This is a genomic window from Bacillus sp. AY2-1 (assembly GCF_008368965.1).
In the GTDB taxonomy this organism is placed as follows: domain Bacteria; phylum Bacillota; class Bacilli; order Bacillales; family Bacillaceae_G; genus Bacillus_A; species Bacillus_A thuringiensis_S.
The window spans coordinates 1-57,671 of the sequence record NZ_QPEL01000016.1; the positions used below are offsets into that span (position 1 = coordinate 1).

A 57,671-nucleotide genomic window follows, 5' to 3' on the forward strand; every position below is an offset into this window, starting at 1 on the left:
TCTTATATTGTGTGTAACTGACCCCTTCGCTGAATCCCTTGGTATCATTGATTTTATTTAATTTTCTCTTTTGAGTTACACAGTACGAAAATTATGAGTAACTGTATAGGGATACCACCAACATTTTGTAAAATAACCTACGCTATGTGGAAAAATAAAATAAGCTGCCCATATGGACAGCTTATTTACATAATTATCGTTATCAGAAGTAAAATTTAACTCGAAAATAGCTGATTTTATCAATTGTTGAATGTCTGAAAAAAATCAAACCAATGATGTTGTTGAGATCCTTTGGAAATTTCTTGCTGTGATGACTATCATAGTGACTTTTTCTCTAGCAACAACTATTAGTAGCTAATTACCATAAGGACTTATTTTTGAAATTTGCTATTTTTTAGAAAGTGTGTTAATTTAAGAAAGACCTATTTTTGTTTGGCTTGAGATTAAGAATAAAATTTGTTTTTCGTCTAAGGTATTTGAGCAAGGGTAGTAACATATGTGTGGGTATCCACACTAGGAGGCAACAATTATGGAACAAGGTAAAGTAAAATGGTTTAATGCAGACAAAGGTTTTGGATTCATCGAGCGTGAAGGTGGAGAAGACGTATTCGTACATTTCTCAGCTATCCAAATCGACGGTTTCAAATCTTTAGACGAAGGACAAAGTGTAACGTTTGAAGTAGAAAAAGGACAACGTGGCCTACAAGCTACTAATGTTCAAAAAGCTTAATATTAGCTGATGAAAGACCCTCTTGTAGGGTCTTTTTTTATTTTGTTACAATATTCCGAATACAACTTTTTCAAGGGGATTTGGGTTGCTTAACTTTTAATAAAAAAGAAGATGTTAGAAATCATAGTTTTAGCATTATGGGCTTTTTCTTTTAGTTATCTTGCAATTATATTAGGAATTCCAAAAAACGGATTATGTATAGTCGTAGGATTTTCAATCTCATTTGTTGATGGAATTTTGATTGTGCATCTATTTCAAAATAAGAATAGAAATGGAAAATCATTTTGTTTGATTGTATATCTCATACACGTCTAGTTAACATGACGTCTCATTATCGGTAGCAAGGAACCTTCTTTTTTGTTCTATGGTTCTATGCATTTTTTATACATTCCTATCCTAGCGAGGTTTTAGGCTTCTTGTTTGTTACTGGAACTGTATAAAATCTTGCATACTCTTCACGTAGGTTTTTTCCAAAATGCTGTGATACCCCTAGATTAAAAAAGAAATAAACAATGATTAAATTTTAAACCTAGTCATTGCTTTATCCATTGCATCTTGGTTTACACCTATATAACGTAACGTTACCTTCTCTGATGAGTGATTGAATATCTCCATAAGTAATGCTATGTTTTTTGTTTGCATGTACATGTGATACCCGTATGTTTTTCTTAATGTATGTGTTCCGATTTCATCTAATCCGAATTCTGCTGCTACTCCACTTAATATCTTATATGCCATGCTACGACCAATCGGACGATTCCTACCTTGTCTACTTTGTAATAGGTACTCATTATCTTCTCTTTTTTCAATAAACCATTTAAGTTCTCTTTTCAGTGCTACAGTAATTTGTATTCGTTTCTGTTTCCCTGTTTTCTTTTCTCTCATAGATATATGACTACCTTTGACATCTCCTACCTTCAATTTCAAAATGTCCGAGATTCTCAGGCCTGTATTGATTCCCATAATAAAGAGAATGTAATTACGTAAGCTCTTTTCCTTAAAATATTCTTTTAACTGCTGTATTTTTTCTGGATCACGTATTGGCTGAACAAAATTCATTATTCATTACCTCCAGTTTCTTCAGTCTCATAAACTTCTAATCTAAGAGCAAAAGCAAGTTTATAAAATACTCTTGCCTTAACACGTCGATAAGTACGCTCGCTCATGCCAATTTCGTTATATACCATATAATCACATACATCTTCCTCTTCTAAATAACGCTTAATGATGATGTCTCTTTGATCCTTTCCTGCACGCCCATTACCCAAACGACTAAGAAACTGGTCAATACGAAATGATGTTTGCTTTATCCACTCTTCTCTTTTACTTTGTTGAATATTAGCCATCGCTACATCTTCTAATGGCTTCCCTACATCATTTGTAGGTCCGTGATATCTAATTTCATAAGAAGGAGTGACTTTCATTTCTTCACGCATCATTCCAAACTGTCTATATAAACGTACATTTTCGAGAACACCTTCTAATTTCTTCTGCGTTGCTACTCTATCAATTTTTGGTAAGAAAGATAATTGTTTAGTCATGTAAGACCACTCCTTTTTATTTTTAAATTACTTTTGTCTTAATGCTCCGCGTCTTCGTTCATAACAAGGTCTATGCATCCCCATTAAATCCTCAATTTCACGAGTACTTAATTTCTCTTTTTGTTTTTTCTTGTTTTTCTTCTTTCCTTGCTTGGATTGCTTTTTCCATTCATGCAACTGATCCTTTAATCCCTTCATTTCCCCATCTCCCTTTTCAAAATAAAAAGGACACCTATTCCTAAAACAGCTTTCATTGCTGCTTTAATGAATTGGTGTCCTCTAGTTTTCTAGCCGGACTATATTCTGTTTGCTTTACTTTAAAAAGATTATTTTGTTCAAATTTTGGATAGATGTTAATATTCTTCACAAAGGAGGTCTTACTGATGAAAAAGATTTTTTTAGTCATTTTCATAGCAATTTTCCTTTTAATAATTTTATATTTTGTTGGGATGTCAATTTTTTGGAACCAACCTTAGATTAAAAGAAACAATAAATTACCACCATGATTATTTAATAAACATTCCGTCAATAATGTAGATAGGCAATAGCCTGAACTCATTTAATGAATCCCTAACCTTTCTCCGATCCCCACGGAGAACCAGCCAAGCAGTTAGCTTTTGCTAGCTGCTTTTTTTGTTGATAATTCTTTTAAGAGGAGCAAGTTATATGCATAATAGCTCAAATAAAATCCATACTATATTTAAGTTAGGTCTTAAAATCTAAAACCCTTATTTCAAATTTAGACCTAATATATCGCTCCTCCCTCTTCCCTGGGGCACAGTAGCTAGCTCTTGCTAGCTGCTCTTTTATTGAATAAATTTCTAAAACATGTTAATAATATAGATACACCAAGGTTGAATACGAATGATCATTGTATTCTTCTTATTCACTGTGCAGTTAGCTTTTGCTAACTGCTTTTTTCTTGCGTTCCGGCTCTTACTTCTTGAAATACTCCTTGACTGCCTTTTCCCAATAAGTACCCATCCTTTATTCCACCTTGAACAAATTTAAAAATCTTGTCTATGTTATAGATACATTCAATTATTGAACTTCCAAATCTAAGTATTAAGTGAATAAAATTCTAATTTTTTCCGATACTATGAAAGAATTTAAAAGATTATTTTAAATTCTTTCCACTCTAGCTCTCTTGGTCGAGAGATGAGCAGTTAGCTTTTGCTAACTGCCTTTTTTGATTTTATCCGAATAAAATTCTAAATTATGCCCGATACTATAAATGGGCTGATACAGCTTGAATTCACAGTGACCTCTGTAATATTCTTTTCCCTTTCTCTGAGGGCTGAGCAGTTAACCTTTGTTAACTGCTCTTTTTGTATTGAGTTGATAATAATCTTTAGGTCTTATTTCTCTTCTGCGCCATATACTTTTAACCTAAGTATCCAACTCAAAGTGTTACCTCCTATCTTAAAGAGCACTTATGCATGGTGCTCTTTTTTAGTTTCCTTATTCCTACAAAATGAAAGTTTCATTAAGATCATTATTATTTCCACATAATACTTTTAATTCTGCTTATACTATAGCTGTAACTTAAAGTTACATATCATTTACTTGTAGGGCCTAATTTTCTTTTGTACAACAAGTAGTTAGTTAACGAAACTAACTGCTTTGTTGTGCAAAATGAAGTTTTCATACGCTTTTAAACACATTTAAAAATAAATCCATATGATATTACGTATTCCTCTCTCTTAGAAAATGGGTCTTGGTCAGAAGAGCACTTTTACGAAGTGCTCTTTTCTCGTTCTTATGAAATAAAGGCTTCACGTACATTAGAAACGTACATACAATAATCATGATTATCTCTCATTATTAATCATTTAGTATTATTCTCGATACAATCTTTGGTCATAAAGCACCTTTCTCCCAAGGCGCTTTTTAATTTTCAAATAAGGATTTTGTTAAAGAACTGGATAAAATTCAATATTCCGCCAATACTAATCACAATACAATCTGCTTCTTACCCAGGTTGTATCGAATTGGGCAGTTATTTGCATTAACTGCTCGATTTTAATTTTTGTTACATAAACTTGATATTTTTGTCCATACTATAATCAACCATGTAATTTTGTACTCCTAAATTCATGGGTGTAATTTCTCATTGCAGTTAGCTTTTGCTAGCTGCTCTTTTGTATTGAGTTAAGAATAAATTTTAGTTCTTATTTCTTTTCTACGTCATATAATTTTAACCTACAAATCCAGCTCAAAGTGTTACCTCCTATCTTAAAGAGCACTTATGCATGGTGCTCTTTTTTATTTTGTTTTATTTTGTTTTCTTTCATTTCCGAATAATATTTTCAACCCTGTTCATACTATTTTTGTAACTTAAAGTTACAAACTATTTCTGTAAGCGCAGCGTTTCTTTTGTACAACAAGCAGTTAGTTTTATTTACTAGCTGCTTTGTTGTGCAAAAGAAAGATTTTTTAAACTGCACATTTATTAAGAACATACATAAAATATCATGTGGAATTCTTTTTCAATTTTAGTTTTGGTCATGGAGCGCCTTAAAAAGCGCTCTTTATATTTGTAAATAAACATTTCCCTCAAACATACTCACGGTTTATATTAGTTAAGCATATATTTACCTAGACAAGACATAGCTTTTCATTATACATGCACAAAAATTGTGCATGTTTTTTCTTTAATAAAATAACTATTTTGTTTAGTTTTCTAACAAGCTTATACGCTGCAAATACTTAACTGAGAAGTAACCACTAAATCCTTCTAAAAACACCACTTACGAACCACTACTTGCTTTAAATTGATCTGTTCTACAAGTCCAAACTTTCCCTTCATAGCGCTTCGCTTCTAAGCAAGTGTGCATCACTACCTTGTCACCTACTTTTAATTCGTCCATAGCACCGAATACTGTTTGATAAGCTTCTTTATATTTGCGTTTTATAAAATCTACTTGCTTCAACGTTCTAACATTTGCAAAGCGCCCTTTCATGTAGTCCAAACAAACATGATCTATATCTTCTGGAGGACCAGGGAAGTAAGTGGAAGATTGCTTACCCCCACTCGTTGTATAAGTCATCTCTACCCCACCATGTTCATTCTTTATCATTTCGAATGTCGGTTTCATATCCATTCCCCTTTTCGATTAAAATAACGCTTTTGTTAAAAACGAACGTTTACTGGATCCATCAGCTGATAACCTAAGTTAAATACCGAACATTAATACATATTATTTGCTTCCATCCAGTTTTCTCGCTCTGCTTGTACGATCATCTCTTGCTCCGCTTCTATCTCTAAACGATCCTGCTCGCTCCATTCTTTCACCATGCTCCTCACCTACTTTTCTATAAAATACAAATTTAATTAAAGTAACTGTGTTTTTCGTTCTTCCATACGAATTACTTTTCCATTTTGATATACAAAGGATTGTTCACCATATCCACCTTGAGGCGGTTCTATTAGTCGGACCTGACCATTTTTAACAATATATATTCCGTTTGTTTTCAAATCTATTTCAGCTGTCATTTCCACAAGATTTTCTTTTCTAATTCCCAACAAGATCACTCCCATATGTTATAATTACTTTGCCGAAGTAAGTTGAGAGTGATCTCAGCTTTTTTTATTTGTCTACAAATATTGCACAACATTTTCTGGAACAAATGATTGTTCAAGCGATAAATGGAGTCGTATTGGAATCGGCTTTTTTTCATCTCTTGCTCGCTTACACATTTCTTCAGCTTCTTCCCATATAAATTGTTTATCCTCCGCTCGTTTGTAACGTCAAATCCCTATTACATAATATTCAAACAACTCATATCGTTCATCAGGCGCTGTCGTTGGTTTTAATTCATCAATTGCTTTGACTTGACGTGGTACTTGTACAACCACATCTACATACCGTAATTTTGAATTCAAACGGTGAATATGAGCTTCCTTAGGATCAAATGATACAACTGGTTCCACGTCAAAAATTGTTAATTGCTTTGGCACTGTTTTTCCCCTCCAATACCTGCAAGCTTGCAATTAAAATTCCTTCAAGCTGCATTAACGTTAGTTGATCTAATGTTTGTCCATTAATTTCAGTTAATCCTAACCCCAATAATTTACGAATGATTATTAGTTTTCTACGTTCTACTTCCTGACGTAACAACATGATTAAGCCTCCTGTTGATGATTGAACTTTCTCTCTAAATTTACAAACTTACTAAATTCTTTAATGAATGCTAGTTCAACAACACCAACTGGACCGTTCCTTTGTTTCGCTAAAATAATTTCCGTTATGTTTTTATTTTCTGTCTCGCGGTCATAGTAATCTTCACGGTATAAGAATGCTATTAAATCCGCATCTTGCTCAATTTGACCATTTTCGCGTAAATCTGATAGCAACGGTCTTTTATCTTGCCTACTTTCTACAGCACGGCTTAACTGTGATAATGCAACTACACATACATTTAATTCTCTTGCCATCAGTTTTAACTTACGACTAATCTCACCGATTTCTTGCATGCGGTTCCCTCTATGCTTTGGATCCCCTACAATAAGCTGCAAGTAATCAATTGCAATTAAAACCTTTTTATCAGGGTACTTACGCTTTAATTTCCTAGCCTTTGCATAAATCTCTTGCATGGTTACATTTGCTTTATCGTAAATTTCTAATGGCAAATCATTAATTAATCCCATTGCTTGACTAATCTTTTCCCAATCCTTTAAATTACATAGCTTCTTAGGATTCTTTAATTTTGTAGCATCTATATTTCCAGTACTTGAAATCATACGTTTAAGTAACTGCTCTTCTCCCATTTCTAATGAAAAGATTCCTGTTGCTGTATGAGCACTTGCTGCATGAAAAGTAACGTTTAATACAAATGCTGTTTTCCCCATTGAAGGGCGGGCACCGACAATGATTAAATCACCCTCTTGGAACCCTGCTGTCATTCTGTTCAGGTCGTCATAACCAGTTGGTATACCGGTTAAATCTCCTACATCAATTTGCATGTTCTTATACAAATCAACAAGCGCATCTTTCAAGTTAAATTCATCTGAGTAACCCGTTTCTTCAATGGCGCTTAATTCATCAATTGATGTACTAATAGCACTCATGTCCCTATCTTGCTGAAGGCGGTTATATAAATTACCAGCAACCTCCTGAGCATGTCGCATTTTCCAAGCTTCAATTACTAAACCTTCGTGATACGAGAAGTTCTTAGTTGTTGTTACAACTTCTGTTAAGTTTACAAAGAATTCAATTCCGCCAATTTGATGCATAAAGCTTTCATCGAATTTTCCAATGAGAGCAACAAGATCTATGGGAACCTCAGCATCCTCTAATTCTCTCATTGCCCTGAAAATCACTTGGTGCGTTGGTAAAGAAAACTGTTTTACCTTTAGCTGACAATCTTTAATTAAATCGCCTTCTTGGATTACGCTACCTAAAACACTTTGTTCAGCTTCCACATTACGAATCATATCGTTACTCATTTGGCCAACCACGCATTTTGTTGGTTAAGTACTGCAAGTTCTTCTTCTGTTGGAATGTTCTGCTCCCATGCTTGTTGCTACTGTATTACGTTTTTAGTAGATTCCGATAATCCCTTTTGTTGATAAGGAGCTTGTGTCTGTTGTTGCGCTTTTGTTAATCGTTGAGCACGGAATGCTTTATCAGCTGCCTCAACATCAGTTACTGTTTTAAAACCTTTAAGATGCCAATCTCTTAAAATCGTATTTACGTAAGACATGTTTCTCGTATTCTTCTCTAAAGCAATCTCCATAGCCTTAATAACTAGTTCTGCATTTAAATCATCGATCCAAGCATAAATACCATCTGCGATAAAAGGTGTAACGAATCCGAAGTTTTGCTCGTAAAAAGAAATTGGATTAACCTCAACAACTTCTTCCGCGCTTGCGCGTTCTTCTTGTTGTTGTTCTTTTTCTTTTTCTTCTTCCTTGCTAGGGTCTTGGAAGCCCCTTATAAGCCCCTCCAAACGGACTGATAAATACTCCTTAATACGAGGAATTTTAAAATCTTGTTCTCGTTCTAATTGCAAGCAAGTTTCATAGAAATCAACTAAAAAATCCTGGTCCTTTACAGATTGAATTTCTTTTAAAACACACTTTTCAATGTTTACATTTTTAATTGGATTGAATTTCAACCAGTTGATTAAGAACAATTCTTTTGTTTTTTGGTTGTAATTAATTTTTCCGTATTCAGCAAAACGTTCTAATAGCTTCATAACAGTTTCACGGTTATATCCTGTATCAGTTTCAATGATACGAAGTGGAAGCTCATAGATTCCTGATTGGGACGTCTTACTGTTTGTCATCAAATATAAGTAGAAATACTTCTCCTCCAGTGTAAGATCTAAAACAAATGAATCCTGCCAAAATGAAACATGTACTGGTCTGTAAACTGCCATATTATTCATCCTCCCGTTTACATATCGCGAATCCGTCCTCTACACGTAATAAGCAATAATTCTTGTATCCTATTTTGAGATATTGTTTTACTAAGTAAATTAGGTGTTGCTCTGATGTTGCTTGTTGAAACACTTTAGGGTTCAGCAACACTCTATGTAACGATTTGTCTAATAGCATGTAGCACACTCCGTTGTTATACGAATGCTAATTTGATATAATTAATCCTAAGATCTTTTGCAAGACCGTTTGTCTATCACTCTGCCAAGTGATAGATCTTTTTATTTTCTACGTGTTACTAACGAAGCGTTAACTCCTCTTGCTCTTAAATCTTTAATCACTACACGATAACTCATCGATGCCTCATGTTCCTCTTTTGTATCACGAAGCATTTTAAATTCCCTTATACATCGCTCCAGCTCTTCTTCCCAGTGATTTGATTCTTCGATTGATTCTGCATTAAACATGTTATAAATACATTCACTCATACAGTTACGAAGTTTATTTGCAAATGAAAAATCCCCAGGAAGAACTAGATCATGAAGACGACTGTTTTTATTGTTCATGAATTACATCTCCTTTCTGGTCATAACAACAAGCACAGTACTTTTCTATTTTTTATAAAAATATTAAAAATCTATTATTTCGGTATAAATTAAACTTAATGGAAGAAACTACAAGTTCATTAATTTATCCAAAAAATTAATATAATGATATAATTATTTTGTAAAATATATTGTCAGCTACTGTTGTCTAGGCGGTAGCTTTTTCTTTTGCCCATTTATGTTTCAAAATAAATGATGCTTCAATAATTTTGATTCGAATCCCCAACAATTTCTTCTCTTGCTTTAACTCAACTGTTTTTAAATCCTCATTAAGTAATTCTGCTATTTTAATTTCACCAGTTAGTTTTGCATCATAACGAATTAATTCCTTATATTCTATTAAGCTAGGTTTCTTATAATCTACTGTCATTTTCTTTCCTCCTCTACAGCACCCTTGTTAAATTCATTAAGCTATCCACCGATTGAATAATAACGTTTTCCGCCATAGCCTTTTGCAACCAACTTCTTTGTATTTGTTCCATAATGCCAAAATGAACTTGCTCAAGAGCTTGTACTACACACTGAGTAGCTTGGATTGTATCGAAGATTTCTTTTGCATGAACTGCGTATTCATGTTTCTTTTTTTCATCATGTTTCCATGACCTTGTTGTAACTTGTAAGTTCATGATTTCCTTTGCTGCCGCAATTCCCTCTTCAGCTTGTTTAATGTAGTTCATCAGTTGTAAATTAACATCTTGAGTTAAGCGTGGATCTGTAGGCGGCAACCCAACACCATAAATATATTTGATTGCTTGTTGATTCAACTTTGCTCCTGTTGCATGGCACCAATCCATCGCAAGTTCAAATTCTGATTTAGAAAGTCCAGATTCAATACGGGTTAATCGTTCATGTGTAATACCAAGGTACTTAGATAACCCTTTCTTCGTTTTCAGCTGAACATTATCACAACATTCTCTAGCATTCTGTAATAATTCTCCTATTGCTGAATTGAAGTATATACTTGTTCCCATATCTGTTCGCCTCCATATTTAGTTTTCAAATGGTTACAATGAATTTAGTACATATGTAACTTGTCTACTTTTCGTATAAAAAGAGAGGAATTATTCCTCAACATTTGCTTTTACTTGTATCTCTTTGATGATGGCCCAACCAGCCTTGTAATATGCTTGACGGATTTTATCAATATCCTTTTGTGATTTTGGCTCAGGAGCCACAACATGGACTTTCGTTTTCCCAAATTCATAGGTCGCCGCATATTCTTCTTGTTGGCTCATGGTGTCACCTCTTGAAGTGCTTTTTATATGTTTATGCGATGGTTCTGTTGGTACTGCCATGTTAGTTGATGGCATTTTCTCACCTACTTTCCATCTATTAAGTATGAGATTCTTGTACTTTTGTACATCAAATTAAATCCTTTACATCACTACCAAGAATAGTGGCTAATCTAATAGCCTTTTCAAGATTTGGATTACTATAACCATTTTCCCAATTACTTATTGTAGATTTTGTAACTTGCATTTTTTTTTGCAAGATCTTGTTGCGTTAACTTACTTTTTTTCTAGCTCTAATTAATTTGATATTTTTGTTCACTGTCTCGCTCCTTGTATAAGCATTTTGTACTTTTATTATATGTATAATATTCTTGTACATTAATACATTTGTACAATTATCTTGTATAAAGTTTTACAATCCATCTTTATAAGATACAATATCTTTGTACTTTTTATTAACGGGAGGTGCTATAAATGTTGAGACAAAGATTAAAAGAGATGCGTAAAACGCGTAAGCTCACTCAGCAAGGATTAGCCGATAAAGTAAATACCACTAAAGGCACCATTAGTAACTATGAGAATGGCCATAGCACTCCCTCAAACGAAATGCTAAAAGATTTAGCGAATGTTTTAGGAGTAACAACAGATTATCTATTAGGAAGAGAAGATGAATCAAGAGTGTCTAATACACTTCCTGATTTAAACAAAAAAGATACTCGTGATATCGCTCGTGACTTAGAAAAGACTTTAAAAGACTTAGAAAATAGCGAAGATGCTTTAATGTTTGACGGAGAACCAATAGACGAACACACAAAAGAAATGATTCGTATTTCTCTAGAAAACTCTATGCGCATGGCAAAACAATTAGCGAAACAAAAATTCACTCCAAACAAGTATAAAAAAGATTGAACGGAGCGAGAAATAAAAATTAAAGACTACGTAATGAAAATCGTAAAAAAACACGGCACAACAAACCCCTTTGAAATTGCTAAACGAAAAGATATTATAGTGTTGTTTGAAGACCTTGGGAATACTCTTGGTTTTTACAACACTTATAAACGCTTTAAATTCATTCATATTAATAATCAAATTAAAGAAACTATTCAACAATTTGTTTGTGCACATGAATTAGGTCATGCTGTACTTCATCCTAAAGCAAATACCCCCTTCTTGCGTAACCAAACCTTCTTTTCAGTGGATTGCTTAGAAATCGAAGCAAATACATTTGCTGTAGAATTGTTACTTACCGATGAAATGATTTCTGCTTATAAAGATACTCGTTTATCTATTCAAGAAATTACGGAGGCTCATGGGATTCCTGGAGGATTCGCTCGTTTAAAAACTTACATTTCTTAAGAAAGCAGACGAAATTTTATTAACTTATGGAGGATTAATAATGAAAAAATACCTAGTACCATTTACAGGGCTCTTTTTATCTATTGGGCTAGTTGGTTGTGATATTAACAATCCAGTTAAAGAAGACGAACAACATCAGGTAGAAGAAAAAGTAAAACAAGAAGAACAACAACGTCAGGAAGCTGATGTGCAACGCCAAGGGGAAGAAAAAGCGAAGCAAGAACAAGCAGCCAAAGCAGAGCAACATCAGAATCAAGAAAAACAAAAACAACTCGACGAAAATGATTCCAGTAATCAATCAGCACCAAAAATAGAAGGCCCCGAATCGGAGCGATTCAAGGAGGAGCAAATAAGAAAACTTCAAGCCGCTGATCCAAAAGAGAAAGAGGAAGCTTTCGATAGGGCGGCAGCCTCTCGCCGTGAACGATTCGAGAGACAAGAAATTGAAAAAATGGATTGCGATACTGCACGTTCTGCGTTATCTCAATTAGAAGAAATGGATGACGATCCGATTGCAAAGAAACAGGCAGTTTATTTTTACGATAAAGTAGCAAGATGCAACAAATCAGGTAATTAAACAACTCGGAACGTTCGTTTAAAGACCTATTTATATTAGTTACATATTAATAATAATGATTTTCGATGTTATACAAAGTTATAGAAGGGAACTCATACAAATGACTTTTATAAAAGATATAGCTTCTTTTTCTGAAGGATTATCTAAAGCTTTTCCAATAATTCTATCCATAGCCTCTTTTTTGGGCGTTCTAATTATCTATAATAAGAAAACCAATTTTGATTTAATATTTGAAGGAAAACACATTAGATTTTTAACAAAGATGACACAATCTATTACGGCCTTTATTGGATTTTATCTTTTATTCCAACTTGTATCGTTCTCCTTATATTTTATTGGTCTTCCTAAACCAACAAAAGTTATACTAAATACAATATATAATATAGATGCTATGTTAGTTTCCATATTATTCATCTCTATATTTGTTTATTTTGCACTTAAAATGATTCGTACCGCTTTAGGTTATTTACACACAATTAACATGTACCAAAATTTTATTAATAAAAAAAATGAATGGTTAAACCAACATAATAAAATTAAAAACACTCTTATTTCTATCAAAAATGGCATCATTATTATATATTGGGGTCTAAATAAACTTTTATATATTATACTTGTGGTTGTTAGTCTACTTACCCAAGCCATGCATTTCTATTTTGCTAAAGAACAAATACTAAAATTTGATTTAACATCTCAACAGGCTATTCAATTTTTAGTTGGTCCAATAGTAATTTGGGTTTTCCTAATTGCGATTATGTATCTCTACCTTAAAGAAATAGGTGAATTAAAAAAAGTTTACTATACTGTAAAGTTCATTTCAGAAACTACTGTCCAAAATGAAAACTTAATTCATCTCCATACTCGTCCAACTAAAGAATGGGTTCTAGTAAGAGCAAATGATTTACAGGAACAAAATACAATTTTTCTTTATAATCCAGAAACAAAAAACTGGCTTGAATACAATAAAGTAATTCATGATTAAAAAGTCCGATTCATGGACTTTTTTTAAATAATATAAAATTCGGCTAGCTTTTTATATTATCATTTACTTCATTCCAATCATTACAATTCATATAATACATATCAATAAGGAGGTTTAAATATGAAAACAGCAATCTACTTAAGAAAATCCCGTGCCGATCTCGAAGCCGAAGCACGCGGCGAAGGCGAAACTTTAGCAAAACACCGCTCTACCCTGCTGAAAATTGCTAAGGAAATGAACTTAAATGTTCTATCTGTCCGTGAGGAAATTGTTTCTGGTGAGAGCTTAGTAAAACGCCCTGAGATGTTAGCGCTACTTGAAGAGATTGAAGATAATAAATATGATGTTGTTCTTTGTATGGATATGGACCGTTTAGGTCGTGGTGGTATGAAAGAGCAAGGAATCATTTTAGAGACGTTTAAACGGTCAAATACGAAGATTATGACACCTAGGAAGACTTATGACCTTAATGATGAGTGGGATGAAGAATATAGCGAATTTGAAGCGTTTATGGCTCGTAAGGAGTTAAAGATTATTACACGACGTATGCAACGAGGTCGTGTCGCTAGTGTAGAGGCTGGGAATTACCTTGGTACACATGCACCCTTCGGATATGATATACATCGTTTAAATAAGCGAGAGCGTACTTTAACAATTAATTCAGAAGAAGCCTCTGTCGTTAGAATGATATTTGATTGGTATGCAAATGAGGATATGGGAGCAAATGCAATTAGGAGCAAGTTAAATGATCTTGGCTACAAAAGTAAGTTAGGAAACGAATGGAATCCTTATAGCATCTTGGATATATTAAAAAATAATGTGTACATCGGAAAAGTAACGTGGCAAAAACGAAAAGAAGTAAAACAGCCTGATGCCGTAAAAAGAAGTTGTACTCGTCAAGATAAATCAGATTGGATTATTGCTGATGGCAAACATGAGCCAATCATACCGGAAAGTTTATTTGAACAAGTACAAGAAAAATTAAACTCAAGATATCACGTTCCTTACAATACGAACGGAATTAAAAATCCACTAGCTGGTATTATTAAATGCTCTAAATGTGGTTACAGTATGGTCCAACGTTATCCGAAGAACCGAAAAGAAACCATGGATTGTAAACACCGTGGCTGTGAAAATAAAACAAGTTATACTGAATTAATCGAGAAGCGTTTACTCGAGGCATTAAAAGAATGGTACATCAATTATAAAGCTGATTTTGAAAAACATAAGCAAGATGACAAATTAAAAGAAACACAAGTCATTCAAATGAATGAAGCTGCATTACGCAAGCTTGAAAAAGAATTAGTGGATGTCCAAAAACAAAAAAATAATTTACATGATTTATTAGAACGTGGCGTTTACACAGTCGATATGTTTTTAGAACGCTCGAATGTAGTTTCTGACCGTATAACTGAAATTACTTCCACTATGGAAAACTTAAAGAAAGAAATTAAAACCGAAATTAAGAAGGAAAAAGTCAAGAAAGATACAATACCTCAAGTGGAGAATGTTCTTGATCTCTACTTTAAAACAGATGATCCCAAAAAGAAAAACAGCCTCCTAAAGTCCGTTTTAGAAAAGGCTGTTTATAAAAAGGAAAAGTGGCAAAGGCTCGATGATTTCGAACTTGTGCTTTACCCTAAGCTCCCTCAAGATGGCGACATATAAGCGTTTAGGCTATGTCGCCACCTTGTTGGTGTAATTAGATTTACCCCATTTAATCCTAATGCATCATTCGTCGAAACCGCCAATACGACAGGCTTGCCATTTCTTAACGTCGCTTTTGCTGCCATTAGTACTGGAGAGTCTGTCATTGCATTTGCAAATTTACTCATAGAATTTCCTGTTAAAGGAGCGATTACCATGCAGTCTAATGGAATTTTAGGTCCAAGTGGCTCTGCTCCAACAATTGAATTAATTGCTTTAAAACCTGTTATTTCTTCAATCTTCTTAATCCATTCTGCTCCTTCTCCAAATCTAGTATTTGTTGATTGAACAGTGTATGAAACAACGGGACGTACTTCTGCCCCTTCAGCAATTAATTTTTCTAAGTGCGGCATAACTTCCTCATACGTACAATGTGAACCCGTAAATCCGAAACCAATTCGTTTCCCCTTCAAACTCATTTCTTTTCCTCCTCCTTTGCAATTGCATCTGCTGCTAATAACTGAGAAAGAACATTTGCTAAAATTTGCCCAGCCGTTTTTGGAGCAACAATACCTGGTAATCCAGGTGCTAGCAACGCTTTGACTCCTCTTTTTTCGGCATATCTAAAGTCAGTACCGCCTGGTTTAGAAGCTAAATCAATCACTAACGTATGAGCTGGCATTTTTGCAATAACATTCGCTGTTACAACGAGGTACGGAATTGTATTGATTACAATATCGATATTTCCTACTTCTTTCTCTATGTCTTGCATATGAAAAGGAGAAAACATCATTTCTGTAATACGTGCAATATGTTCAGATCGTCTTGCTCCAACTTTGACATGGGCTCCTAATGATTGAAATGCTCTCGCAACACTCATTCCTGTTCTACCAAATCCTAGAACCATTACATTGGACCCATGAATTGTATAGTCGGTATGTTGAATTACCATCATTAATGTACCTTCTACAGTTGGAATAGAATTGTATATTGCTACATCATCACGATCAAATAATTTAACAAGTTTTCGGTTCGTAGTAGATACGAGATTTTCCAAGTAAGGTGTACCAATACCTGAATATATAGTAAAGTGTTCTGGTGTATTTTCAATTTGTTCTTTCGTTATTGAAACTTTTTCATTTGAAAAAATAGTATCTACTTCTCCTTTGGCATTTGTACCTGCAACCGGCAAAATAATTGCGTCTACAGAAGTGAAATCTAAATTTTGTATACTTTCTTTTGCTGCCCCTGTGAAACCATGATCTAACTGATCAAACCCTATCAAAGAAAGTTTTGCATCCAATTCAACTAGCTTACGAATTACTTCTAGCTGCCTTGCATCTCCTCCTATGACAGCAATATGCATCTCAGTCAACATTCCCTAATTCACCTTCTTTTTCTGTCATTTATAAGAAAAGTGCCTACTTTTTCTTTTTCCTCCACATCATATGTAATGTACGAGTTTATGGTGATTGAAAATCCAAATGCATATATGTTTTATCAGGTTTCTATGTAGATACAAAAAAAGATGACCAAAATGGCCATCCTTCACTCCGAATTTGAACGATCCATACTATCACAAAGAAGCATATCATGTCCGACTTTCTTTATTTGACTCCATGCCACCCTTACTTCTTGTGGTTCCTTTTTAAAACCTCCCCACTTCCCTACAGGTATTATAAGTGTTTGTATTTGTCCGTCTTTCTCATTAATCTCTAAATCCATATAACCTAAGACTCCCATTTTTTCCGCTTTTTCTATATCTACAACCTCTTTACCACTTAATTCACTTAATCGCATACATACTCCACTCCCCCTACTGAATTTTTCATTTGCATTGTCTATAATTAGTACCTATTCTATATGGATAAAAAAAATAACCTTCTCTCATTTAAAAAGAGAGAAGGTTATTATCAGATACATTATAAAAATCGATTATAGTTTTATTCCTTTTGGAAGTTTTCCGTCTGGACTAATAAGTGCCGCAGAGAATTCATCAGTAAACATATTGCGAATTAATCCGTCCACATTTTCTTTTGTTACAGTGTTTACACTTTCAATAATCTCATCAAGTGAACGATGCTTACGAAGAAGCAATTCATTTTTACCGTTACGGCTCATACGGCTATTTGTACTTTCTAAACTTAACATTAAGTTTCCTTTTAATTGCTCTTTACTATTCATAAGCTCTTTTTCTGTAATACCTGTATTTTTCAATGTCTCTAATGTTTCTTGCATTGTTTCATACAATGTATCTAATTGTTGGCTACCAGTTCCACCGTAAAGTGTTAACATGCCTGTATCTTCATAAGAAGAGTGGTAAGAAAATACTGAGTAAGCTAATCCACGTTGCTCACGTACTTCTTGGAATAAACGGCTACTCATACTACCGCCTAAAACGTTATTTAATACAATTAAGTTATAAATATCTTCGTGTCCCATTTGTAAGCCTTTATATCCTAGACATAAATGAGCTTGTTCCGTTTCCTTTTTGCGGGCTACCTTATTGAAATGGAAAATTGGGCTATGTACTTGTTCACGGTTTGTTGTTCCTTCATAACTACCGAAATATTGCTCCACTGTTTGTAAAAATGCTTCATCAATATTTCCTGCAATTGATACAACTACATTTTCAGGTGTGTAATGATCTTTTATATATTGACGTAACGTATCACCTGTAAACGTATTAAGCGTTTCTTCTGTTCCTAAAATAGGATATCCGAGTGGATGCGTTTCATATGTTGCTTTCGTTAACATATCATGCACAATATCATCTGGAGCATCTTCGTACATTTTAATTTCTTCACATACGACATTCTTCTCTTTTTTCAGTTCTTCCTCATCAAATGTTGAATTAAAGAACATATCTGCTAAAACATCTAAAGCATATTTAGCATGCTCATCTAATACTTTTGCATAGTAACAAGTATATTCTTTTGAAGTAAATGCATTCACTTGACCACCAATGCTATCAAATGATTCTGCAATCTCTCGTGCACTACGTGTCTCTGTCCCTTTAAAGAACATATGCTCTAAAAAGTGAGAAATCCCATTATTTTTTTCATTTTCATTTCTTGATCCCGCATGGATCCAAATACCAATTGCAACCGATCTTACAGTTGGTATATTCTCCATAACTATTCTTACACCATTTTTACAAGTATATTTTTTAATCAAAAACTTTCCTCCTACTGCCAGTTTCTCTAAATAAAACGCTATTATTTAATGATAACAAGTTTAAGGATGAATGTCATGCAAATGTATTTAATCCACACGTTTTTCATCCAGTAATTCAGTTATATTCCCCACTTTATATCCTTGTTCCTTCAATTTTGTAATCATTATATCTAAAGCCTCTGCTGTAGACGAAGTAGGATGCATTAATATGATAGCACCTGGATGTATTTTTCTCATTACTCTCTGCAATAGTACATCTGGCTCAGGTCGCTGCCAATCAATCGTATCTACAGTCCACATAATCGTTCCCATTTGAAAATCATCTGCAATCTTTACGACTTCATCTCGAAAGCTTCCACTCGGCGGGGCAAACCATCTTACTTTTTGATTCGTTGCTACTTCTATCATTCGATTTGTTTTTTGTAACTGATCTCGTATTTCATCTGAGGATAACGTTTTCATATTAGGGTGTGTGTATGAGTGATTTCCAACTTCTTGTTTTGCATCGACAATCATTTTTGCAAACCGCAAATTTTCTTTCACCCAACGTCCTTCTAAAAAGAAAGTGGCCTTCACATCATGCTTTTTCAATATCTCTAATATACGTGGCAAATACTCATTTCCCCATGCCACATTTATTGTTAATCCTACCATCTTTTTATTTGGATGCCCTCTATAAATTGGAGCTGGTGATAAATCTTCCAAATGAACACTCGGTGAGACTTCTTTGAATTCAAGATATTTTTGATCAAATTCCTTTAGCTTCTTCATATTATTATACGATGCTTCAATATCCACTTGTCTTCCATTATATCCAGGTGTTGCCTTCCATATTTTATCAATCATCGCATTTTGAGGTGCAATCTCATACTGTTTTGCATACTTTTGAATTTCTTCATGCAAGTTATCTTGTGCAAAAACAGAATAAGAGCCTAAACTGACATATAAAGAAAATATACATATGTATGCCAATATACGAACTTTCATATAAACCCTCCCAAATTAACTATATAAAAACATTTTCTTCTTATCTTTGTTAATTTGAGCGTTATAATGAAAACTATACCTATACCGACATAAAAATATATGAACATCATGTTTTTTACATAACAAAAAAAGCCAGTTTAACTGGCTTTTACTTATTGCTGCTCTTGTTTGTCTTCTTCTTTAGCAGCTTCTTTTTCTTGCTCTTCTTTTAGCAATACTTTTCTAGATAGATTTACGCGACCTTGCTTGTCAATCTCGATAACTTTAACTGTAATTACATCACCGATTTTCACAACGTCTTCTACTTTACCTACACGCTCAAGTGCAAGTTCAGAAATATGAACTAATCCATCTTTACCGCTGAATAATTCAACGAAAGCACCAAATTTCTCAACACGTTTCACTTTTCCTTCGTAGATCTCACCTACTTGTACTTCGCGAACGATATCTTCGATAATCTTCTTAGCTTTGTCGTTCATTTCTTGATTTATTGATGAAATGAATACTGTACCATCTTGCTCGATGTCAATTTTAACGCCAGTTTCTTCAATAATTTTATTGATTTGTTTACCGCTTGGTCCAATAACGTCACGGATTTTATCTGGGTTAATTGTCATTGTAATAATCTTTGGAGCGTAAGCTGATAATTCAGTACGTGGCTCTGCAATAACAGATAACATATGATTTAGAATGTGCACACGACCAATTTTCGCTTGTTGTAATGCCTCTTCTAAAATCTCACGTGATAAACCATCGATTTTAATGTCCATTTGCAGTGCAGTTACACCCTGTGCTGTACCTGCTACTTTAAAGTCCATATCACCTAAATGATCTTCCATACCTTGAATATCAGATAAAATTGTGTAATGCTCACCAGATTTAACCAGACCCATTGCAATACCTGCAACTGGAGCTTTAAGTGGAACACCCGCATCCATCATTGCTAAAGTACTACCACAAATACTTGCTTGTGAAGTAGAACCATTTGATTCTAATACTTCAGATACAAGGCGTACTGTGTATGGGAAATCTTTTTCAGATGGAATTACAGGCTCAAGTGCGCGCTCTCCTAGTGCACCGTGACCAATTTCACGACGACCTGGTCCACGCATCGGTCTTGTTTCACCAACACTAAATGATGGGAAATTGTAATGGTGCATAAAGCGTTTTGATTCTTCTACACCAAGACCATCTAAAATTTGCACATCGCCTAATGCACCTAATGTACAAATACTTAATGCTTGTGTTTGTCCACGTGTGAATAAACCAGAACCGTGTGTACGAGATAAAATACCAATCTCTGATGCTAAAGGACGGATTTCGTCACCTTTACGGCCATCTGGGCGAATTTTTTCAACTGTAATAAGACGACGTACTTCTTCTTTTACAATTTTATATAAAATCTCATTTACTTGTCCTAATGTATCAGCGTCAGCTTCCTCAGCTTCGTAATGCTCAATTACACGCTTTTTCACTTCGTTAATTGCATCTTCACGTGCATGTTTCTCATGTACTTGAATTGCAGAATGCATATCCTTCTCAGCCATTTCACGTACAGCTTGATTAAGATCAGCGTCAACTTCATAAAGTTTCACTTCTGATTTCTCTTTACCTACAGCTTGTACAATCTCTTCTTGGAATGCAATTAAACGTTTAATTTCGTCATGACCAAACATAATTGCTTCTAACATTGTTTCTTCAGGCACTTGATCTGCTCCTGCTTCAACCATGTTAATCGCATCTTTCGTACCAGCTACAACTAAGTGGATATCACTTTGTTCTTGCTGTTCTACTGTTGGATTAATAACGAATTCGCCATTAATACGACCAACTGTCGCACCAGCGATTGGACCTTCAAATGGAATATCTGAAATCGATAACGCTAATGAAGAACCAAGCATAGCTGCCATTTCAGAAGAACAATCTTGATCAACACTCATTACAATGCTGACAACTTGCACTTCGTTACGGAAACCATCTGCGAATAGCGGACGAATTGGACGGTCGATTAAACGACTTGCCAAAATTGCTTTTTCACTTGGACGACCTTCACGCTTAATAAAACCGCCAGGAATTTTTCCGACTGCATATAAACGCTCTTCATAGTTTACTGTAAGTGGGAAAAAATCTACATTTTTAGCTTCTTTTGATGCAGTTGCTGTAGATAGAACCGCTGTATCGCCATATCTTACTAATACTGCTCCGTTCGCTTGTTTGGCAAGCTGACCAGTTTCAACTGTTAGCTGGCGACCAGCTAAATCTATCGAGAAGACTTGCTTTTCTTGACTCATTTAAGTACCCCTCTCAATTTAAAGTATTCAATTCTTCTATGTAAATGGATAGTATATCACAATATTCTACCTCTAGTATTGCCTAAAATTAAGTAAGCTATAAAGCGTAGAAGATATATTTTTACCTAACAAAAAAGCGGGAATATTCCCGCTTCTTTGACTATCGACGTAAGCCAAGCTTTGTGATTAATTCACGGTAACGTGTGATATCGCTATTACGAAGGTAAGTTAGTAAGTTACGACGTTTACCAACCATCTTTAATAGACCACGACGTGAATGATGATCTTTCTTGTGAGTACGTAAGTGCTCGTTTAGAGTGTTAATTTGCTCCGTTAGGACAGCAATTTGAACCTCTGGAGAACCAGTATCAGTCTCATGAGTTCTAAATTGTGCAATGATTTCGTTTTTACGCTCTTGTGTTAAAGCCATCCTATTTCACCTCCTATTAATTAAACCCCCAATTACCTAGCAAGCGTCGGTGAGTCGCAATGCCAAGCAATGGTTGTCATAAAGTACATAACATAGAATACTACTTTTCATTTGAAAAAGCAAGTATATTCTTTTCGCTCGCAAAATATTCTTGTGCTGTTTTCTTATCTTTTGCGATTTGTTCAACTAACTCATCAATGCCATTGAATTTCTTCTCTTCTCTTATACGCATATGCCACTCTACTGTAACATTTTGGTCGTATATATCTTTGTTAAATTCAAATAAGTGCACTTCAATTGATAATTGACGCTCATCTTCTTTAAAAGTCGGTTTATATCCAATATTACATACACCATCGTACCATTCATCGTGAACTTTTAATCTCACTGCATAAACACCTACAGGTGGCAATAAATACTCATCACTTAAACCTACATTAGCTGTTGGAAAACCAATTTGACGCCCACGTTTGTCGCCGTGTATAACTGTTCCCGCTACAGTATAGGCTCTACCTAAAATAGATGGAATTTGTTCCATTTCGCCATTTCGAATTAACTTTCGTAATGCTGTAGAACTTACTTTCTCTTCTTGAAATTCAACTTTTTCAATCACAGTCTGTGTAAACTCCCCTCTTGCATGAAATGGTAAAGTCTCCATCTTTCCTTTTCCTAAACGTCCATATGAATAATCAAACCCTGCTACTACATGCTTTACATTTAAACCAATAATATAATCATCTACAAATTGTTGCGGTAATAACCCTGCAAATGATTCATCAAATTTAATTACATATAATATATCGATTCCTAAGCTTTCGACTATTTTTTCTTTATCACGCATTGGTGTAATATACTCCACATGCGCATCCTTTTTCCCTAAAACAACAGATGGGTGAGGATGAAATGTCATAACTGCACTTTTATATCCTCTGTCGTCCGCTATTTTTTTCGCAGTTCGAATTACACATTGATGTCCTAAATGAATGCCATCAAAAAATCCTAATGCCATTACAGTAGGTGGTAATTCTAATTTATTTTGTTCATGTGGATGAGTTAAATGAATAAGTTTCACGCTTGAATTCACCTTTTTCTGTAATAATCCTTCCAATAATTCATTATAGCTTTAGTTCTTGATTATTCACAAGTACTTTCATCGGCTTTAACATGCCAGGATGTTTCGGATGATGTTCATAAATTGCTAAGCACCGATCATTTTTATCAAACACTGTAATAAATGGTGCCGTTATTTCTAATTCATTCTTTAAGAACATACCATTCTTAATTTTCTCTGCTTGCTTTTCATCTACAACCATTTTTGGAAACTTACTTAATGCTTCATCAATTGAAATGAAGATAGACTCTACTGTTCCATTTTGCACGTTTTCTTCAATTTCTTCAAATGATATGCAATCTTCTAATAAAAATTCACCAGATGCCGTTCTTACAAGGTGAGACATATGTGATGGGAAACCAAGTTTCTCCCCGATCATTACCGCTAACGTTCTTACATATGTTCCTTTACTACACGTTACACGGAAACGGAATGAAATATTTTCTCCTTCAAAAACTTCACGATCATCAAGTAATACGAACTCATGAATCGTAATTGTACGAACTGGACGTTCCACATCTTGTCCTGCTCTTGCATATTCGTATAATTTTTTCCCGTTTACTTTTACAGCCGAGAACATTGGTGGCATTTGTTCAATCGTGCCTGTTAATTCAGCAAGAACTTTTTCTATTTCCTTACGAGTAATAGCACGATCGACATTTTTCGTTTCAACAACCTCACCAGAAGCATCTTCAGTTGTCGTTGAAAATCCTAATGTTACTTCACCTTCATATGTTTTCGTTTCACTTGTTAAAAATTGTGCAATTTTTGTTGCTCTTCCGACGCAAATTGGTAATACTCCTGTTACATCTGGGTCTAATGTTCCCGTATGACCAATTCTCTTTTCTCTCAATACCTTTCTTAATTTAAATACACAATCATGTGATGTCATGCCTTTTGGCTTATGTAATAATACTACACCTTCCATATATGTTCACCTCATCATAATTCTTTCGTAGTAAATATCCAAAACTTATTTTGCATTGAAAAAATGGATAGACAAATGTCTATCCATTATTCTTCACGTTTACCGTCTTTATTAATTTCATGTAAAAGTGTATCAATTCGATGACCATATCCGATAGACTCATCAAACTCAAAGGTAATTTCCGGTGTTTTACGAAGACGAATACGTTGGCCAATTTCTGAACGAATAAAGCCTTTTGCCTTCGCTAAACCTTTTAACGTATTTTCTTTCTGTTCTTCGTCACCTAAAACAGAAATATATACTTTGGCAATTTGTAAATCACCACTCACTTGTACATCTGTTACTGTAACAAATCCGATACGTGGGTCTTTAATTTTACGACTAATGATGTCGCCTAATTCTTTTTTCATTTGCTCGCCTACACGGTTTGCACGTAATTTCATAACTCTTCACCTCATTCAATACCATTCCAATTGTGTTATCGTACGTTCAATTTCAGGAAATGAATCGATGTACTCCAGTACACGATTCATTTCTTTTTCACAGATAACACGATTTGAGGATACGGAAACAATCGCAATTTCTGTACGTTGCCATACATCTTGATGCCCAACTTCAGAAACAGCTACATTATAGCGCTGTTTCACACGAGTTAGCACTCGTTGCAAAATTGCCCGTTTCTCTTTTAAAGAATGTACATCGTAAATCATACACTCGAATGAGAGTGAAGCGACAATCATCGCTTCACTTCTTCCATAACGTATGCTTCAATGATGTCCCCTTCTTTAAGGTCATTATATCTCTCAATTGTAATACCACACTCATAGTTTTGTGCAACTTCTTTTACGTCGTCTTTGAAACGTTTTAACGTATCAAGTTGTCCTTCGAAAATTACTATACCATCGCGGATAATACGAACGCCACTATCGCGTGTAATTTTACCGTCAATTACGTAACAACCTGCAATTGTTCCAACTTTTGTTACCTTGAATGTTTGACGAACTTCCGCTTGACCGATTACTTTTTCTTCGAATTCTGGATCAAGCATACCTTGCATTGCTAATTCAATTTCTTCGATTACTTTGTAGATAATGCGGTGTAAGCGAACATCAACGTTCTCTAATTCAGCTGTACGCTTCGCGTTCACATCCGGACGTACGTTAAATCCAATTACAATTGCATTAGATGCAGAAGCTAAAATAATATCAGATTCTGTAATCGCACCTACACCAGTGTGAATGATTTTAACTTTTACGCCTTCAACATCAATTTTACGAAGTGATGCTGCCATCGCTTCAACAGAACCTTGTACGTCTGCTTTTACGATTAAGTTGATTTCTTTTACATCGCTCTCTTGGATTTGTTGGAATAAATCTTCAAGGCTTAATTTAGATTTCTCACCACGTTGTGCAACTAACGCTTCTTGTGCACGTGATTCACCGATTTGACGAGCTTTCTTCTCATCAGCGAATGCCATGAAACGATCTCCAGCCTGTGGTACTTCATTTAAACCTGTAATTTCAACAGGAGTTGATGGACCAGCAACTTTTACACGACGACCAATATCACTTACCATTGCACGAACACGTCCGAATGAAGTTCCAACAACAATTGGATCTCCAACTCGAAGCGTACCGTTTTGAACTAATAATGTCGCGATAGTTCCTTTACCTTTATCAAGCTGTGCTTCAATTACAGTACCCGTTGCATAACGATTTGGGTTTGCTTTATATTCTTCTACTTCACTTACAAGAAGGATCATCTCTAGCAAGTTGTCAATGCCTTCGCCTTGAATTGCAGAAATTGGTACGAAAATTGTGTCTCCGCCCCAAGCTTCTGGAACTAATTCATATTCTGTTAATTCTTGCATTACACGATCAGGATTCGCCGCTGGTTTATCCATTTTATTCACAGCAACAATAATTGGTACTCCAGCTGCTTTTGCATGGCTAATCGCTTCAACTGTTTGTGGCATAACACCGTCATCAGCTGCAACAACAAGGATTGTAATATCAGTTACTTGCGCACCACGAGCACGCATTGTTGTAAATGCCGCGTGACCAGGCGTATCTAAGAATGTAATTTTCTTATCATTTACTTCAACTTGGTATGCACCAATATGCTGAGTAATTCCACCAGCTTCGCCAGCAGTTACTTTTGAATTACGAATAGAGTCAAGTAATGTTGTTTTACCATGGTCAACGTGTCCCATAATCGTAACAACAGCTGGACGCTCTTTTAAGTTTTCTTCATCATCTTGCTCATCCATGAATGTTTCAAACTCAGTTTCACTTACCACTATTTCTTCTTCTACTTCAATACCGTAATCAGTAGCGATTAACTCAATTGTATCTTTATCTAAATCTTGGTTAATTGTCGCCATAATTCCTAGCATGAAGAGCTTTTTAATAATTTCAGATGGCTCTTTGCTTAACTTTTTAGCAAGTTCACCTACTGTAAGGCTTCCAGAGAAAGTAATTTTATCTGGTGTTTCTACTATTTGTGTTTGTTGTCTTCCAGCAAAGTTATCTTGACGTTTGTCTTCATTTCCTTTGCCTTTTTTCTTTTTCTTATTGCTGTTCTTTTTACTGCGAACAACTTTCTCTTCTACTTCAAACTCATCTGCAACAGAAGGTTTTTCCGCTCCAGTGTTATATTCATTATCTAATTTATTTACTACTTCGTCTTCTAACATTGTCATATGATTCGAAACCTCGATATTCATCTCTTTAAGTTTTGTCATAAGATCTTTACTTGAGATATTATTTTTTTTTGCATATTCATGTACTCGAATTTTACTCATACCTTCACCCCCGGTAATTTGTATCGAGCATGCTACGTAGCTTTTTCGCAAAGCCTTCATCTAACACAGCTACAACGACTCGCTCGTCTCTCCCAATCGCATGCCCTAATTGTTGTCGATTTTCGACTTTTTTCATTGGTACGTTGTAGTACGTCGTTTTATCAGTGATACGTTTAGTAGTGTTCGCTGACGCATCTTCAGAAAGCAATACGAGCTTTGCTTTACCACTTCGTACTTCTTTTAAAACGAGTTCTTCACCCGAAATGATTTTTCGAGCGCGATTTGCTAGTCCTAAAAACGATTTCCAATCGGACACTTATTTCGACTCCTTCTCAACAAGCTCAAGAAGCTCTTCGTACAGAGAACTGTCGATTTTCGCTTTTAGATGATGTTCCAAAATGTTTTTCTTTTGGGCTTGTATAATGCATTCTTTATCTTTTGACAAATATGCACCTCGTCCTGATTTTTTTCCAGATAAATCAATAGACACTTCGCCCTCTTTGGAACGAACAATGCGAACCAGCTCTCGTTTTGATTTCATCTCTTGCGTCGCAATACATTTTCGTAACGGAACTTTTCGATTGCTCATACTCATCACCTCTATTGGATTTCGTCTTCAACTGAATCGAATCCGAATGCGATTACGCTATCTTCTTCTGTAACAATTCCAAGTTGTTTCGCATCAGACTCACTTTTAATATCAATTTTCCAGCCTGTTAATTTAGCTGCAAGACGTGCATTTTGTCCACGCTTACCGATAGCTAACGATAGCTGGTGGTCTGGAACAACAACAGTTGTTGCTTTTTCATCTTCATCTACAAGTACTTTAACAACTTGTGATGGGCTTAAAGCATTTGCAACATATTCAACTGGGTCATTTGACCAGCGAACGATGTCAATCTTTTCACCTTTTAGTTCATCTACAACACGTTGTACACGTTGTCCTTTCGGTCCTACGCAAGAACCAACTGGATCAACATCAATGTTTTCTGCATGCACAGAGATTTTAGAACGATCTCCTGCTTCGCGCGCTACAGAGCGAATTTCTACAGTTCCATCATAAATTTCTGGAACTTCCATTTCGAATAAACGTTTTAAAAGACCAGGATGTGTACGTGATACGTAAATTTGTGGTCCTTTTGTTGTCTTTTCTACTTTTGTAATAAATACGCGAATACGATCATGTGGCTTATATTGCTCATTTGGCATTTGCTCACTTACAGGTAATAAAGCTTCTACTTTGCCTAAGCTTACGTAGATGAAACGAGCATCTTGGCGTTGTACAATACCAACCATAATGTCTTCTTCACGATCACTAAATTCTGAGTAAATAACACCACGTTCTGCTTCACGAACTCGTTGTGTTACAACTTGTTTTGCAGTTTGCGCTGCAATACGACCAAAATCTTTTGGCGTTACTTCAATTTCTAGTACGTCGCCATCTTGGTAGTTTGGATTAATTTGTCTTGCCTCTTCTACAGAGATTTCAAGACGTGGATCAAACACATTATCAACAACGTCCTTACGTGCTAAAACTTGAATTGTTCCCACTTCTGGGTTAAAGCTCACACGAACGTTTTGTGCTTGGTTAAAATTGCGTTTATAAGCAGAGATTAATGCTGCTTCAATCGCATCAATAATAATATCTTTACTAATACCTTTTTCTGACTCTAATACGAGCAAAGCATCTAACAACTCAGTGCTCATGAAGATCCCCCTTCTTACTAAAACGTAACAGCAAGTCGCGCATTTGCAACTTTATCCATTGGAATTTGGATTTCTTTTTTACGTGTTTTAATTGTTAATAGTAGTGTAATTGTAGTACCGTCGTAGGAAAGTAACTTTCCTTCAAACATCTTTTCGCCATCAATTGGCTCATATGTTTTAATTGCCACTTGTTTTCCTACCGCTTGCTGGAAGTCTTTCTCTTTCTTTAATGGGCGTTCTGCTCCAGGAGATGATACATCCAAAAAGTAAAGGTGAGGAATTGGATCCTCTTTATCTAAAGCTTCGCTTAAACGTTCACTTACCGCACCGCATTCTTCAATGTCGACTCCCTTTTCAGAATCGATGAATACGCGTAAGAACCAGTCTTGTCCTTCTTTCACATACTCTACATCTACAAGTTCAAGATTTAACTCTTCAACGATTGGCTGCGCAAATGCTTCTACAACTTCTGTGACTTTCTTATCCATAAACAGCCTCCTTCCTGCCGCCATGTACCATTTACAAGAAAAGATCCCGTTCACAAAGACGGTCTATCTTATTCTTTCTCGTTAGCTAACAAAAGCCCCTGCCGTTAAGCAGGGAATATCTGTCTTAGTATTACCAAATTTAAGAAGTAAAACTTGTAACAAAATATGTATATACGACAGAAATGTCTTTACTATCTACATGAATAAAATGTAGATAGTAACACGAAAGAGTGGGTTTCCCCACTCTCTTTTTCACAAAATATACATGACATGGTTATCTCGGTTTATAGTATACCATAGCAAATATTGATTTGCAAAGACTTTTCCTACCTATTAGAACAGTGATAATTGGTTTTGATCTGGCAAATCTCCTAAACAACCTTGGCTATCTAAATACTCAATAATTGTTTTCGAAACCTTACTTCGCTGCTGTAAGTCTTCTTTTGATAAGAAGTCTCCATTTTTGCGCGCTTCCACAATACTTAAGGCTGCGTTCGTACCAAGACCAGGCACTGCATTAAATGGAGGAATTAAAGTATCCCCATCAATAATAAACTCAGTTGCATGCGAGCGGTATAAATCGACCTTTTGGAATGAATATCCACGCTCACACATTTCCAGTGTCATTTCTAGTACTGTTAATAAACTCTTCTCTTTCGGCGCTGCATCCAATCCTTTTTGAGCAATTTCATCAATTTTTACACGTATGGATGCTGAACCTTTCGCCATCGCCTCTACATCAAAATCATCTGCACGGACTGTAAAATATGCCGCATAGAATAAAAGTGCAAAATGTACTTTAAAGTATGCGATACGCACAGCCATAAGTACGTAAGCAGCCGCATGGGCTTTAGGGAACATGTATTTAATCTTCTTACATGAATCAATATACCAACCTGGCACATTATTACCTTTCATGTCATCTTCCCATTCTTCTGGTACACCTTTACCTTTACGAACCGACTCCATGATTTTGAAGGCTAATGATGGATCTAAACCTTGATAGATTAAATATACCATGATGTCATCACGACAACCGATAACTTCACTCAGCGTACATGTACCGTTATAAATTAACTCATTTGCATTACCAAGCCATACGTCAGTACCATGTGACAGCCCAGAAATTTGGACCAATTCTGAGAATGTCGTTGGTTTTGTCTCTTCTAACATCTGTCTTACGAACTTCGTACCGAATTCCGGGATACCAAGTGTACCTGTTTTACAGTTAATTTGTTCTTCCGTTACCCCTAACGTTTCTGGACCAGAGAAAATTTTCATTACTTCTGGATCATCCGTTGGGATTGTTTTCGGATCAATACCACTTAGATCTTGTAACATACGAATAACGGTCGGATCATCGTGTCCCAGTATATCAAGTTTCAATAAATTATCATGAATCGAGTGGAAGTCAAAATGCGTTGTTCTCCACTCAGCACCAATTGAATCAGCAGGAAACTGTATTGGTGAGAAATCAAAGATATCCATGTAATCTGGCACAACGATAATACCACCTGGATGCTGTCCAGTTGTACGTTTTACCCCTGTACATCCCGCTACTAAGCGATCAATCTCTGCATTTCGAATTGTTAAATTGTGATCATTTGCATAACCTTTTACATATCCATAAGCGGTTTTTTCCGCAACTGTACCAATCGTTCCAGCACGGTATACATAGTCTTTACCGAACAGTACTTTCGTATAGTTATGGGCACGTGGTTGGTATTCCCCGGAGAAGTTCAAATCGATATCGGGTACCTTATCTCCTTTAAATCCAAGGAACGTTTCGAATGGAATATCATGTCCATCTTTCACATATGCCACATTACATGTCGGACAATCTTTATCTGGTAAGTCGAAACCAGAGCCTACGGAACCATCATTAAAGAATTCAGATTGCTTGCACTTTGGACAGACATAGTGTGGTGGTAATGGGTTTACTTCTGTAATTTCCATCATCGTTGCAACGAACGACGAACCTACCGAACCACGCGAACCTACTAGATATCCGTCGACTAACGATTTTTTCACAAGCTTATGTGAGATTAAATAGATAACGGCAAATCCATGTCCAATAATACTTTTCAATTCTTTTTCTAAACGAGCCTCTACAATTTCTGGTAGTTCTTCACCATATATACTGCGTGCCATTTTATAACTCATATCACGTGTTTCATCATCGGCACCCTCAATTTTCGGTGTATATAGATCATCTTTTACTGGACGAACATCACCAATTAATGACGCAACCTTTTGTGTATTCGTCACAACAACTTCTTTCGCTTTGTCTTCACCTAAAAATGAAAAACACTCTAGCATTTCATCAGTTGTACGGAAATGTACTGGCGGTAATGAATGTCGATTTAACGGATTGGCTCCGCCCTGCGAACTGACTAAAATTTTACGATACATTGCATCTTCTGGATCTAAGTAATGCACGTTCCCTGTAGCAACAACTGGTTTATCTAACGTCTCGCCTAGTTTTACTAAGTTAGAGATAATTGTTTTTAATTGTCCCTCATCTCGAACGAGTTCACGCTCTACTAAATGACGCAACACCTCTGGAGGCATTACTTCAATGTAATCATAAAACTGTGCAATTTCTTCTACCTCTTCAGGAGCTTTTTGCATCATTGCCTCAAACACTTCACCTTTATCACAAGCCGTTCCTACTAAAATTCCTTCACGATATTTTTTTAATAGTGACCTCGGTACTCGTGGTACACGGTAAAAGTAATTAAGGTGAGAATATGAAACAAGTTTATATAAATTTTTCAATCCAACATCTGATGTGGCAAGTAACGTCAGATGGCTTGGACGGCCACGCTTATACGCATCCCCTTGCCCCATGCTATCATTTAATTGATCGTGATATTCAAATCCCTTTTCAATTACGTCTTTCAACATTTTCACAAGTAAATATCCCGTCGCTTCTGTATCATAAATCGCACGGTGATGTTGCGTTAATTCAATATCAAGTTTTTTACACATCGTATTTAATCGGTGATTTTTCATTTCTGGGAATAAGAATCGTGCAAGTTCTAACGTATCAATAACAGGGTTATTCGTTTTTTCTAACCCAGCCTTTTTAAAACCTACGTTAATAAATCCCATATCGAAGCTTGCGTTATGGGCAACAAGTGTATGGTCACCCATCCATTCCTCAAACTTTTTAAACACTTCGTCCACTTCTGGTGCATCAGTTAACATATCATCTGTAATACCTGTTAATTCAATAATCGTCGCTGATAATGGTTGATGTGGGTTTGCAAAAGATTCAAAACGATCAATGATTTCGCCACCCTTTACTTTTACGGCAGCCAACTCAATGACTGTATCGTATACAGCTGATAAACCTGTCGTCTCAACGTCGAAAACAACATACGTTTCCTCCGCAAGTAAACGATGCGCTTCGTTATACGCTATCGGTACACCATCATTAACTAAATTCGCTTCTACACCGTATATAACTTTAACTCCAGCCTTTTTCCCCGCAGAATATGCCTCCGGGAACGACTGAGCCACAGCATGGTCTGTAACCGCAATAGCTTCATGTCCCCATTTACCAGCTTGGGCAACAAGCCTAGAAACAGGAGTAACAGCATCCATTTGGCTCATGGGAGTGTGAAGATGAAGTTCTACACGCTTTTCGCCTTCTGGCGCTTTATCTTTACGAGACGGACCTGTTATTTCATTAATATCATTCGCAATCATTACTAAATCTCGAACAAATGTATCGTTTTGAACTGAACCACGGGCTTTCACCCACATTCCTTTTTTCAAGGATTGCAGCATTGGAATATCTTCTTTGTCACGCGAGAACATTTTGATCATAATAGAATCCGTATAATCCGTTATTTTTAAAGTTAATAACGTACGTCCACTACGAAGCTCTTTTGTCTCTACATGGAAGACATATCCTTGAACCGTTTTTCTTCTTTCTTCATCTTGAATTTCTCGCATCGGTGTAATCTCTTCATCTGGCTTAATAAGATACCCGAGTGTAATCGGTCCTTCATACACAACGCTACTTTCTTCAGCTTGCTTCTTCGCCATTTCTTCCATAGCTTGTATAACACGCTCGCGGTCTTCTTGCTGCGTTTGCTCACGAAACTTTTGCATTTCTTCTGCATTTTGCTGTATATGTGTGTCTAACTGGAAACGTGGAAATCCAAAAGCTTCGTATTGATCCCCTACTGGTTTCGCAACGTTTTTCTTTAAAGCAGTAGACTCCAGCTCATTATTCACATTTATTAGCAACTTCACTCCATTCACCTGCGGAAGCTGTTTCTTTAAGTAAGCAAACATAGGTGAAAATGTAATTCGTTCCGTACAAAGCGGCCAATACGCCCTCACTTCTTCTTCTGTAAATTGTTTATTCTCTGTTTCTAATGCAAATGTTGTTCTTGCAATATGAGAAAATGATTGCTTAAGCTTTGTTTCTAGCAATTCATATAATTCTGTAGGCAAAATACGTGGCACTTGTAAATCAAAATGCCAACTTTTATTCGCTTTATCAATAACGAGCCTTTCAATACCACCGCCTTGTAAATATTGATTTATAAGGTCGTCTGGTATTTGCAACTGCTGGAGCAAAATTTGAAATCGCTCTTGTTGTTCATTTGTTAAAGACATAAGCACTCTCCTTCCATTTGCTATTATAAATTGAAACGTACTACAAAGAAAGATTTCTCACTTCTTCTTTTACAAAATACGTTTACAAAGAAAGAGAAGGTACCCCATTACGAGGTACCTCTTCTTATTTTAAAATATTTGCAATATATGTTTGAAGTTCTTCTACTTTTACTTCTTCAGACTCACCTGTAGCACGTACTTTCACTTCTACAATACCTTCGTCTGCTTTTTTACCAACTGTAACGCGAACTGGAAGGCCGAATAAATCTGCATCTGCAAATTTAACACCTGCACGTTCTGCACGATCGTCTAATAACACTTCATAGCCTTTTTCTTGTAATGAGTTGTAGATGTTTTCACCCATTTCACGTTGTGCATCAGATTTCATATTTACTGGAATTACATGCACATGGAACGGTGCTACAGCTTTCGGCCAAACTAAGCCGTTCTCATCATTAAACTGCTCTGCAATTGCTGCCACTGTACGAGATACACCGATACCGTAACAACCCATAATAAGTGGTTGTGTTTTCCCATTTTCATCTAGGAATGTTGCGTTCATTGCTTCACTATAACGAGTTCCTAATTTGAATACATGACCAACTTCAATTCCACGTGCAAAAAGAATTGTTCCGTTTCCGTCTGGAGATTGGTCTCCTTCTTGAATAAAGCGTAAATCTGTATACTGACTTACTTTAAAGTCACGTTCTGGATTTACATTTACATAATGGAATCCTTCTTCGTTCGCTCCTGAACATCCGTTGACAATTGATGCTACAGCATGGTCAGCGATAATTTCGATATCACCTCTTACACCAATCGGTCCTAATGAACCAACTTCACAATTTAATAATTCTTTTACTTCCTCATGAGAAGCAAGCTCAACAACTGAAGCGCCGTATACATTTTTCACTTTTACATCGTTTACTTCGTGATCACCACGAACAAGTACAACTACTAATTTCTCATCTACTTTAAATACCATAGACTTAATACACTTGTCAGCTTCAATGTTTAAGAATGCAGATACTTCTTCAATCGCTTTTTGATCTGGCGTTGCAACCTTTTCAAGTGCCATTTCCGCTTCGTCACTCTTCGTATACGTAGCTACAACAGGAGCCATTTCAATGTTCGCTGCATAATCAGATGTATCAGAGTATGCAATTGTATCTTCACCAACATCAGATAATACCATGAATTCATGTGTATCTTTTCCGCCCATTGCTCCAGAATCAGCAATAACTGCACGGAAGTTCAAACCACAACGAGCAAAAATGTTAGAATATGCTTTGTATAAGCGATCGTATACTTCATCTAAGCTCTCTTGTGTAGCATGGAAAGAGTATGCATCTTTCATTAGAAACTCTCTTCCACGTAATAAACCGAAACGAGGTCTTTGTTCATCGCGGAATTTCGTTTGAATTTGATATAATGTTAACGGTAATTTTTTATATGATTTTATTTCATCACGTACAAGATCAGTAATTACTTCTTCATGCGTCGCTCCTAAAGCAAACTCACGAGCGTTACGATCTTTCATACGCATTAATTCAGATCCGTAAGAATACCAACGACCTGATTCTTGCCATAATTCTGCAGCTTGCATAGCTGGCATCAATAATTCCACAGCTCCTGCGCGCTCCATTTCTTCTCGAACGATACGTTCTACTTTGTGTAATACTTTTAACCCAAATGGTAGAAAACTATAAATACCAGAAGCATTTTGACGCATAAAACCTGCGCGAAGTAATAATTGATGACTCTTAATTTCAGCATCAGCTGGAACTTCACGTAATGTAGGACTGAATACCATACTTTGTTTCATTTATTTGCACCTCTTCATTTTACTCTTACACGCAGTAAAACCCCTCACCTCGAATTAGGTGAGGGATTTTATTCTACGGGCTCTATTTCATTATAAGTTTCATTCTATTTTACAAGAAAAACTTACGAATGTCATTCCATGTTACAACTAACATTAATAACATTAATAATGCAAAACCAATAAAGTGAACCATTCCTTCTTTTTGACGGTCAATTGGTTTTCCTCGTAACGCCTCAATTAAGAAGAAGAATAAACGGCCACCGTCTAAAGCAGGAACTGGTAATAAATTGAATAAACCAAGATTAATACTTAAAACTGCCGCTAAACTTAGTACACGCGTAAATCCATAATCTACAACTTGATCTGTTAGATTATAAATTCCTACTGGACCTGACAACTCATTAATAGAAAATTGACCAGTTACTAATTTCACAAGAGATTCAAAAATTAGTTTCGTCCATTGGTATGTTTGTTCAAATCCTGATTTAATAGAACCCATTACTGTTTTCTCTACAGGGGAATAAACACCAATTCTACCAACTTCGTCTTTTCCTTCTTTATCGAGTGTTGGCGTTACTTTCACATTAAACTGTTCATTATCACGCTTTACTTGTAACGTAATTTCTTTATCCGGATTTTCACGTACAATGTCAACAACATCTTTCCATGTACTTGTGTTTTTTCCATCAATCGCTTGAATTGTATCATTCTCTTTCAATCCAGCTTGCTGTGCTGCACTATTATCCATCACTTTTCCGACCATTGGTTTGTCAATAGGAACCCCTTGTACAAATCCAAGAATCACAAAAATAACAAATGCTAAAATGAAGTTCATTGCAGGACCCGCAAAGATTGTTAAAGCGCGTTGCCCTAATTTTTTTGAACCAAATTGTCTATTATACGGAGCAATTTGAATTTCTTCCCCCGCAGTAATAATACGAGCTTTTTCATTCACTCGGAACGTTTGAAGCTCTTCCTCGTACTCCTCATAGCCCGAAATTGTTAGATTGTGCTCCAAATCAGCTTGTTCGACTTCAATGACACGAACATTTGGATACTTTTCATATCCATCAAAAACTAATTTCACAACTTCGTCTTTTTCATTTAATACAAGGCCAACCTTTTTCCCAGGCTTTAACTCAACTGTGTCCGCATCCTCGCCAGCCATTCTTACATAGCCACCAAGGGGCAGTAATCGAATCGTATACACCGTTTCATTCTTTTCAAATGAGAATATTTTCGGACCAAAACCAATCGCAAACTCGCGGCATAAAATACCTGCTCTTTTTGCGAAATATAGATGTCCTAGCTCATGGAAAAATACGAGTGCACCGAAAATTAATATAAAGGCAATCGCTGTATTCAATTCCATAACCACCTTTGCTAAATTTGTTCCATCACAAACCGTCTTGTGGCTGCATCAATTTCCAGAATTTCCTCTAAGCTCGGACGTGCAATGACATTGTGATGGTTCATTGCTTTTTCAATGAGGTCTTCTACTGTTAAGAAACCAATTCTCTTTTGTAAAAAGGCTTCAACAGCTACTTCATTCGCTGCGTTCATTACAGCTGGCATACTTCCACCTGCTTTTCCAGCTTCATACGCAAAACGTAGACAACGGAATCTTTCTTGGTCCATTTTCTCAAAATGCAACGTCCCTATTTCCCATAAGTTTAACTGTTTTGTGTCTGAAAGAGGCAATCTATCAGGATATGTAAGTGCGTATTGAATTGGTACTCGCATATCAGGTGAACCAAGCTGCGCCATTACACTACGATCTTCAAATTCAACCATAGAATGGATAATACTTTCTTTATGTAAAACAACATCGATTTGCTCGTAAGGGATACCAAAAAGCCAATGTGCTTCAATTACTTCTAGTCCCTTATTCATCATTGTAGCAGAATCAATTGTAATTTTCGAACCCATTGACCAGTTTGGATGTCGAAGCGCATCTTCTACGGTCACATGATGCAATTCATCCCTCGTTTTATCACGGAAACTTCCACCAGAAGCCGTTATAATAAGACGAGAAATTCTTTTCTCATTTTCACCATTCAAGCATTGAAAAATAGCTGAATGTTCACTATCTACTGGAAGTAACGAAACATTATGTTTTCGTGCTGCTTCCATTACAAGATGTCCTGCAGTTACTAACGTTTCTTTATTTGCAATTCCAATTGTTTTTTTCGCCTCAATTGCACGAAGTGTTGGTAACAACCCTACGCTACCTACAACAGCATTTACTACAATCTCCGCATCTGGATGTAATGCTACTTCTAAAAGCCCTTCACTACCATATACAATTTTTGTATTACCAGAAACAGCTTGTAATTTTAAAACATCTTCCTCTCTTTGCACAGAGACGATTTGCGGAGAAAATTCTTGAATTACCTTTACTGCGTAGTCAATATTTTTCCCTACAGAAAAAGCAACGAGACGGAATTGGTCTGGGTGCGAGCGTAATACATCTAAAGTTTGTGTACCAATTGATCCGCTCGCACCTAATAAACTAATGTTTTTCATGACTCCAACCCCTCGTTCATTTATTAATTGTATTGTAATAAGAAGTAGAGAATTGGTAAAACGAATAACCAACTATCTGTTCGATCTAATATACCACCATGTCCAGGTAAAATTGTACCTGAATCCTTTACGCCATAATGACGTTTAAAAGCAGATTGTACTAAATCACCAATTTGTCCAAAAATAGAAATGATAATTGTCAGCACAATTAAAATTACTACATTCGATTCAACTGGGAAGAACGCGTTGTAAACAAGTGCCACGATAATTCCGCAAACGATGCCGCCTAATGAACCTTCAATCGTTTTATTTGGACTAATTTCTGGCCACAATTTTCTCTTGCCTAATGCTTTTCCTACGAAATATGCGCCTGAATCAGTAGCCCATATAATAAATAATGCGCAAAACACATATTTAATTCCTAATATTCTCGTTTCATTTAAATATAAGAATCCCATTGCCACATATGTCGTTGCCATCAGTAAAAATGAAGCATTATCAAAAGTAAATGTATTCTTAGAAAGGACTGTATATGATAAAAGTAATAAAACAATCACAAATGTGATTTCCAATTTACCTAATCCAATCCATGTAAACAGTTCTGATGCACTACTTGGAATTAAAAGAATCCACAATAATACTGCAGCTAAAACTGTCGGTACTGAAATAAGCGTAAGCTTATTCATACGAATTAATTCATATAAACCTATAGAAGCAAGTGCATACACTAAAACCGTAAAAGGCACGCCACCGTATATTACGATGGGAATGAATAGCGCGGCAGCAACCACTCCAGTAATAATTCTCTGTTTCACTACCAAACCCTCTCTTTCTACACGCCTCCGAATCTGCGCCCTCTATGTTGAAAGTCAGTAATTGCATTTAGCAAATGTTCTTCTTTGAAGTCTGGCCAATACACGTCTGTAAACCAAAACTCCGAATACGCAATTTGCCATAACATGAAATTACTAATACGTAGCTCTCCGCTTGTTCGGATTAACAACTCTGGATCAGGTAAAGAACTCGTCATTAAGTAGGAAGAAAGCATTTCTTCACTTACCTCTTCAGAACGAATTTTTCCTTCCTCGTTATCTTTCATCATATGTTGCACAGCAGAAACGATTTCATCTCGACTTCCATAGTTTAACGCGAAATTAAGAATTAATCCCGTATTCTCTTTCGTATCTTCCATGGCTTTCTCCATCGCTCTGCGTGTATGCGTAGGAAGACGATCTTTTTGCCCTATTACTCGGACTTGTACGTTTTCTTCAATCAATTCTGGTAAAAATGTACCTAGAAATTCTTCTGGAAGCTTCATTAAATAATCAACTTCCTTTTTCGGTCTTTTCCAGTTCTCAGTTGAAAAAGCATAGAGAGTTAACACTTTCACATTAAGTTTACTTGCAAATTTTGTAATTTTCTTTACAACTTGCATACCTTCATGATGTCCCGCAATACGAGGCATTGCTCTCCTCTTTGCCCATCTTCCATTCCCATCCATAATGATGGCAATATGTTCTGGGATATATCCTTTTTTCACTTCTTCAACGAGATGATCAAACGATGTGTCCTTTTTACCTTTAAAAAAAGGAAAGTTTTTAAACATCATTCATACCCTCCAACAAGCAGACGTATGCCTAAAAGTGTAAAAAGACCCCCTTAAGAAGAGGGTCATATTTGCGAAGTTATCGCTATTACACTTCCATGATTTCTTTTTCTTTGTTTTTTGCGATTTCGTCAACTTTTGCAATATATTTATCTGTTTCTTTTTGGATATCTTCAGTATATCCTCTTAAATCATCTTCTGTAATCTCGCCAGCTTTTTCAAGCTTCTTAAGATCATCATTTCCGTCACGACGTACGTTACGAACAGCAACTTTTGCTTCTTCAGCATATTTTTTCACAACTTTAACAAGATCACGACGACGCTCTTCTGTTAATGCAGGGAATGCAATACGAATTACAGTTCCATCATTAGAAGGGTTTAAGCCTAAATCTGCTTTTAAAATTGCTTTTTCGATATCACCGATAGAAGTTTTATCATAAGGTTGAATTACAAGTAAACGTGCTTCTGGAACTGTAATGTTCGCTAATTGCACAACTGGTGTTGGTGCACCATAGTAATCAACTTGTACCTTATCTAATACAGACGAGCTTGCACGACCAGCGCGAACTGTTGCTAATTCACGAGAATAAGCAGCAACTGCTTTTTCCATTTTTTCATTTGAAGACTTCAATACTTGTTGTCCCATATTTATTTCCCCCTTACAACTGTTCCAATATTTTCGCCTAAAACGGCACGTTTAATATTACCTTTTTCCATAACTGAGAATACAATTAATGGAATATCATTATCCATACATAGAGAAGAAGCTGTAGAATCCATTACACCTAAACCTTCTTTTAATACATCTAAGTAAGTAAGCGTTTCGTATTTCGTAGCCGTTGGGTCAATAGATGGATCTGCGCTATATACGCCATCCACATTATTTTTCGCCATTAAAATAACGTCTGCTTCGATTTCCGCTGCACGTAATGCTGCTGTTGTATCTGTAGAGAAGTATGGATTACCTGTACCTGCTGCAAAGATAACAACACGTTTTTTCTCTAAGTGACGAACTGCTTTACGGCGAATGTAAGGCTCTGCCACTTGACGCATCTCAATTGAAGTTTGTACACGAGTTTGGATTCCAATATTCTCCAAGCTATCTTGAAGAGCTAATGAATTCATAACTGTAGCTAACATGCCCATGTAATCTGCTCCTGCACGATCCATGCCCATTTCACTTCCAATTTTCCCACGCCAAATGTTACCGCCACCAACAACAACAGCAACCTCTACATCAAGTTCTGCAATTTCTTTTACTTGTTCTGCAACTGACTTAATAACAGTTGGATTAATTCCAAATCCTTGCTCTCCAGCTAAAGCTTCTCCACTTAACTTTAAAACGACACGATTATATTTCGGTTTACTCATAATGAACCTCCAATTGCTTACATCTTTATTTTAAAAAAGGGAACACAATGTGTTCCCTAATCTGTATTAGTTACTACCTTTTACTTGGTTCATTACTTCTTCAGCAAAGTTGTCTTCACGTTTTTCGATACCTTCGCCAACAGCGTAGCGAACGAATCCTTTTAATGTTCCGCCTTTAGACTCAACGAACTGACGAACTTTCATATCAGGGTTTTTAACGAATGCTTGGTCAAGTAAGCAAATCTCTTCGAAGAATTTGCCTAGACGGCCTTCAACCATTTTTGCAACGATTTTTTCAGGCTTGCCTTCGTTTAATGCTTGTTGTGTTAATACTTGACGCTCATGCTCAACTTCTTCAGCTGTTACAGCATCGCGGTCGATGTATTTAGGGTTAACTGCTGCAATGTGCATTGCTACATCTTTAGCAGCTGCTTCATCAGTAGAACCTTCAAGAACTGTTAATACACCAATACGTCCACCCATGTGTAGGTAAGCGCCGAATGCATCTGCATCAGTTTTTGATACGATTTCGAAACGACGAAGTGTAAGTTTTTCACCAATTTTAGCGATTGCTTCGTTGATGTGCTCTTCTACTGTTTTGCCGCCTTCAATTGTTTGAGTCATAGCTTCTTCAACGTTAGCAGGTTTGTTAGCTAATAAGTGAGCAGCTAGTTCTTTAATTAATGCTTGGAAACCTTCGTTTTTCGCAACGAAATCAGTTTCAGAGTTTAATTCTAAGATTAAAGCGTCGTTACCGTTTGTTTCGATGAAAGTTAAACCTTCAGCAGCAATGCGGTCTGCTTTTTTAGCAGCTTTCGCAATACCTTTTTCACGTAAGAAGTCAATTGCCTTCTCCATGTCGCCGTTAGTTTCTGTTAAAGCTTTTTTGCAGTCCATCATACCTGCGCCAGTTTTTTCACGTAATTCTTTTACCATTTGAGCAGTGATTGCCATACTTTTCATCCTCCTAAAATATGTATTTATACTTTTTATAAAGGTGTTTATACCTTAAAAAAGGTGATAAAAGGCCGAACCCCTTATCACCTTTCCAACTTTGTTACGCAGTAACAGTTTCTTCACCTTGTTTTGCTTCAAGGATCGCGTCTGCCATTTTAGATGTAAGAAGTTTTACAGCACGAATTGCATCATCGTTTGCTGGGATAACGTGATCGATTTCGTCTGGATCACAGTTTGTATCAACGATACCGATGATTGGAATGTGTAATTTGCGTGCTTCAGCAACTGCAATACGCTCTTTACGAGGGTCTACTACGAATAATGCACTTGGAAGACCTTTCATATCTTTAATACCGCCTAAGAATTTCTCAAGACGCTCTAACTCTTTTTTAAGTTGAACAACTTCTTTCTTAGGTAGTACTTCGAAAGTACCATCTTCTTGCATTCTTTCGATGTCTTTAAGACGCTTGATACGCTTTTGGATTGTTTGGAAGTTTGTTAAAGTTCCACCTAACCAACGTTGGTTAACGAAGTACATACCCGCACGAGTTGCTTCTTCTTTAATAGCTTCTTGTGCTTGTTTTTTAGTACCTACGAATAAAATGTCTCCACCTTCAGCAGCGATGTCACGCATCGTTCTGTAAGCTTCCTCAACTTTTTTCACAGTTTTTTGTAAGTCGATGATGTAGATACCGTTACGCTCTGTGAAAATGTAACGCTTCATTTTTGGGTTCCAACGACGAGTTTGATGTCCGAAATGAACACCAGCTTCAAGCAATTGCTTCATAGAAATTACTGACATAATATAGTTCCTCCTAAATGGTTTTTGATATCCTCCGTTTACTTCATCTCTAAGCGAAACTACAAACGTAGCACCAACACTTAAATCAGTAAACGTGTGTACTTTGTACTGACACCACTGCTTACTATATCATACTGAAATATTACAATCAAGTCGAAAATGCGAACAATGTAAAACTTTCTTTGTTCATACTCGAATTCTAGTATTACCAACCTTCATTTCTTTTAAGCAAAAAAGCAAAATACAATTAATAGTTTTCCCAGAAAACACGCTTATGCCACTTTTCACAAGCACCATCAATCCATTGCGCAAAAAAACTCTCCTCAATCGAGGAGAGTTTTTTATAAATTAGTTTGTTTTTAATTTAGCAAGTTCCTGTAGAAACTTGTCGTTTAGCACTTTAATGTATGTTCCTTTCATACCTAAAGAGCGAGACTCAATAACACCAGCACTTTCTAATTTACGTAGTGCATTTACGATTACAGAGCGAGTAATTCCTACGCGATCAGCAATTTTACTTGCAACAAGTAAACCTTCTGTTCCATTTAATTCTTCGAAGATGTGCTCAATTGCTTCTAACTCACTGTAAGATAATGAGCTGATCGCCATTTGAACAACAGCTTTACTACGTGCTTCCTCTTCGATTTCTTCTGCTTTTTCACGTAAGATTTCCATACCTACAACAGTTGAGCTGTACTCAGCAAGGATTAAATCGTCATCTAAGAACTCTTGACCTAGACGAGCTAATACTAATGTACCTAGACGCTCACCACCACCAACGATTGGTACGATTGTAGTTAAACCTTGACCAAATAATTCTCTGTTTTCTACTGGGAATGCTGTGTAAGCACTGTTCACATCCAAGTTTGAAGATGTTTCTGTAATGTTGAATAAGCTTTGTGTATATTCTTCTGGGAATTGACGTTCTGCAAGCATTTGCTTCATGCGTTCGTTTTCGATTTGTTGGTGAATTGCATAACCTAGTAATTTACCACGACGGCTAACTACGAATACGTTTGCTTCGATTACTTCACACATTGTGTCAGACATTTCTCTAAAGTTTACAGGCTTCCCTGCTGCGCTCTGTAATAACGCATTTAATTTTCTCGTTTTTGCTAATAATTCCATTTCAAAAGTTCCTCCTACATGTTACTCACATATTTTTTCATCACTTGGAAACTAGGGCGAGTCACCTGATGACACTATTACAAAATAAACTGGCTCACATCTTTATTTTTAGCAATTGTTGCTAATTTCTCCTCAACGTATTGAGGGGTTATCGTTATTTTCTCTAACGTAATTTCAGATGCTTCAAACGATAAATCTTCAAGGAGCTTCTCCATAATCGTATGAAGTCTTCTTGCTCCAATATTATCTGTATCCTGATTAACTTGATAAGCAATCTCAGCAATCTTACGAATAGCTTCGTCTGAAAATTCAATTTCTATACCTTCAGTCGCTAATAATGCCATATATTGTTTAATTAACGCATTGTCAGGCTCGATTAATATTTTAACAAAATCGTCTGTCGATAATTTCGTTAATTCTACTCGAATCGGAAATCTCCCTTGCAATTCCGGAATTAAATCCGACGGTTTAGACATATGGAACGCTCCAGCTGCAACGAATAAAATATAATCCGTTTTTACTGATCCGTATTTTGTCGCAACATTCGACCCTTCTACAATTGGCAAAATGTCACGTTGCACACCTTCACGTGATACATCTACGCTATTCGACTGCTTACCAGCAATTTTGTCAATTTCATCGATAAAAATAATCCCGAGCTGTTCAGCACGATAAACAGCCTCTTGTGTAACTTCATCCATATCAATTAAGCGCTGTGCCTCTTCATTTGTCAAGAGTTTTCTTGCTTCTTTTACAGAAAGTTTACGTTTTTTTGTTTTTTTCGGCATAAAACTCCCTAACGCATCTTGGAAATTCATTCCCATTTGCTCCATGCCAGTTCCTTGTAACATATCAAACATTGACGACTGTTGCTCAGTCACTTCAATCGATACAATTTCGTCTTCAAGAAGCCCTGCAGCAAGCTTTCTCTCCACATCTTGACGTTTCTTTTCAATTTCACCATCTTCTTGTGTATCAGACGTTTGACTCGAATTTTGAGCGCCCCCAAAAAGCATCTCTAATGGATTTTTAAATCCAGATTGCTTCTCCGGACTCGGCACTAAAATTTCAACAAGACGTTGATTCGCTTGCTCTTCTGCTTTATCTTGAACTTTCACTACCATTTCTTCTTTTACAATACGAACCGATGTTTCCACAAGGTCACGTACCATCGACTCTACATCTCTACCCACATATCCAACTTCTGTAAATTTTGTAGCCTCAACCTTAATAAAAGGTGCTCCAACGAGTTTCGCCATTCGTCGTGCTACCTCTGTTTTCCCAACACCTGTCGGTCCAATCATCAAAATGTTTTTAGGTGCTATTTCATCACGTAAATTTTCAGCTAATTTACTGCGACGGTATCGATTTCTCAACGCTACAGCAACCGCTTTCTTTGCGTCTTTTTGACCGATGATGTATTGATCTAATTTTTCCACAATTTGGCGCGGAGTAAAATGTAAATGCATATAAAATGCCTCCCTTACGATTCTACAATTCTTCAACAATTATGTTGTGATTCGTATAAACACAAATATCGCCAGCAATCTCTAAACTCGCTTTCGCAATTTGTTTCGCTGTTAAGTGTTCACTTGCATATTGCTTTAAAGCACGACCTGCAGAAAGTGCATAATTCCCACCAGATCCAATTGCTAAAATACCATCATCCGGTTCAATCACTTCTCCTGTACCTGAAACAAGGAGCATAGTTGTTTTATCCATGACAATGAGCATCGCTTCTAGTTGACGTAACATTTTATCGCCACGCCATTGTTTTGCCATTTCAACAGCTGCACGCTGCAAGTTGCCATTATACTCTTCTAATTTTCCTTCAAACATTTCAAAAAGAGTAAATGCATCAGCAACTGAACCTGCAAAACCAGCTAAAACTTTACCTTGGAAAAGTCTGCGAACTTTACGAGCTGTATGTTTCATTACAACAGCATTTCCCATTGTCACCTGACCATCTCCAGCCATTGCACATTCTCCATTATGATGAACTGCAAATATCGTTGTAGCGTGGAAATTCCCCATAGAAAAAACTCCTTTATTTGTTTTTATAGCTTTTAAAGCAATTTATGCCCGCGGGTGATGCTTCATGTAAACAGAACGCAATCTTTCTTTAGAGACATGCGTATAAATTTGTGTGGTCGACAAATTCTCATGACCTAATAGCTCCTGTACAGTACGTAAATCCGCCCCTTCATCTAACATATGTGTAGCAAATGTATGCCTTAACATATGGGGACTTATTCGCATTGTCAGTGAAGCCTTTTTAATGAGTTCATTTAAAACATAACGCACTCCACGACTTGTTAGCGGTGTACCTTTCGCATTTAAAAACACCATACGAGAGTCTTCGTCAGTCTTATTAACTAACTGTTTTCTCCCATTCTCTATATAAGTAATTAAAGAATCTTGCGCATAGCTTCCGAACGGAATATACCTTTGTTTTTTTCCTTTTCCCATTACTAAAATTGTTCCCACCGCAAAGTCAATATCGGTAAGTTGTAAATTGACACATTCACTCACACGGATTCCAGTCGCATACATCAACTCTAATAAAGCTTGATTCCTTTGACCTAATGGCGTTTCCGTGTCAGAAACTTCAAATAATTCCTCTAACTCTTCAGCATATAAAAACTTTGGGATTGACAATTCTTTTTTGGGGAGTGACGCAAGTGCAAACGGATTATCTTTCCGATAACCTTCACGCATCAAAAAACGATATAAACTTCGTAAGCTTGATACTTTTCTTGCGACAGATTTACGGGCTAACTTTTCATCGTGCAACGTCGTTAAGTACAAACGAACATCCGCGTATGTAACGTCTAAAAAAGAGGATATGCCTTCTCGCTCCATAAATTGCACAAAATGTTCTAAATCATTTTGATAACTTGCAATTGTATATTTTGAATAATTTCTTTCAATTTGTAAATATCCAACGAATAATTGTAACAATTTCTTCACATTCACACAACTCACCTCAATAAAGGCTACTAAATCGTATCACAACTTAGTAGCCTTTGCAAGAAATTTAACTAAATATTTACAAAATTTTGAATTGTTTCTAAAGCGCGTGTTGCGTATGCTTCATTTCGTTCCGCTTTCTTTTTGATCTTCTTCTCTAACGGTGCAAATAGACCGAAGTTCGCATTCATCGGTTGGAAGTTTTTAGCGTTCGTTGCCGTAATGTAATTTGCCATGCTGCCCATCGCAGTTACTGACGGTAATACAACTGGCTCTTCACCTTGCACAAGACGTGCAGCATTAATTCCTGCTAATAATCCTGATGCTGCTGATTCAACATATCCCTCTACTCCAGTCATTTGACCAGCGAAGAATAAATCATCACGTTGTTTATATTGATATGTTGGACGAAGCAAATTAGGTGAATTAATAAACGTATTACGATGCATTACACCATAACGTACAATCTCTGCATTTTCCAGTCCCGGTATTAACTGTAGCACTTCTTTTTGTGGTCCCCACTTTAAATGCGTTTGGAAACCTACGATATTGTATAAAGTTCCTGCTGCATCATCTTGACGTAACTGAACAACAGCATATGGCGTTTTCCCTGTTTTTGGATCTTCCAATCCAACAGGTTTCATAGGTCCAAATACTAGCGTCTGTCTCCCTCTACTTGCCATAACTTCTACTGGCATACAACCTTCAAAGAAAATTTCTTTTTCAAACTCTTTTAAAGGCACTGTCTCAGCAGCAATTAAAGCCTCATAAAAACGGTCAAACTCTTCTTCTGTCATTGGGCAATTTAAATATGCAGCTTCCCCTTTGTCATAACGCGATTTTAAATATACTTTATTCATGTCAATACTGTCTTTTTCTACGATTGGTGCTGCCGCATCGTAGAAATAGAAATAATCTTCACCTGTTAGTTCTTTTAATTGTGCAGCAAGATCAGGAGATGTAAGTGGACCTGTTGCAATAATTGTTGGTCCTTCTGGAATTTCAGTAAGCTCTTCGTTCACTACCGTTACATTCGGATGGTTTTTTACGTATTCTGTTACTTTAGCTGCGAACTCATGACGGTCTACAGCTAACGCACCTCCAGCTGGTACAGAGCACTCATCTGCCGCACGAATAATTACAGAATCCATTAAACGCATTTCCTCTTTAATAACTCCAACTGCATTTGTTAAAGTGTTTGCACGAAGTGAGTTACTACATACTAATTCAGCAAATTTATCTGTGTGATGAGCTGGCGTTTGCCTTACCGGCCTCATTTCATATAATCTAACTTGGACACCACGTTTTGCAATTTGGTAAGCCGCTTCACTTCCTGCAAGACCTGCGCCAATGACGTTTACTACTTGTGTTGTCATATATATCACCTTTCCTTTTCTTCCCGAAAAAAATGTGAGCAGTTACGCTCACATTTGTTGTTCTTCTTCATAATCGCACGAAATACATTGTACTTGCACGCCTTTTTTCAACTTCTTCTCTACAAGCATGCCTTCACACTTCGGACATTTACGACCAATCGGCTTATCCCAAGATACAAAGTCACATTCTGGATACGTACCGCATCCATAGAAAAGGCGTTTCTTTTTGTTACTACGACGCTCAATAATTTGTCCTTCTTCACATTTCGGACAAGTTACACCGATTTCTTTCACAATCGGTTTTGTATTACGACAATCAGGGAAATTCGAACAAGCCATAAACTTCCCGTATTTACCCATTTTAAAGACCATTGGATGTCCGCATAATTCACAGTCTTCCCCAGCTGGCTCATCTTTAATTTCCACTTCACGCATTTCTTTTTCCGCTTTTTCTAAGCGCGGTTCAAATCCTACGTAGAAATCATCAACAATTTTCACCCAATTGGCATTTCCTTCTTCCACTTCATCAAGGCTTTGCTCCATATTGGCAGTAAATTCAATGTTAATAATTTCCGGGAAAAATTCTAAAATAAGTTCAATTACTATTTCACCAAGTTCAGTCGGAACGAAGCGTTTATTATCCAAGCCTACATATCCACGTTTTTGAATCGTTTCAAGTGTAGGTACATAAGTCGACGGTCTTCCAATTCCAAGTTCTTCAAGTGTTCTTACTAGACGAGCCTCTGTATAGCGCGGAGGAGGTTGTGTAAAATGTTGCTTCGGTTCTAAATCCTTCGAAAATACAGTTTCCCCTACTTCTAAAGGCGGCAACATCTTATCCTTTTCTTCAGCACCATCATCTTTCGACTCTACATACACTTTCATAAATCCTGGGAACTTTACAACCGATCCACTTGCACGGAACTGAACATTGTTATTAATGAGTCTCGCTGTCACAGTATCCATTATAGCAGACGCCATTTGACTTGCAACAAATCGCTCCCAAATCAATTTATATAATCGAAGTTGATCACGACTTAAGAAACTTTTTAGTTCCTCTGGCTTTCTCATTACCGAAGTAGGACGAATTGCCTCATGTGCATCTTGTGCATTTGACTTTTTCGTTTCTTTCTTCTTTTCTGTTCCTATGTATTCCGTACCATACGCTTCAGTGATGTAAGTACGAGCCTCTGTTTGAGCTGTTTCTGAGATACGTGTTGAATCAGTTCTCATATACGTAATAAGACCTACAGTTCCTTGTTTTCCAAGATCTATCCCTTCATACAATTGCTGTGCAAGCATCATCGTTTTCTTTGCTCGCATGTTTAACTTACGTGCTGCTTCTTGTTGCAAGGAAGATGTTGTAAACGGTAATGCAGGATTACGTTTTCGCTCTTTGCGCGTTACATTTTCAACTGAAAACGCATTGTCTTTCATCTGTTCAATTATTTCATTCACTTGCGTTTCATTCGTTAATTGAACCTTTTCCCCATCTACACCGTAAAAGCTTGCTTCAAATGTGTCTTTTCCTTTTACAAATTCTGTTTTAATTGTCCAGAATTCTTCAGGTTCAAAGCTTTGAATTTCCTTTTCACGTTCGATGATTAAACGAACTGCTACAGATTGTACACGCCCTGCACTTAATCCTTTTTTTACTTTCTTCCATAATAAAGGACTAATATTGTAACCAACAAGACGATCAAGTATACGTCTTGCTTGTTGTGCATCTACTAAATCCATATTAATTGCACGAGGATGTTTAAATGATTCTTTGATTGCATCTTTCGTAATCTCATTAAACACAACCCGACAATCTGATTCAACGTCCACATTTAACGTATTCGCTAAATGCCAAGCAATTGCTTCCCCTTCGCGGTCTGGATCGGCCGCGAGATAGACTTTCTTTGCTTTTTTCGCCGCTGATTTTAAATCTTTTAAGACGGGACCTTTACCACGAATGGTAATATACTTCGGGGTGAAGTTGTTCTTTACTTCTATCCCCATTTGACTTTTTGGCAAATCGCGAACATGTCCCATAGACGCGACAACTTTGTATTTTTTCCCTAAATATTTCTCAATGGTCTTCGCCTTAGAAGGCGACTCCACGATCACGAGGTAATCTGACATGCTAGTGCCTCCTTAAGAGGTGGATTCAAGTCTTCATTAATCTTATTGATTTCTCTTGTTTTTGTCAATCAAGAATGAATATACCATACAGTGCCAATCTACCATTTGTCAATAATTGTTTAATAAAAATTTAAAAATATAAGGTTAATTTAAAATCTCTTCCAAGATATCTTCTGCATTTCTTACTAATTTTGCTCCTTGTTGAATAAGATGATTCGTTCCCGATGCCCCCTCTATAAATATAGGTCCAGGAAGCGCAAACACCTCTCTATTTTGCTCTAACGCAAGGTCTGCAGTAATAAGTGTCCCACTTCTCGATTTCGCTTCTACAACTAAAACACCTTTACTTATACCACTAATAATCCGGTTCCTTTTTGGAAAATACCATTTTTTCGGTGCATAGTGCGGAGGATACTCTGTCAATAACAATATATATTCCTTCCACATTTCATATAAATGTCTATTTTCTTTCGGATACATAAACGACAATCCGTGCCCTAATATCCCAATAGTGGGACAATGATGCCTTACTGTAATCTCATGAGACATTGTATCTATCCCTTTTGCAAACCCACTGACAATAAGCCACTCTCTTTCTAATAAAGGGTGTAAAATAAATTTCAAGCTCTCATGACCATATAATGATGGTTCTCTCGTTCCAACAACTGCTAATTTATTTACTTTATTTAGAAAATCTTTCTCTCCTTTTCCATATAAAACGAAGGGAGGGTCTTGTATTTCACGTAATAATTGTGGATAATTTTCATCCCATATCGTTATATAAAAGATACGGTTTTTCTCTAAATAAGATATATATTGCGGAAGATTTGAACTTTGAAGAAATTTCACTAGTTCTGAAGATTTTTTCGAGGATATTCCAGTGTAGTGCTCCATTTGTTTTTCGTTAAAATTATATATGTTCTTTAATTCTGGATCGACATATAGTAGCCTCTCCATCGCTTTCCAATAATCTGCTAGCAAGTAATGAAGATGTAATAACCGCTCTCTTTTCATCTTGATTCTCCTTACCCATAATTTTTATTATGTAAACAGAAAAAAGTGTAAAAAGACACCCTCAAGTAAGAAGGTGTCTTTCAACAGATTAATAGTTTTTGCAAGTCTCAAATAGACCTTTTTCTTTTAAAACAGAGATTAGCGTTTCTCCCATAACTGCTGGAGTTTCAGCTACTTTAATGCCACAAGCTTCCATTGTTTTAATCTTTTCAGCAGCAGTTCCTTTACCACCAGAAATGATTGCACCAGCATGGCCCATACGTTTGCCAGCAGGCGCTGTTTGACCACCAATGAAGCCTACAACAGGTTTTGTCATATTAGCTTTTACCCATTCAGCTGCCTCTTCTTCTGCTGTACCGCCGATTTCACCAATCATAATTACAGCATGTGTTTCTTCATCTTCATTAAATGCTTTTAACGCATCAATAAAGTCTGTACCGTTAACAGGGTCTCCACCGATACCTACAGCAGTAGATTGGCCAATACCTTCTTGTGTTAATTGATGTACAGCTTCATACGTTAATGTACCAGAGCGAGATACGATACCAACATGACCTTTTTTATGAATATATCCTGGCATAATACCAATCTTACATTCATCTGGTGTGATTACACCTGGGCAGTTTGGTCCAAGTAAACGTGTATGTTTACCAGCCATATATCTCTTTACGTTTACCATATCTAATACAGGAATTCCTTCAGTAATACATACTACTAAATCAATTTCTGCATCAACTGCTTCCATAATTGCATCTGCCGCAAAAGCGGGTGGAACGTATACAACTGAAGCGTTTGCGCCTGTTGCTTTCACTGCATCTTCTACTGTATCAAATACTGGTACACCTTCAATATCAGTGCCGCCTTTACCTGGTGTTACACCACCGACAATTTTCGTACCGTATTCAATCATTTGTTTTGTATGGAATAAACCTTGAGAACCTGTAATACCTTGAACAATAACTTTTGTATCTTTATTAACTAATACGCTCATTTTTCTCCCCCGCTTTCTATTAGCCCACTAGTGAAACAATTTTTTGTGCACCGTCTGCCATAGATTCTGCTGCAACAATATTTAAGCCAGACTCATTTAAAATTTTCTTACCTAGTTCTACGTTTGTACCTTCAAGACGTACAACTAAAGGTAACTCAAGACCTACTTGTTTCGTTGCTTCAATAACACCTTCTGCAATAACATCACACTTCATAATACCACCAAAAATGTTAACGAAGATACCTTTTACATTTTTGTCAGAAAGGATAATTTTGAATGCTTCTGTAACTTTTTCAGCAGTTGCACCGCCACCAACATCTAAGAAGTTAGCTGGGTCACCGTGGTAATGTTTAATGATATCCATTGTAGCCATCGCTAAACCTGCACCATTAACCATACAACCGATATTTCCATCTAAAGGAATGTAGTTTAAATCGTATTTTGAAGCTTCAATTTCTTTTGAATCCTCTTCATCAAGATCACGAAGCTCTAAAATGTCTTTATGGCGATATAACGCATTAGAATCAAAGTTTAATTTTGCATCTAATGCCATAACTTTACCTTCACCTGTTGTAACAAGTGGGTTAATCTCAGCGATAGAGCAATCTTTTTCGATAAACGCACGGTATAAGCCCATCATAAACTTCACAGCTTGTCCTACAAGCTCTTTTGGAATATTGATGTTAAATGCAATTCGGCGTGCTTGGAAACCTTGTAAGCCTACTGCTGGATCAATATATTCTTTAAAGATTTTTTCAGGTGTTTTTTCTGCTACTTCTTCAATTTCTGTTCCGCCTTCTTCAGACGCCATTAAAACAACTTGAGAAGTTGCACGATCTAAAACTAGACCTACATAATATTCTTTTTTAATATCGCAACCTTCTTCGATAAGTAAGCGTTTTACTTCCTTACCTTCAGGACCTGTTTGATGTGTCACAAGTGTAGTTCCTAAAATGCTTTCTGCATATGTACGAACTTCATCTAAATTTTTTGCAACTTTTACTCCGCCAGCTTTGCCGCGTCCACCAGCGTGAATTTGTGCTTTCACTACACATACATCTGTTCCTAGTTCTTTCGCTGCTTCTACAGCTTCTTCTACTGTAAATGCAACCTTCCCGTTCGGAACGCTAACCCCATAGCTTCTAAGGACTGCCTTACCTTGGTACTCATGGATATTCATGGTCCCATCCTCCCCTGTTTTCCTGTTTTACTCGAAAAGTTTTTTAATGTTTAAAAAACATTACATTGCCATTGTATAAGATGATTGGCACGCTGTCTACAATAAAGTGTCAGAAAACTGAAATCGCTTTATTCTTTTTCGAAAATAGTAATGTTTATATGCCAAAATAAAAAATAAGCTGTATATTTACAGCTTATTTTTGAATCATATCTTTAATTGGCGCGAATGACTTTCGGTGTTCATCTAATACTCCATGCACTTCAATTGCCTCTAAATGTTGCTTTGTGCCATATCCCATATGTTGCTCAAATCCGTATTCAGGATACTTTTCTCCCAGTTCTTTCATCATACGATCTCTCGTTACTTTCGCAATAATAGATGCAGCTGAAATAGAAATACTTTTCTCATCACCTTTAATAATTGAGGTTTGCGGAATTGGTGTAGGAAGCTTCATCGCATCAATTAATAAATGTTGGGGTGTACAAGATAAATTTGCAACTGCATCTAACATTGCTTGTTTCGTTGCTTGGTAAATATTAATGTCATCAATAACTTGCGGTGATACAATTCCTACTCCAATTGCAATTGCTTGTACTTTTATTTCATCATAAAAACGCTCACGTTTCGCTTCACTCAGCTTTTTTGAGTCATTTAACCCTGGAATATAAAAATCCTCTGGAAGGACGACAGCTGCCGTCACAACAGGCCCAGCCAACGGGCCACGCCCTACTTCATCAATACCCGCGATATATGTGACCCCTTTTTCACGCAAAGCATTTTCATACTTGGACATTTCAAAAAAATTCTCTTTTTCTTTCTGTTCTAACTCTTTTTGTTTATACCACTTCAAAACGAGCTTTTGAACGCCTTTTCGCTCATCTTTCATTAACAGTTGAAAGCGATCATCTTCTTCATTCATAATTTCTTTCAATACATTTTCCGCTTCTTTTATCGTCATTTTTTGCATTTATACAAACTCCTTTTTAAACGTATCCAAAAAGAAAAGACGCACAAACGCACGTCTTATACTTCTTCTATTTTTTCCACATCTTCTACTTGCTCTGCAAACTCTTCCGGTGTTTCAAACGTCATTTTTCCAAGTTTGCCACCACGAAGCTCACGAAGTACAAGCTCAGATGTCTTATCATAATCAATCATTCCGCCGCCCATTAAGCAGCCTCTATTTTTTCCAATTGCATCGAATAATTCCACAATATCTTCTGGAATCTCATTTAAATTATAGCGTTCTTTCAAGCGTTCTGGATAATGTTTCTCCATAAAACGTAATGCGTAAACAGCTACATCTTGTAAATTTAAAATTGAATCTTTAATTGCACCCGTCGTCGCTAAGCGAAGACCCACTAATTGATCTTCAAATTTAGGCCACAGAATACCTGGCGTATCTAACAATTCCATTTCCTTCCCAACTTTAATCCATTGTTGAGCTGTTGTCACACCTGGACGATCTCCTGTTTTAGCAATATTTTTCTTTGCCAATTTATTAATTAATGTAGATTTACCAACATTTGGTATACCTACAATTAATGCACGAATCGCTCTCGGTCTAATACCTTTTGCAACCATTTTATCAAATTTTTCTTTAACAAGCACTTTACAAGCTGCTGCAATTTCTTTCATACCTTGTCCAGCTTGCGCGTTAATCGAAATTGCCATATGACCTTTTTCTTTAAAATATGCGATCCATTGTTTTGTTAAACGGTCATCTGCCATATCCGCTTTATTTAAAACAACAAGCCTTGGCTTATGTGTAATGATTTCATCAATCATTGGGTTTCGAGATGATAATGGTAATCGAGCATCTACAAGTTCAATTACAACATCAATTAATTTTAATTTCTCCGTTACTTGGCGTCTAGCCTTCGCCATATGCCCTGGAAACCATTGAATTACCATGTTGCCACCTTCTTTTTCATTTATTTCACAATACGTGCGTCTTCTAACGGCCAATATAACATATTAGCTTTACCAATTACTTGATCCATTGAAATCGTACCGATTGAACGGCTATCTTTACTAAAACGACGATTATCACCTAAAACAAATAATTGATCTTTTGGAACGGTTTTCTTGCCTGTCATTTCTTCAAGATTAAAATCATATGTAAGCGGTCCGTCAGCAATTTGCTTTTTCTGCTTGTCTAAATACGGCTCCTCATAAGCCTTTCCGTTAACATACAGCTTATCATTACGATACTCTATTTCATCGCCCGGTAGGCCTATAATGCGCTTAATGTAATCTTTATCTTCTGTTGCTCGAAATACGATAATATCAAAGCGTTTTGGATCTCCAATGTGATAACCAATTTTATTTACAATCATTCGATCACGATCATGTAAAGTAGGTGCCATCGATACCCCGTCTACGAGAATTGGCGCAAAGAAAAACTGTCTAATAACACCAGCTAATACAACAGCAATCAAAATTGCTTTAATCCATTCCCAAAGTGAACTCTTCTCTTTTTTCATGCATTTCCCCTCCACGGTTATGTAAGCTGTTCGTATTATACCAAAATTTCATATAGATTGGAAAAAGGGAGCTTGTGCATTTACAAGCTCCCATACATGTCTTATCGAATTTCTTTAATACGTGCTTTTTTACCGCGAAGGTTACGTAAGTAGTATAACTTAGCACGACGTACTTTACCACGGCGAAGTACTTCGATTTTCGCGATTCTTGGCGTGTGAACTGGGAATGTACGCTCAACACCTACACCGTAAGAAATCTTACGAACTGTGAATGTTTCACTAATTCCGCCACCACGACGTTTAATTACAACACCTTCGAAAAGCTGAATTCTTTCACGAGTTCCCTCAACAACTTTTACGTGTACACGTAAAGTGTCACCAGGACGGAATGAAGGAAGGTCAGTTTTTAATTGGCCTTTTGTAATTTCTGCGATTAATTGTTGCATATTAAATTCTCTCCTTTAAACAGATGCTCTTATAAAGTCTTAATAAATTACAGCGGAACATCGTTAATACGGCTACTGATTTCAGTAGCACAAATGTTATAATAGCATATTACTAGGCCTGTTGCAATAGCAAATATATGAAGTTATTACTGCTCTCGCTTTATTTCCTCAAGCCATTTTTTCTCTTGTTTAGATAGATCTCTATCATCTAACAAATCAGGTCTACGCGTATACGTACGGCGCAAAGATTCCTTATGTCGCCATTCGTCAATATTTTTATGATTCCCTGACATTAATACATCCGGTACCTTCATACCACGAAAATCAGCCGGACGTGTATAATGAGGATGCTCTAATAAACCTGTACTAAACGAATCCTCTACTTGTGAAGCATGATTTCCTAGCACGCCTGGCAAGAGACGTACAACACTATCAGTAATAACCATAGAAGCTAATTCTCCGCCCGTTAATACATAGTCACCAATAGAAATCTCATCCGTTACGAGATGCTCACGAATTCGTTCGTCATACCCTTCATAATGCCCACATACAAAGATCAAATGTTCTTCCCCTGCAAGCTCTTCCGCTTTCTTCTGCGTAAATCTTTCGCCCTGCGGACACATTAAGACAACTCTCGGCTTACGCTCTGTCTCTTTCGTCAAATCTTCTACAGCGTCAAAAATAGGCTGAGGAGTAAGCACCATACCAGCTCCTCCGCCGTAAGGATAATCGTCTACGCTATTATGCTTACTTGTTGTATAATCACGAAAGTTAACAACACGAAGGTTTACCGCTTCCTTTTCTTGTGCCTTCTTTAATATAGAAGATCCAAATACACCGGTAAACATGTCTGGGAACAACGTTAAAATATCAATTTTCATTATAGCAATCCTTCCATTACATGAATGGTTACTAATTTATTTTCAATATTAACTTGAAGTACAACGTCATCAATATAAGGAATTAAGAGATCTTGACCCTTCGGACGTTTAATCACCCAAACATCATTTGCACCAGGAGAGAGAATCTCTTTGATTGTCCCTAGCGCTTCTCCTTCTTCCGTTACAACGATGCAACCAATAATTTCGTGATAGTAGTATTCACCTTCAGCAAGTTCACCTAACTGCTCTTCCGGTACTTTTATTAAAGAACCTTTAAACTTCTCTACTTCATCTACATTGTTATATCCTTCAAATGTTAATAAATCGAATGTCTTATGTTGGCGATGAGAAGTTACCTTCACTGGAAGATAGTCTG

The 57,671-nt window shown here is 36.4% G+C and carries 56 protein-coding genes and 5 pseudogenes (1 of these 61 running past the window's edge); 6 read left to right on the forward strand and 55 right to left on the reverse strand.

Annotated features, from left to right (window positions below; all coding sequences use genetic code 11):
• The first annotated feature begins 529 nt into the window (after positions 1–529).
• A complete protein-coding gene (locus tag DN403_RS02855) occupies positions 530–730 on the forward strand; it encodes a cold-shock protein (RefSeq protein WP_000434816.1) in 201 nt (66 codons plus the stop codon).
• A gap of 516 nt (positions 731–1,246) precedes the next feature.
• Here the strand turns inward: DN403_RS02855 and DN403_RS02860 are convergent.
• The 14 genes and pseudogenes from DN403_RS02860 to DN403_RS32285 all read right to left on the reverse strand — a co-directional run bounded on the left by DN403_RS02860 (position 1,247) and on the right by DN403_RS32285 (position 10,809).
• On the reverse strand, positions 1,247–1,789 hold the full coding sequence (locus DN403_RS02860) for a site-specific integrase (protein WP_149185296.1): 543 nt from the start codon (positions 1,787–1,789) through the stop codon (positions 1,247–1,249).
• Positions 1,789–2,271: an ArpU family phage packaging/lysis transcriptional regulator gene (locus DN403_RS02865; protein ID WP_098829311.1), complete on the reverse strand. Its 483-nt coding sequence runs from the start codon at positions 2,269–2,271 to the stop codon at positions 1,789–1,791. Before DN403_RS02865 ends, DN403_RS02860 begins: the two co-directional genes overlap by 1 nt.
• A gap of 27 nt (positions 2,272–2,298) precedes the next feature.
• Positions 2,299–2,469 (reverse strand): hypothetical protein, encoded by a 171-nt coding sequence (locus DN403_RS31010; RefSeq protein ID WP_016077323.1) that lies wholly within the window; start codon positions 2,467–2,469, stop codon positions 2,299–2,301.
• Between the two features lie 2,477 nt (positions 2,470–4,946).
• Positions 4,947–5,369 (reverse strand): annotated as a pseudogene (locus tag DN403_RS02870) (hypothetical protein).
• Positions 5,370–5,605: 236 nt separating this feature from the next.
• Positions 5,606–5,797 carry a DUF3954 domain-containing protein gene (locus DN403_RS02875; RefSeq protein WP_086397954.1) on the reverse strand — a complete coding sequence of 64 codons (192 nt, stop codon included), beginning with the start codon at positions 5,795–5,797 and terminating at the stop codon, positions 5,606–5,608.
• Positions 5,798–5,869: 72 nt separating this feature from the next.
• Positions 5,870–6,232, reverse strand: a pseudogene (locus tag DN403_RS02880) (cell division protein SepF).
• Entirely contained in the window at positions 6,207–6,395 is a 189-nt protein-coding gene (locus tag DN403_RS02885; protein WP_086397955.1) for a hypothetical protein, read from the reverse strand. The pseudogene DN403_RS02880 and the gene DN403_RS02885 overlap by 26 nt, the downstream one beginning before the upstream one ends.
• A 2-nt stretch (positions 6,396–6,397) precedes the next feature.
• On the reverse strand, positions 6,398–7,720 hold the full coding sequence (gene dnaB, locus DN403_RS02890; protein ID WP_086397956.1) for a replicative DNA helicase: 1,323 nt from the start codon (positions 7,718–7,720) through the stop codon (positions 6,398–6,400).
• A pseudogene (locus DN403_RS02895) lies at positions 7,717–8,655 on the reverse strand (DnaD domain-containing protein). The gene dnaB and the pseudogene DN403_RS02895 overlap by 4 nt, the downstream one beginning before the upstream one ends.
• A 279-nt stretch (positions 8,656–8,934) precedes the next feature.
• Entirely contained in the window at positions 8,935–9,219 is a 285-nt protein-coding gene (locus DN403_RS02900) for a hypothetical protein (protein ID WP_086397957.1), read from the reverse strand.
• A gap of 187 nt (positions 9,220–9,406) precedes the next feature.
• A complete protein-coding gene (locus tag DN403_RS02905; RefSeq protein WP_086397958.1) occupies positions 9,407–9,628 on the reverse strand; it encodes an RNA polymerase subunit sigma in 222 nt (73 codons plus the stop codon).
• A 13-nt stretch (positions 9,629–9,641) separates the two neighbouring features.
• Complete coding sequence (locus DN403_RS02910) at positions 9,642–10,229, reverse strand: sporulation sigma factor-processing peptidase (protein WP_098829309.1); 588 nt, start codon at positions 10,227–10,229, stop codon at positions 9,642–9,644.
• A 90-nt stretch (positions 10,230–10,319) separates the two neighbouring features.
• Positions 10,320–10,568 (reverse strand): hypothetical protein, encoded by a 249-nt coding sequence (locus DN403_RS02915; RefSeq protein ID WP_001141266.1) that lies wholly within the window; start codon positions 10,566–10,568, stop codon positions 10,320–10,322.
• Between the two features lie 52 nt (positions 10,569–10,620).
• Positions 10,621–10,809 (reverse strand): annotated as a pseudogene (locus tag DN403_RS32285) (helix-turn-helix transcriptional regulator).
• A 155-nt stretch (positions 10,810–10,964) separates the two neighbouring features.
• On the opposite strand from DN403_RS32285, the gene DN403_RS02925 reads away from it, so the two are divergent.
• From DN403_RS02925 to DN403_RS02945, 5 genes are all read left to right on the forward strand, one after another.
• Positions 10,965–11,399 carry a helix-turn-helix domain-containing protein gene (locus tag DN403_RS02925; RefSeq protein ID WP_063548461.1) on the forward strand — a complete coding sequence of 145 codons (435 nt, stop codon included), beginning with the start codon at positions 10,965–10,967 and terminating at the stop codon, positions 11,397–11,399.
• A gap of 12 nt (positions 11,400–11,411) precedes the next feature.
• Positions 11,412–11,846: an ImmA/IrrE family metallo-endopeptidase gene (locus tag DN403_RS02930; protein WP_133963737.1), complete on the forward strand. Its 435-nt coding sequence runs from the start codon at positions 11,412–11,414 to the stop codon at positions 11,844–11,846.
• A gap of 40 nt (positions 11,847–11,886) precedes the next feature.
• Positions 11,887–12,423: a hypothetical protein gene (locus DN403_RS02935; protein ID WP_098829308.1), complete on the forward strand. Its 537-nt coding sequence runs from the start codon at positions 11,887–11,889 to the stop codon at positions 12,421–12,423.
• A 100-nt stretch (positions 12,424–12,523) separates the two neighbouring features.
• A complete protein-coding gene (locus DN403_RS02940; RefSeq protein WP_086397962.1) occupies positions 12,524–13,405 on the forward strand; it encodes a hypothetical protein in 882 nt (293 codons plus the stop codon).
• Between the two features lie 120 nt (positions 13,406–13,525).
• Positions 13,526–15,073, forward strand: a complete 1,548-nt coding sequence (locus DN403_RS02945; protein WP_149185297.1) for a recombinase family protein — start codon at positions 13,526–13,528, stop codon at positions 15,071–15,073.
• A gap of 32 nt (positions 15,074–15,105) precedes the next feature.
• On the opposite strand, the pseudogene dpaB reads toward DN403_RS02945, so the two are convergent.
• The 41 genes and pseudogenes from dpaB to rimM all read right to left on the reverse strand — a co-directional run.
• A pseudogene (gene dpaB / locus DN403_RS02950) lies at positions 15,106–15,531 on the reverse strand (dipicolinate synthase subunit B); the annotation flags it as partial.
• The gene (dpaA, locus tag DN403_RS02955) at positions 15,528–16,430 is read right to left on the reverse strand and encodes a dipicolinic acid synthetase subunit A (RefSeq protein WP_000954737.1); all 903 of its coding nucleotides are present in this window, start codon (positions 16,428–16,430) and stop codon (positions 15,528–15,530) included. The gene dpaA and the pseudogene dpaB, both read right to left, overlap by 4 nt.
• A gap of 170 nt (positions 16,431–16,600) precedes the next feature.
• On the reverse strand, positions 16,601–16,852 hold the full coding sequence (locus tag DN403_RS02960) for a YlmC/YmxH family sporulation protein (RefSeq protein ID WP_016077306.1): 252 nt from the start codon (positions 16,850–16,852) through the stop codon (positions 16,601–16,603).
• A gap of 135 nt (positions 16,853–16,987) precedes the next feature.
• The gene (locus DN403_RS02965) at positions 16,988–18,229 is read right to left on the reverse strand and encodes a M16 family metallopeptidase (protein WP_000592996.1); all 1,242 of its coding nucleotides are present in this window, start codon (positions 18,227–18,229) and stop codon (positions 16,988–16,990) included.
• Positions 18,230–18,316: 87 nt separating this feature from the next.
• The gene (locus DN403_RS02970; RefSeq protein ID WP_000868231.1) at positions 18,317–19,216 is read right to left on the reverse strand and encodes a polysaccharide deacetylase family protein; all 900 of its coding nucleotides are present in this window, start codon (positions 19,214–19,216) and stop codon (positions 18,317–18,319) included.
• A gap of 152 nt (positions 19,217–19,368) precedes the next feature.
• Positions 19,369–21,507 carry a polyribonucleotide nucleotidyltransferase gene (pnp, locus tag DN403_RS02975; protein ID WP_000076742.1) on the reverse strand — a complete coding sequence of 713 codons (2,139 nt, stop codon included), beginning with the start codon at positions 21,505–21,507 and terminating at the stop codon, positions 19,369–19,371.
• Between the two features lie 160 nt (positions 21,508–21,667).
• Positions 21,668–21,937: a 30S ribosomal protein S15 gene (gene rpsO, locus DN403_RS02980; RefSeq protein WP_001229392.1), complete on the reverse strand. Its 270-nt coding sequence runs from the start codon at positions 21,935–21,937 to the stop codon at positions 21,668–21,670.
• A 100-nt stretch (positions 21,938–22,037) separates the two neighbouring features.
• Positions 22,038–23,009, reverse strand: coding sequence for a bifunctional riboflavin kinase/FAD synthetase (ribF, locus tag DN403_RS02985; protein WP_000766703.1), 972 nt, complete (start codon positions 23,007–23,009; stop codon positions 22,038–22,040).
• Positions 23,010–23,052: 43 nt separating this feature from the next.
• Entirely contained in the window at positions 23,053–23,976 is a 924-nt protein-coding gene (gene truB / locus DN403_RS02990; protein WP_000399365.1) for a tRNA pseudouridine(55) synthase TruB, read from the reverse strand.
• An 86-nt stretch (positions 23,977–24,062) separates the two neighbouring features.
• On the reverse strand, positions 24,063–24,419 hold the full coding sequence (rbfA, locus tag DN403_RS02995) for a 30S ribosome-binding factor RbfA (protein WP_000776437.1): 357 nt from the start codon (positions 24,417–24,419) through the stop codon (positions 24,063–24,065).
• Positions 24,420–24,434: 15 nt separating this feature from the next.
• A complete protein-coding gene (locus DN403_RS03000) occupies positions 24,435–24,716 on the reverse strand; it encodes a DUF503 domain-containing protein (protein WP_000634349.1) in 282 nt (93 codons plus the stop codon).
• Entirely contained in the window at positions 24,713–26,779 is a 2,067-nt protein-coding gene (gene infB / locus DN403_RS03005; RefSeq protein ID WP_000036346.1) for a translation initiation factor IF-2, read from the reverse strand. The genes DN403_RS03000 and infB overlap by 4 nt, the downstream gene beginning before the upstream one ends.
• 4 nt (positions 26,780–26,783) lie before the next feature.
• On the reverse strand, positions 26,784–27,095 hold the full coding sequence (locus DN403_RS03010) for a YlxQ family RNA-binding protein (RefSeq protein ID WP_001286522.1): 312 nt from the start codon (positions 27,093–27,095) through the stop codon (positions 26,784–26,786).
• On the reverse strand, positions 27,096–27,368 hold the full coding sequence (rnpM, locus tag DN403_RS03015) for an RNase P modulator RnpM (RefSeq protein WP_000071123.1): 273 nt from the start codon (positions 27,366–27,368) through the stop codon (positions 27,096–27,098).
• A gap of 11 nt (positions 27,369–27,379) precedes the next feature.
• Positions 27,380–28,486 carry a transcription termination factor NusA gene (gene nusA, locus DN403_RS03020; protein WP_000102599.1) on the reverse strand — a complete coding sequence of 369 codons (1,107 nt, stop codon included), beginning with the start codon at positions 28,484–28,486 and terminating at the stop codon, positions 27,380–27,382.
• Positions 28,487–28,503: 17 nt separating this feature from the next.
• Positions 28,504–28,974 (reverse strand): ribosome maturation factor RimP, encoded by a 471-nt coding sequence (gene rimP, locus DN403_RS03025; protein ID WP_000359095.1) that lies wholly within the window; start codon positions 28,972–28,974, stop codon positions 28,504–28,506.
• 333 nt (positions 28,975–29,307) lie between these two features.
• Positions 29,308–33,609, reverse strand: a complete 4,302-nt coding sequence (locus DN403_RS03030) for a PolC-type DNA polymerase III (RefSeq protein WP_149185298.1) — start codon at positions 33,607–33,609, stop codon at positions 29,308–29,310.
• A gap of 124 nt (positions 33,610–33,733) precedes the next feature.
• Positions 33,734–35,434: a proline--tRNA ligase gene (locus DN403_RS03035; RefSeq protein WP_149185299.1), complete on the reverse strand. Its 1,701-nt coding sequence runs from the start codon at positions 35,432–35,434 to the stop codon at positions 33,734–33,736.
• Positions 35,435–35,543: 109 nt separating this feature from the next.
• Positions 35,544–36,800, reverse strand: a complete 1,257-nt coding sequence (gene rseP / locus DN403_RS03040) for an RIP metalloprotease RseP (RefSeq protein ID WP_001090241.1) — start codon at positions 36,798–36,800, stop codon at positions 35,544–35,546.
• 17 nt (positions 36,801–36,817) lie between these two features.
• Positions 36,818–37,960, reverse strand: coding sequence for a 1-deoxy-D-xylulose-5-phosphate reductoisomerase (gene dxr / locus DN403_RS03045; protein ID WP_000790358.1), 1,143 nt, complete (start codon positions 37,958–37,960; stop codon positions 36,818–36,820).
• 23 nt (positions 37,961–37,983) lie between these two features.
• Positions 37,984–38,775: a phosphatidate cytidylyltransferase gene (gene cdsA, locus DN403_RS03050; RefSeq protein WP_000813589.1), complete on the reverse strand. Its 792-nt coding sequence runs from the start codon at positions 38,773–38,775 to the stop codon at positions 37,984–37,986.
• A 17-nt stretch (positions 38,776–38,792) separates the two neighbouring features.
• The gene (uppS, locus tag DN403_RS03055; RefSeq protein WP_000971296.1) at positions 38,793–39,569 is read right to left on the reverse strand and encodes an isoprenyl transferase; all 777 of its coding nucleotides are present in this window, start codon (positions 39,567–39,569) and stop codon (positions 38,793–38,795) included.
• An 85-nt stretch (positions 39,570–39,654) separates the two neighbouring features.
• On the reverse strand, positions 39,655–40,212 hold the full coding sequence (frr, locus tag DN403_RS03060; RefSeq protein ID WP_000531505.1) for a ribosome recycling factor: 558 nt from the start codon (positions 40,210–40,212) through the stop codon (positions 39,655–39,657).
• Positions 40,213–40,214: 2 nt separating this feature from the next.
• Positions 40,215–40,937, reverse strand: coding sequence for a UMP kinase (gene pyrH, locus DN403_RS03065; RefSeq protein ID WP_000042669.1), 723 nt, complete (start codon positions 40,935–40,937; stop codon positions 40,215–40,217).
• A 66-nt stretch (positions 40,938–41,003) separates the two neighbouring features.
• On the reverse strand, positions 41,004–41,891 hold the full coding sequence (tsf, locus tag DN403_RS03070; protein WP_001018576.1) for a translation elongation factor Ts: 888 nt from the start codon (positions 41,889–41,891) through the stop codon (positions 41,004–41,006).
• Between the two features lie 103 nt (positions 41,892–41,994).
• Positions 41,995–42,696, reverse strand: a complete 702-nt coding sequence (gene rpsB / locus DN403_RS03075) for a 30S ribosomal protein S2 (protein ID WP_000111485.1) — start codon at positions 42,694–42,696, stop codon at positions 41,995–41,997.
• 348 nt (positions 42,697–43,044) lie between these two features.
• Positions 43,045–43,824, reverse strand: coding sequence for a GTP-sensing pleiotropic transcriptional regulator CodY (codY, locus tag DN403_RS03080; protein ID WP_000421290.1), 780 nt, complete (start codon positions 43,822–43,824; stop codon positions 43,045–43,047).
• 77 nt (positions 43,825–43,901) lie between these two features.
• On the reverse strand, positions 43,902–45,293 hold the full coding sequence (hslU, locus tag DN403_RS03085) for an ATP-dependent protease ATPase subunit HslU (protein WP_000550084.1): 1,392 nt from the start codon (positions 45,291–45,293) through the stop codon (positions 43,902–43,904).
• A 22-nt stretch (positions 45,294–45,315) separates the two neighbouring features.
• Complete coding sequence (gene hslV / locus DN403_RS03090; protein WP_000526274.1) at positions 45,316–45,858, reverse strand: ATP-dependent protease proteolytic subunit HslV; 543 nt, start codon at positions 45,856–45,858, stop codon at positions 45,316–45,318.
• Between the two features lie 42 nt (positions 45,859–45,900).
• Entirely contained in the window at positions 45,901–46,800 is a 900-nt protein-coding gene (gene xerC / locus DN403_RS03095; RefSeq protein ID WP_001101244.1) for a tyrosine recombinase XerC, read from the reverse strand.
• A gap of 65 nt (positions 46,801–46,865) precedes the next feature.
• Positions 46,866–48,170: an FADH(2)-oxidizing methylenetetrahydrofolate--tRNA-(uracil(54)-C(5))-methyltransferase TrmFO gene (gene trmFO, locus DN403_RS03100; protein ID WP_000213006.1), complete on the reverse strand. Its 1,305-nt coding sequence runs from the start codon at positions 48,168–48,170 to the stop codon at positions 46,866–46,868.
• Between the two features lie 48 nt (positions 48,171–48,218).
• On the reverse strand, positions 48,219–50,297 hold the full coding sequence (gene topA / locus DN403_RS03105) for a type I DNA topoisomerase (protein WP_001286957.1): 2,079 nt from the start codon (positions 50,295–50,297) through the stop codon (positions 48,219–48,221).
• Between the two features lie 144 nt (positions 50,298–50,441).
• Positions 50,442–51,311 (reverse strand): DNA-processing protein DprA, encoded by an 870-nt coding sequence (gene dprA / locus DN403_RS03110; protein WP_000818044.1) that lies wholly within the window; start codon positions 51,309–51,311, stop codon positions 50,442–50,444.
• Between the two features lie 88 nt (positions 51,312–51,399).
• Positions 51,400–52,302 (reverse strand): succinate--CoA ligase subunit alpha, encoded by a 903-nt coding sequence (gene sucD / locus DN403_RS03115; protein WP_000115178.1) that lies wholly within the window; start codon positions 52,300–52,302, stop codon positions 51,400–51,402.
• Positions 52,303–52,321: 19 nt separating this feature from the next.
• Positions 52,322–53,482: an ADP-forming succinate--CoA ligase subunit beta gene (gene sucC / locus DN403_RS03120; RefSeq protein ID WP_001020791.1), complete on the reverse strand. Its 1,161-nt coding sequence runs from the start codon at positions 53,480–53,482 to the stop codon at positions 52,322–52,324.
• A gap of 193 nt (positions 53,483–53,675) precedes the next feature.
• Positions 53,676–54,449: a ribonuclease HII gene (locus tag DN403_RS03125; RefSeq protein ID WP_016077303.1), complete on the reverse strand. Its 774-nt coding sequence runs from the start codon at positions 54,447–54,449 to the stop codon at positions 53,676–53,678.
• Positions 54,450–54,505: 56 nt separating this feature from the next.
• On the reverse strand, positions 54,506–55,396 hold the full coding sequence (gene ylqF / locus DN403_RS03130; protein ID WP_000236702.1) for a ribosome biogenesis GTPase YlqF: 891 nt from the start codon (positions 55,394–55,396) through the stop codon (positions 54,506–54,508).
• Positions 55,397–55,416: 20 nt separating this feature from the next.
• Complete coding sequence (lepB, locus tag DN403_RS03135) at positions 55,417–55,968, reverse strand: signal peptidase I (RefSeq protein ID WP_000711853.1); 552 nt, start codon at positions 55,966–55,968, stop codon at positions 55,417–55,419.
• Positions 55,969–56,069: 101 nt separating this feature from the next.
• Complete coding sequence (gene rplS / locus DN403_RS03140; RefSeq protein WP_001186516.1) at positions 56,070–56,414, reverse strand: 50S ribosomal protein L19; 345 nt, start codon at positions 56,412–56,414, stop codon at positions 56,070–56,072.
• Positions 56,415–56,560: 146 nt separating this feature from the next.
• Positions 56,561–57,295: a tRNA (guanosine(37)-N1)-methyltransferase TrmD gene (trmD, locus tag DN403_RS03145; protein WP_000686901.1), complete on the reverse strand. Its 735-nt coding sequence runs from the start codon at positions 57,293–57,295 to the stop codon at positions 56,561–56,563.
• Positions 57,295–57,671: the 3' portion of a ribosome maturation factor RimM gene (rimM, locus tag DN403_RS03150; RefSeq protein ID WP_149185300.1), read on the reverse strand. 139 nt of this gene lie beyond the right edge of the window; the window shows 377 of its 516 coding nt (coding positions 140–516); the start codon falls outside the window, past its right edge — the gene reads right to left on this strand; it ends in the stop codon at positions 57,295–57,297. The genes trmD and rimM overlap by 1 nt, the downstream gene beginning before the upstream one ends.

Bases quoted from the DNA above. Each gene is read 5' to 3' on its own strand.
- DN403_RS02855 (WP_000434816.1), top strand. From the start codon at position 530: ATGGAACAAGGTAAAGTAAAATGGTTTAATGCAGACAAAGGTTTTGGA.
- DN403_RS02860 (WP_149185296.1), bottom strand. From the start codon at position 1,789: ATGAATTTTGTTCAGCCAATACGTGATCCAGAAAAAATACAGCAGTTA.
- DN403_RS02865 (WP_098829311.1), bottom strand. From the start codon at position 2,271: ATGACTAAACAATTATCTTTCTTACCAAAAATTGATAGAGTAGCAACG.
- DN403_RS31010 (WP_016077323.1), bottom strand. From the start codon at position 2,469: ATGAAGGGATTAAAGGATCAGTTGCATGAATGGAAAAAGCAATCCAAG.
- DN403_RS02885 (WP_086397955.1), bottom strand. From the start codon at position 6,395: ATGTTGTTACGTCAGGAAGTAGAACGTAGAAAACTAATAATCATTCGT.
- dnaB (WP_086397956.1), bottom strand. From the start codon at position 7,720: ATGAGTAACGATATGATTCGTAATGTGGAAGCTGAACAAAGTGTTTTA.
- DN403_RS02900 (WP_086397957.1), bottom strand. From the start codon at position 9,219: ATGAACAATAAAAACAGTCGTCTTCATGATCTAGTTCTTCCTGGGGAT.
- DN403_RS02905 (WP_086397958.1), bottom strand. From the start codon at position 9,628: ATGACAGTAGATTATAAGAAACCTAGCTTAATAGAATATAAGGAATTA.
- DN403_RS02910 (WP_098829309.1), bottom strand. From the start codon at position 10,229: ATGGGAACAAGTATATACTTCAATTCAGCAATAGGAGAATTATTACAG.
- DN403_RS02915 (WP_001141266.1), bottom strand. From the start codon at position 10,568: ATGCCATCAACTAACATGGCAGTACCAACAGAACCATCGCATAAACAT.
- DN403_RS02925 (WP_063548461.1), top strand. From the start codon at position 10,965: ATGTTGAGACAAAGATTAAAAGAGATGCGTAAAACGCGTAAGCTCACT.
- DN403_RS02935 (WP_098829308.1), top strand. From the start codon at position 11,887: ATGAAAAAATACCTAGTACCATTTACAGGGCTCTTTTTATCTATTGGG.
- DN403_RS02940 (WP_086397962.1), top strand. From the start codon at position 12,524: ATGACTTTTATAAAAGATATAGCTTCTTTTTCTGAAGGATTATCTAAA.
- DN403_RS02945 (WP_149185297.1), top strand. From the start codon at position 13,526: ATGAAAACAGCAATCTACTTAAGAAAATCCCGTGCCGATCTCGAAGCC.
- dpaA (WP_000954737.1), bottom strand. From the start codon at position 16,430: ATGTTGACTGAGATGCATATTGCTGTCATAGGAGGAGATGCAAGGCAG.
- DN403_RS02960 (WP_016077306.1), bottom strand. From the start codon at position 16,852: ATGCGATTAAGTGAATTAAGTGGTAAAGAGGTTGTAGATATAGAAAAA.
- DN403_RS02970 (WP_000868231.1), bottom strand. From the start codon at position 19,216: ATGAAAGTTCGTATATTGGCATACATATGTATATTTTCTTTATATGTC.
- pnp (WP_000076742.1), bottom strand. From the start codon at position 21,507: ATGAGTCAAGAAAAGCAAGTCTTCTCGATAGATTTAGCTGGTCGCCAG.
- rpsO (WP_001229392.1), bottom strand. From the start codon at position 21,937: ATGGCTTTAACACAAGAGCGTAAAAACGAAATCATTGCACAATTTAGA.
- truB (WP_000399365.1), bottom strand. From the start codon at position 23,976: ATGGAAGGTGTAGTATTATTACATAAGCCAAAAGGCATGACATCACAT.
- rbfA (WP_000776437.1), bottom strand. From the start codon at position 24,419: ATGAAATTACGTGCAAACCGTGTAGGCGAGCAAATGAAAAAAGAATTA.
- DN403_RS03000 (WP_000634349.1), bottom strand. From the start codon at position 24,716: ATGATTGTCGCTTCACTCTCATTCGAGTGTATGATTTACGATGTACAT.
- infB (WP_000036346.1), bottom strand. From the start codon at position 26,779: ATGAGTAAAATTCGAGTACATGAATATGCAAAAAAAAATAATATCTCA.
- rnpM (WP_000071123.1), bottom strand. From the start codon at position 27,368: ATGAGCAATCGAAAAGTTCCGTTACGAAAATGTATTGCGACGCAAGAG.
- nusA (WP_000102599.1), bottom strand. From the start codon at position 28,486: ATGAGCACTGAGTTGTTAGATGCTTTGCTCGTATTAGAGTCAGAAAAA.
- rimP (WP_000359095.1), bottom strand. From the start codon at position 28,974: ATGGATAAGAAAGTCACAGAAGTTGTAGAAGCATTTGCGCAGCCAATC.
- DN403_RS03030 (WP_149185298.1), bottom strand. From the start codon at position 33,609: ATGTCTTTAACAAATGAACAACAAGAGCGATTTCAAATTTTGCTCCAG.
- DN403_RS03035 (WP_149185299.1), bottom strand. From the start codon at position 35,434: ATGAAACAAAGTATGGTATTCAGTCCTACATTACGTGAAGTTCCAGCT.
- dxr (WP_000790358.1), bottom strand. From the start codon at position 37,960: ATGAAAAACATTAGTTTATTAGGTGCGAGCGGATCAATTGGTACACAA.
- uppS (WP_000971296.1), bottom strand. From the start codon at position 39,569: ATGATGTTTAAAAACTTTCCTTTTTTTAAAGGTAAAAAGGACACATCG.
- frr (WP_000531505.1), bottom strand. From the start codon at position 40,212: ATGGGACAACAAGTATTGAAGTCTTCAAATGAAAAAATGGAAAAAGCA.
- pyrH (WP_000042669.1), bottom strand. From the start codon at position 40,937: ATGAGTAAACCGAAATATAATCGTGTCGTTTTAAAGTTAAGTGGAGAA.
- tsf (WP_001018576.1), bottom strand. From the start codon at position 41,891: ATGGCAATCACTGCTCAAATGGTAAAAGAATTACGTGAAAAAACTGGC.
- rpsB (WP_000111485.1), bottom strand. From the start codon at position 42,696: ATGTCAGTAATTTCTATGAAGCAATTGCTTGAAGCTGGTGTTCATTTC.
- codY (WP_000421290.1), bottom strand. From the start codon at position 43,824: ATGGAATTATTAGCAAAAACGAGAAAATTAAATGCGTTATTACAGAGC.
- hslU (WP_000550084.1), bottom strand. From the start codon at position 45,293: ATGCATTTACATTTTACTCCGCGCCAAATTGTGGAAAAATTAGATCAA.
- hslV (WP_000526274.1), bottom strand. From the start codon at position 45,858: ATGGGGAATTTCCACGCTACAACGATATTTGCAGTTCATCATAATGGA.
- trmFO (WP_000213006.1), bottom strand. From the start codon at position 48,170: ATGACAACACAAGTAGTAAACGTCATTGGCGCAGGTCTTGCAGGAAGT.
- topA (WP_001286957.1), bottom strand. From the start codon at position 50,297: ATGTCAGATTACCTCGTGATCGTGGAGTCGCCTTCTAAGGCGAAGACC.
- dprA (WP_000818044.1), bottom strand. From the start codon at position 51,311: ATGAAAAGAGAGCGGTTATTACATCTTCATTACTTGCTAGCAGATTAT.
- sucD (WP_000115178.1), bottom strand. From the start codon at position 52,302: ATGAGCGTATTAGTTAATAAAGATACAAAAGTTATTGTTCAAGGTATT.
- sucC (WP_001020791.1), bottom strand. From the start codon at position 53,482: ATGAATATCCATGAGTACCAAGGTAAGGCAGTCCTTAGAAGCTATGGG.
- DN403_RS03125 (WP_016077303.1), bottom strand. From the start codon at position 54,449: ATGCAAAAAATGACGATAAAAGAAGCGGAAAATGTATTGAAAGAAATT.
- ylqF (WP_000236702.1), bottom strand. From the start codon at position 55,396: ATGGTAATTCAATGGTTTCCAGGGCATATGGCGAAGGCTAGACGCCAA.
- lepB (WP_000711853.1), bottom strand. From the start codon at position 55,968: ATGAAAAAAGAGAAGAGTTCACTTTGGGAATGGATTAAAGCAATTTTG.
- rplS (WP_001186516.1), bottom strand. From the start codon at position 56,414: ATGCAACAATTAATCGCAGAAATTACAAAAGGCCAATTAAAAACTGAC.
- trmD (WP_000686901.1), bottom strand. From the start codon at position 57,295: ATGAAAATTGATATTTTAACGTTGTTCCCAGACATGTTTACCGGTGTA.